This window comes from Streptomyces sp. NPDC051020 (assembly GCF_040683105.1).
Taxonomy (GTDB): Bacteria; Actinomycetota; Actinomycetes; order Streptomycetales; family Streptomycetaceae; genus Streptomyces.
On sequence record NZ_JBFBCG010000045.1, the window covers coordinates 1 to 56,369 of the forward strand.

Below are 56,369 nucleotides of genomic sequence, written 5' to 3' on the forward strand. Positions count from 1 at the left end.
CCCCGTCCTACGACGGCGGCGACGCCGTCCGGGTCACGGCGAGCGGAACCACCCCCGCCGACCCGTCCAACGCGCTGCGTTACGAGGCCACCACGTGGGTCACGGCCGGGGGAAATGACCGTGTTCATGAGCGGTGGGGCGAGGACGACGCGGGTGGACAGGGAGCCCGTGCGGCCCGTGCCGGTCATGCCGCCTCAGCCTCCAGACGGCTCGGAGCGTTGCGCGCCGAGCGGAGTATTCCGGCTGCGCACGCGGCCACGACGCAGAACCCAAGGGGCAGCAGGAAGGTCAGGTTGAGCGGGACGAAGTGTGTCAGCGGTCCGATGACGGCGGGACCGGCCAGCATGCCGAGATAGCCCAGACCGGCGACACGCGAGACATTCGTTCCGGCGGCGCCCGGGTCGGCGTGGCCTGCGGCGCTGAAGAGCTGGGGGATGCAGCCGGACAGCCCGGCCCCGAACACGGCCCAACCGGCCAGGGCCAGCGGGATCCAGGTGGAGAACGTGGCTGTCGTCAGCCCGACTGCGGCCAGGGCCGCCCCGTAGCGGAGGATGGCGACGGGCCCGAAACGCATGGCCACTCGGTCGGTCAGCAGCCGGCCGATGGTCATGGCGGTTGCGAACGCACCGTAGGCGAGAGCGGCGGTGGCGGCGCTGGCGTTCAGGACGTCCCGCAGATGCAGAGTGCTCCAGTCGTTGGCCACTCCTTCGCAGAGCATGAGCATCAGCGCGAGCGCGGCCAGCGCCCAGATGCGGCGGGATGTCCGGGGCACCGGTTGCGCCACACCGCCGGAAGCCTTCTCGGCAGGGGAGGGGGCGTGTTCGGCCGACAGGAGTCCGCGGGCGGCGAGCGCGGCGACCGCGAGGCCGAGGACGGCCACCGAGCCGAGGGTCGCCGCCGGGCTCCAGCCCCAGCTCAGCGTGCGCGCGCCCACCAGCGCGGCAAGGACGCCGCCGATGGAGAACGTTGCGTGAAAGGCGGACATGACGGGGCGTCGGTAGCCCCGCTCGACCTGGATGGCGTGGGCGTTCATGCTGACGTCGAGGCAGCCGTTGCCGAATCCGAGCAGTGCGAGTGCGGCTCCCAGCGTCCACGCATCCGTGGCCAGACCCGGAAGGACCACGGCCGCGCTGCACAGAGCCGCACTCAGAGGTACGACGACGCGGGCGCCCCACCGATCGGTGAGTGGGCCCGTGATCCGCATCCCCGCGAAGGCTCCCGCGCCGAGGAGCAGCAGCAGCCAGCCGAGCACGGCATGACTGATGTCCACGTGGCGCTCGACGGCAGGGATGTGGACGACCCACATCCCCAGGACGAAGCCGTTCAGGGCGAAGTAGGCGGTCGTGACCAGGCGGCCGGTCCGCAGCGATTTCTCCATGCCAATGAACATATCTAACATCAATAATGTTCGAAAGATTGCGTTGTGAACATCGATAGTGTTCTATCGTTGATGTGGCGAGCACAGATCGACTGAGACGGATCACTGAGGCGGTACGTGGCGCGGGCAGTGCCGGCGTCGCGGAGCTGGCCGCCCTCACCGGGGCGTCGGAGATGACCATCCGCCGTGACCTGGAGACCCTGGCCGAGCAGGGCATTCTGGAGCGATACCGCGGAGGAGCGAGGAGCCTGCTGCTGCGCGGCGACGAACCCCCCTTCGGGATGCGGGCGACGGAGGGGCTGGAGGCCAAGCGACGCATCGCCTCCGAGGTTGCCGGGCTGATCGCCGACGGGGAGTCCGTCGTCCTCGACAGCGGCACCACCTGCCTGGAAGTGGCCCGCGCGCTGGAGCACCGCCGCCTGACGGTCATGCCACTGTCCCTGCACGCGGTGAATGCACTGACCGGAGCACGGGACCTCACGCTGCTGGTGCCCGGTGGCCGCCCCCGGCCGGGCGAGCTCGCACTCACCGGCCCGCTCGCCGAGGCATCGCTGGCCGCCCTGCGTTTCGACACCGCGGTCATCGGCTGCTGTGGACTGAACGCCGCGAACGGCCTGACCGCGTACGACTTGGACGACGCCGCCGTCAAGCGGGCCGCGATCGCGTCGGCCCGCCGCGTCATCGCAGTCACGGACGGCCCGAAGCTCTCCCGTACCGCCCTTGCTCTTGTCGCGCCTGCCACCGCACTGCACGCCGTCGTCACCGATGAGGCCGCGCCCGAGGCGGAAGTCGACGCACTGACTGCGGCGGGTGTGCACGTGCGACAGGTATGACAAGCGCGTCAGTTGAACGGCACCCGCACGTCACTCCGTCTTCCGTTCCCGGGCGGCTCAGCCGTTACGGTCGAAGAGCGTCTGGAGATACTCCTCCAGCCTGCTGGTGAGCAGAGCCTGGGTGAGGTCGTCCCGCCCCGGTTCGCGCCAGGACCCGGCGACCTTCTCCGCGTCCGGTGCGCAAGCGAGCGCATCCAGCATCCGCCAGTACAGGTGGGCTGCGGGATCATCGGCCGGGATGCCGCCCTCGGCGACGCAATGGTCGGCGAACAGGGCCCCGACGCGGGCACCGTGCAGCAGCGCCAAGGCTGTTGAGCAGTGGGCCACGTCCAGGTCTGCAGGCCACTGCAGCTGCGCCTGAGACCGCCCGACTCCTGACTCCGGTCCGGCTGCCGCTGTGACACACGTACGGTTCGCGCTCTCGCGAGGGCGGAATGATGAAAGAGTTCTCGGTGCAGTGGGACACGTCGATGTCCGCGTGTCCGAATGTCCGTATGGCGACGATGGGACAGATTCCATGCCTCTCAAGGGTGAGTACGAGCCGAGCCCCGCACAGTGGGTCCGCGATCAGGTCGAGCTGTTCGAGAGCTCGGGCGGCACGGAGGGGACCACCATGCGTGGTCTGCCGGTCATCATCCTGACCACGCGCGGAGCCAAGAGTGGAAAGATCCGCAAGACACCGCTGATGCGGGTCGAGCACGACGGAACGTATGCCGTGGTCGCCTCGCAGGGCGGCGCTCCGCAGCACCCCGTCTGGTACCACAACCTCACGGCGGACCCCCGGGTGGAACTCCAGGACGGCCCGGCACGGCAGGACATGAACGCCCGTGAGGTCACCGGCGAAGAGAAGGCCGTGTGGTGGGAGCGCGCGGTCGAGGCGTTCCCCGACTACGCGGACTACCAGCTGAAGACCGACCGGCAGATTCCCGTCTTCGTCCTGGAGCCGGCGGCCCGGAACCACTGACCACGACAAGGGATCCGGACAGGACGCTCGCGGACGAGCCACGGCTCTGGTTCGCCGTGCTGTACACCGACCTGCAGTGATTGCGCACGGTCACCCTCCGGGGTGCGGCGGAGAGAGGGCACTGATTGGCTGCGACGTGTCCCCACCCCCTCCCGTCCCCAGGAGCGATGATGAGCGTTGCAGGCGAGTCCGCCAGTCGTGCGCAGCAGACGCAGCACAAGGTGCGTGAGCTGAACGAGCGTGCCGAGCACACGAGCGATCCCAAGGAACGCCGCAGGCTGCACGATGAGGTCCGACGCCTGCTTGAGCCCATACAGCAGGGCGGACGCGCGGCCGAGGACAGGCCCGGACGCCGTGCCGGCAGTCAGAAGGACGAGTTCCCGCCCCGGTGACGCACCGTTCGCGTCCAGCGGTACCGATGGCCTCCCCCCGACCTGCAGGGGAGGCCATTCGTGCCCGCTAGGAGTCCACTCGACCCGCCGGTGCCGAGACGGGACGACGAAGCCCTTCGCGCCCTGGGGTCGGGAAACCGTCCACAGGGTGAGCCGGAGACGGTTGTCCGCCCGGGGCGCGCGCCGGTCGGCGTCGGCGGAGTCCGCTTCACGCTGAGGCTGCGGCGACGCAGAACTCGTTGCCCTCCGGGTCGGCCATCATCACGTGGTGTCCGCTGAACTCCTCCAGGACACTCCCGCCCGCCTTCACCAAACGCTCGGCCTCTGCCTTGATCCGCGCCCATCGCTCGTCGGGACTGCCGTGTCCGGGCACCCGGACGTCCATGTGGAGCCGGTTCTTTGCCGTCTTGGGCTCGGGGACTCTGAGGATGGAGAGGCGGGGGCCGGCCCCGTCAGGATCGCAGAGCCACGCGCCGTCATCCTCGGATTCGTCCTCCGGTAGGTCGAACTGCGCGAGGCACTCTTCGCGTGTGTTGAAAGGACGCGTGTGTTGAAAGGACGCGTGTGTTGAAAGGACGCGTGTGTTGAAAGGAGCAGGTGGTGGCTCATCGACCTAGCCCAGCGCCGTCTTCCAGAACGCGGCAAGGAGCTGCGCGTCTGCGCAATCAAGCGTCAGATCAATTCTGGTTGCCGTAGCAGGACCGTACTGCGCACCTTGAACCGCCCCGGGTTTGATGGAGACATCGAAGACCCGGAAGGATGCCGACCATGGCTGCTCCCCGTAAGTACCCCGACGAACTGCGCGAGCGTGCGACGCGGTTGGCGGTCGAGGCCCGCAAGGATCCGGCCGGCCGGGCCGGTGCGATCAAGCGGATCGCCGACCAGCTGGACGTACACCCCGAGGCCCTGCGCGGCTGGGTCAAGCGCGCCGAGACCGACGAGGGCATCGTTCCCGGCACCAGCAGCACCGACGCCGCACGGATCATGGAACTGGAGCGGGAGGTGAAGGAACTGCGGCGGGCGAACGCGATATTGAAGTCCGCCTCGGCTTTCTTCGCCGCGGAGCTGGACCGTCCACTGCGATGAAGGTCGCCTACATCGACCAGTACAAAGAGACGTTCGGCGTCCAGCCGATCTGCGATGTCCTCGCCGAGACGGACGCGCCGATCGCGCCGAGCACCTACTACGCCGCCCGCAACCGCCCGCCCTCGGCCCGCAGCCTGCGAGACGAGGAGATCACCGAGGAGATACGCCGGATCCACGAGGCCAACTACGGCGTCTACGGGGCCCGCAAGGTCCACGCCGCCCTCCTGCGTGAGGGATTCGAGGTGGCCCGCTGCACGGTCGAGCGCCTCATGCGCGCGGCCGGTCTGCGCGGAGTGATCCGGGCCAAGAGCCCACGCACCACCCGGCCGTCCCCCGAGACCGACAGGCCCGCCGATCTGGTGGAGCGGCAGTTCACCGCGACCGCGCCGAACCAGCTGTGGGTAGCGGACATCACCTACATCAGAACCTTCTCCGGCTGGGTCTACGCCGCCTTCGTCATCGACGTCTTCTCCCGCATGGTCGTCGGCTGGCAGGTCGCCACCTCCCTCTACACCGACCTCGCCCTCGACGCGCTGGAGATGGCCATCTGGCGCCGTCGGCACACCGGCGCCGACCTCACCGGCCTCACGCACCACTCGGACCGCGGAGTCCAATACCGAGCTCTTCGCTACACCGAACGTCTCGAACAGGAGGCCGCCGTGGCCTCGGTTGGCTCGAAGGGCGACTCGTATGACAACGCCCTGGCCGAGGCGTTCAACAGCCTGTTCAAGGCCGAGCTGATCCGCAACAAGGGACCGTGGACCGGCATCAACGACATCGAGATCGCGGTCGCCGAGTACATCGACTGGTTCAACCAGCGCCGCCTCCACGGCGAGCTCGGCCACGTCACCCCCGCCGAACACGAGGCCGCCCACTACCTCGCGGCCGAACCCCCTACGTCACTCCAGAGAACCAGCTAACTCAGTCTCCACGAAACCCGGGGCTTGACACCTCTGACAGTCAGCGCCTGGCGTGGGCCGTGTGTGGCGGATCGATGGCGCATTTCTGCGACGCGGCTCAGCCACGCTGGTAGGCGGCCGAGGCCGTGACGAGGGCCGCGGCCGGCACCCCGAGCACCGTCCGGCGACCGTCCAGGGCGTGGTACATGCGCGCTGGACGCGCAGGCCCTCCCTGGCGCGGCGGCAACGCACGAACCCCGGCTCATACACCACACTCTCGTAGCGACACACGTCCAGCACCGTGGGCCGCTTCGCCGTCACCGGCCATGGGCCGCGCCTCGCCGCGCACCCGGTGGGGCTGCGTCAGCCGCCGGTGCAGAGCGTGAGCGTAGGCCGTTCCAGTTCGAACCAGACGGCCAGGTCCAGTGTCCGCTCCAGACTGCTGCGGTCCGCGGTGCCGACCTGGCCGGGCTCGGCGGAAATGATCTCCCGCAGCCGGCCGCGGTCCAACAGGTCGAGGGCGGGGCTGTTGCCTGCCGACAGCATGTCGCGGACCTGGGTCTGCAGCTCCACAGCGTAGGCCGGGTCCTGGGTCGAGGGGTACGGGGTCTTGACCCGCTCCAGAACCGAACGCGGCAGCAGGTCAGCGGTGGCCGCCCGCAGCAGACTCTTCTCCCGGCCGTCGAACGTCTTCATCGACCAAGGGGTGTTGAAGACGTACTCGACCAGACGGTGGTCGCAGAACGGAACGCGCACCTCCAGACCGGTGGCCATGCTCAGTCGGTCCTTGCGGTCAAGCAGTACCCGCACAAAGCGGGTGAGGTGCAGATAGCACACCTCCCGCATCCGACGCTCCAGCGGATCGCGTTCCCCGTCCAGGCGGGGCACCTCCGCCATGGCCTCTTCGTAGCGCTGGGCCACGTAGCCTTCCAGGCCCAAACGTTCGCGCAGCCCGGGATCGAGCACCGAACTGCCGCCGCGGCCGCGCCGGCGCTCCAGGGCCGCCAGCCAGGGGAAAGTGCCGGCATCTCGAGCGGCAGGATCGTGGAACCATGCGTAGCCGCCGAAGACCTCGTCCGCGGACTCACCGGAGAGTGCCACCGTGGAGTGCTCGCGGATCGCCCGGAACAGCAGGAGCAGCGACTGGTCCAGGTCGCCCAGCCCCAGAGGCAGGTCCCGCGACCGCACGGCTGCCGCGCGCACGCTCGGATCCGCCAGCCCCTCGGGGGCGAGGACGATGTCCTGATGGTTGGTTCCGACGTGCCTGGCTACGTCGTGCACATAGGGAGTGTCCGGGGTGGCCCGCAGATCGTCAGGGACGAAGTTCTCGCTCTGGCCGACGAAGTCGACGGCGAAGCTGCGCACGGTCTCCTTGCCGCGCAGCTGTTCGGCTGCCAGCGCGGTGACCGCGCTGGAGTCGAGCCCGCCCGACAGCAGGATGCACCGGGGCACGTCGGAGACCAGCTGGCGGCGGACGATGTCGTCGAGCAGCTCGCGTACCCGCGCGACGGTGTCGTCGCGGCTGTCGGTGTGCGCGACCGAGCGCAGCTGCCAATAGGGGTGGGTGCGCAGGCCGGAGCGGTCGACGGTCACCAGTGTGCCCGGCTCCACCTCCCGCATCCCTCTCCAGATCGCGTGACCTGGGGTCTTGGCCATCGAGAACAGTTCGCGCAAACCCTCCAGATCCACCTCGCGGGGCACCATCGGGTTCGCCAGGATGGCCTTCGGCTCGGAGCCGAACAGCACGCCGTCCTCGGTGGGGAAGTAGTACAGCGGCTTGATGCCCATCCGGTCGCGCATCAGGTGCAGCCGCTCGGTGCGGCCGTCCCAGATCGCGAACGCGAACATGCCGTTCAGTCGCTCGGGGAGGTCGGCGTCCCATTCCAGGTAGCCGCGCAGCACGACCTCGGTGTCGCTGTCGGTACGGAAACGCTGGCCGTTTCGACGCAGTTCGTCGCGCAATTCCCTGTAGTTGTAGGCCTCTCCCGAGTAGAGCAGCACGACATCGCCGTCCGGGGTGCGCTCCGTCATCGGCTGGACGCCGCCGGGCAGGTCGATGATGGCGAGTCGGCGATGGCCCAGCGCCGCGTGTCTGTCGAGCCACAGGCCGTGTGCATCCGGTCCACGGCAGGCCATCGTGACGTTCATGGCTTCGGCGGTGAAGCGTTCCTGCCGCAGGTCGCGCCGGTAGGACACCCAGCCGGAGATTCCGCACACGGAGTGGCCCTCCTTGTCGTGGAGAAAGCATCCAGGGGATGCACACCTTGCCGACTATAGGGATCAAGTAGACATAACGGGTGGCTGATGTCAGCCTCTCCGCCAGCGAGTTTCTTGCTGGCTGGCTACGCAACCCCCCATGTGCCGGTCGGTCTCACGCGCTGCGGGATCCGGATCCGGGGCGGTCACCGGTGGATGTTCTGGCCGGGTGCCCGGGTGCCCGGGTGCCCGGGTGTGCGTAGTGCCAGTCCTCGGTGCGGTGACTGAAATGGCGGTGAGCCGCACCATCGGCGGCGGAAGCGATCGATTCTGCTCCGGCCGGTGGAATTGCCGCCGATATCATGCACGGCATGATTAATTCATACGCCGGCCTTGACGATGCTGGGGTTGCGATAGCTGCGGCACATGCCGGCGCCGACGTGGTGCGCACCATGTACGGCCAGCAGCTCACCCGCATCGACAAGGGAGCCGGGGACTTCGCCACCGCCGCCGATGTCGAGGCCGAGAGGACGATCCTCGGCGTCATCCGTGCCGCTCGACCCGAGGATGCGGTGCTCGGCGAGGAGGGCGGGCAGCAGGGGACCGCCGAGGCTGGGCGCCAGTGGCTGGTGGATCCCTTGTGCGGCACGCTGAACTACGCCGTCGGCAACATGCTGGTGGCCGTCAACGTGGCGCTGCGCGACGGGGCGGCGGCGGTGGCCGACCCGTTCAGCGGCGAGGTCTTCTTCACCGACGGTGAGACCGCCTGGGTGCGGCACAACGGGGCCGATGTGCAACTGGTGCCCACGTCCGTCACCCAACTGGTGGACGTCAACCTGGATCCGCCGTTCCCGAACGCACCTGACTTCCGGGCCGTGGAGCTGTTGGCCCACCCGAAGTTCATCGAGCGGTTCCGGCCGCGGGTCGTGTCCACGACGTTGGCCCTGGCCTGGGTCGCCGCCGGCAAGCGTGCAGCGTACGTCACCGATGGCGGCGACCTGTCCGAGAGCGTGCATTTCGCCGCCGGCATCGCTCTGTGCCGGGCCGCCGGCTGCGTCGTCACCGGGATCGACGGCGCCCGGATCGGGCAGGGAAGCCGCGGACTTGTCGTGGCGGCCGACGCCGAAACCCACGGGCTACTGATGTCGGTGATCCGCGACCGAAGCGAGAACCGCACCTGAAGGGTCGCCCTCGCGCGCTTCAGCGGTGTTCCGGGTTCGGGAAGTCGAAGCGGCAGCCCGCCTCCCATTCGGATCGCTGGTTGCCGTGCGCCGGAATCCCGCCCGCCCGCTTGAGCATGGCCGCCAGGTGCATCAGGTTCCACGTCATGAAGGTGGTGTTCCGATTGGTGAACTCGTTGTCGGGCCCGCCGGACCCGGGGTCGAGATACGACGGTCCTGGGCCCGCCTCCCCGATCCAGCCCGCGTCGGCCTGCGGCGGGATGGTGTACCCGAGGTGCTGGAGGCTGTAGAGCACGTTCATCGCGCAGTGCTTCACGCCGTCTTCATTGCCGGTGATCAGGCAGCCGCCGGCCCTGCCGTAGTAGGCGTACTGACCCTTCTCGTTGAGCAGGCTGGAACAGGCATAGAGCCGTTCGATCACCTTCTTCATGACCGACGAGTTGTCTCCCAGCCAGATGGGGCCGGCCAGCACGAGGATGTCGGCCGCCATCACCTGGTCGTACAGTGCGGGCCACTCGTCACTGGCCCAGCCGTGTTCCGTCATGTCCGGCCAAACGCCGGTCGCGATGTCGTGGTCGACGGCCCGTACGACGTCGACGCCTACGCCCTGCGCCTCCATCACGTCCCGGCTCTTGTCGATCAGCCCTTGTGTGTTGCTGACTTCGGGTGAGCGTTTGAGCGTGCAGTTGACGACGAGGGCGCGCAGGTCGTCGTAGCGGGCGGGCGATGAGTCGGCAGCGGGCGACTGGGTGGTCACAGGTCCTCCTGGCTTCCGCCGCCGTGCCGTCACGGCGGTGCAACACCGACCATCGTGCTGGCAGGGATCTGGATACGGCTGTTATGGCGCAGTCGAGCACCGGTGATCACTCCGACAGCCGAACACCCGGCAGGACGAGCCTTGACGGACGTGCCCGTCACCCGGCCGGGGGTCGGTGCGTGGTTCGCCCGCCGGCATGTGCATACGTTCGGGCCATGGACACCCACCGCACCTCCGGTCCGCAGAGCTCCGAGACGGGGACCGAGGACGTCGCGAACCTGATGGTCCGCTGTCTTGAGGCTGAGGGCGTGGATTACATCTTCGGGATTCCGGGCGAAGAGAATATCCGCTTCGTCGATGCCCTGGACGGCTCGCACATCCGCTATGTCCTGGTCCGCCACGAGCAGGGCGCCTCGTTCATGGCCGAGATCTACGGACGCCTGACCGGGCGGGCCGGGGTCTGCTCGGCCACGCTGGGGCCCGGTGCGATCAATCTCCTGCTGGGCGCCGCGGACGCGACGACCAACAGCACACCGCTCGTGGCTCTCGCTGCCCAGGGATCGCTGGGCCGGGTACACAAGGAGTCCCATCAGGTCATCGATCTGGTGTCGATGTTCGCGCCGGTCACCCGGTGGTCCGCTCGCGTGCACAGCCCTGTCGCGGTGCCCGAGATGGTACGGAAGGCGTTCAAGACCGCGCAGAGCGAGCGTCCGGGTGCGGTCTTCGTAGCGGTCCCCGAGGACATCGAAGCCTCACGGATCACCGAGCCGCTCAACCCCCTGCAGGTCGACACGGTCCATGCCGACGCGCCGTCGCCCTCCCAGATCGCCCGGGCCGCGGAGGTTCTCGCGACGGCGCGCCGACCGGTCGTGCTTGCCGGACACGGTGCCGCGAGAGGCAAGGCATCAAAGGCTCTCATGCGTTTTGCCGAGCAGCTGAACGTGCCTGTGGCGACCACCTTCCATGGGAAGGGAGTTTTCCCCGACGACCACCCGAACGCACTCGGGGCGGTCGGCTTTATGCGCCACGACTATTCCAACTTCGGCTTCGACGCCGCGGACGTCCTCATCTGCGTCGGCTACGAAGTCCAGGAGTTCGACCCGGTGAAGATCAATCCGGACGGCGACAAGCGCATCGTTCACCTGCACCGGTTTCCCGCCGAGGTGGATGCACACTACCCGGTCACGGTCGGCGTCGAGGGCGATCTTTCGCAGGCACTGGACGCACTGGCGGGAGCGCTGCCGGACAGCCTCGACTACGAGTCAGGGCCCGGTGCGCACATCCGGGCCCTGCTCAACGAGGAGCTGGCGTACGGACGACGGAGCGACGCATGCCCGCTCGTGCCGCAGCGCGTGGTCGCCGACGTGCGAGCGGCACTCGGTCGCGACGACATCGTGCTCGCCGACACCGGCGCCGGAAAGATGTGGATGGCCCGCCTGTATCCCGCGTACGAGCCGGACACCTGCCTGGTCTCCAACGGACTGTCCACCATGGGTTTCGCGCTGCCCGGTGCCATCGCCGCGAAACTGGCCCGCCCGGAGCAGCGTGTGCTGGCCATGATGGGCGACGGCTCTTTCCTGATGAACTCCCAGGAACTGGAGACTGCCGTTCGCGAACACATCCCGCTGGTGGTCCTCGTACTGGTCGACGAGGAGTACGGCCTGATCACCTGGAAGATGGAGCTCGAACTCGAACGCCACAGCCACACCCGCTTCACCAATCCGGACTTCGTCGCCTACGCCGAGAGTTTCGGCGCCCACGGCTACCGCATCGAGACGGCCGGTCAGCTACTGCCGGTGCTGCGGCGTGCGCTGGCCGGCGACGGGGTGTCGGTGATCGCCTGCCCCGTCGATTACTCCGAGAACCTGCGGCTCACAGAGCGGCTCGGCGCGCTCCAGGGCCCGTTCTGACTTCACGTGTCAACAACGCTTGTGATCACTGCACTTTGGGTCATTGATGGACGTGCCCAGCAGGCGGCTCATGGCGGACGGCCGGCTTGTCGTACCTCGTGGAGGGCTTCCGGATCAGTCGGTGTCGAGGCCATCGACCAGACGGTTGAGGAACCGGGTGAACGTGGCTTCCGGAGTGAGCGGGTGTCCGGGTGCGGAGAGGGCCTCGGCGAGCTCCGGGTGGTGGCCGTCCGCGGCGACAGCGGCGAGGTAACGGGCTTCGGCTGCGGTCCGGTCGGGCGATGCCGCGGCTGCGGCCTGCGCGATCTCGTGGGCGACGTGCCCGGCGACGAATCCGGTGAGCTGGGCGAAGACCTCCAGCTTCGCTGCGCCGTCCAGCCCGGTGGGCCGCAGGGCGGCAAGTGCGTGCTCCAGGAAGACCAGGGTGTTGGGGCCGGGTGTCCGGCGGGCCGACAGGGCGGCGGGCAGCCAGGGGTGCCGGAGCATATGGGCGCGCTGGAGGTGGGCGATGGCCTTCAGGTCGGTGCGCCAGTCGCCGGTGCGGTCGTCCGGCGTCGGCAGTTCGCCGCTGACGTGGTCGACCATCAGTTCCAGCAGCGTTTCCTTGTCGGGGGCGTAGCTGTAGAGCGACATTGCGCCGGCTCCAACCTGTGCGGCGACCCGTCGCATGGTGACCGCGTCGAGCCCTTCCGCGTCTGCGAGGGCGACGGCTGCCGCTGTGATCGCCTCGCGGCTGAAGGTGGGCCTGCGCCCCCTGCGGGGCCGGGTGGGACCGAGCCAGAGTTGCTGTGGGTCGACGCTCATGGCGCCGGACCCGCCGTCAGGGGTCACGATCTTCGTATTCCTTTCCTGGTCGCTGCCTCTCGCATCGAAGCCATCCAAGCATCCACTATTCTCGTACGTAGTACGAGAATAGTGGAGGGCAACGATGACATCACACATGCACGACGCTGGGCCGAGGTCGGCCTGGATGCCGCCTTCCGGGAAGCCGCCGCTGTCCGCACGGATGATGAGAGCGACCTGGCGCAATCTCCCGGCCAAGCGGCACGAAGCCGGGTGGGAGCCGGGACTGGTGGTGCCGGCCGCCGATGGCAGCCCGTTGCGTACGGATCACTACTTTCCGCGTGCGGAGGGAGACTTCCCCACCCTTGTCGTGCGCTCGCTCCATACCGAGTGAATCGACGGGGCCACGGACAAGTGCCGCGGCGAACTGAGGCAGGATGCGACGCAGCACGGCCGCGTGGTCGGTCCAGTCCGGGGCATCCCAGGTGCGACGCAGGAGGTCGGGGTCCAACTCCAGGCCCGGCGCTTTCAACTGCGCGAGTTCCTGCGCGCTGCCCCAGTGACACGGACAGTTGTACTCGTCGGAACGGGCGGTCATGCCAAGGAAGGTGACGGCGAGGCCGTCCAGTGCAGCGCTGAGACGGAGTCGAGCGGGAGCCTCGTCACGATTCATCGGGGGCGCACGTCCTTCAGGTACTCCAGAGGGCTTCCGCCGGCCGAAGATTCCTACCCTACGTGGCCTCGATACTGGCTTCGTCGTGGCCTGGCACGGCGGGAACATCATCGCCTGACGCCATGACCGTGGCACTGTTCCTCTGACCCACCGACCCGCTGGGTGATCGGTTTGACCAGGGGGTGAACTCGGCGGAACGCGCACCCCATGACACGTTCCTCACCGGACTCGGGCCACCGTCCGTGCACAAGATGCCGCCTGCTGCCAGGCTGTGCCAACGTGGAGGGAGCAGCGGCGCAGCCCCGTCGTGCCGGGGCCGGAAATGAGGTGCCGATGGACCCGGTCGATGCCCTGCGGCGGATTGCCTTCCTGCTGGAACGCGACCAGGCTGCCACGTACCGCGTCCAGGCGTTCCGTAAGGCCGCCGCCACGGTGGGGGCGATGACGGGCCACGAGATCGCGGAACGAGTGGCGTCGGGGTCGCTGGAGTCGGTCAGGGGCATCGGGCCGAAGACGGCACAGGTGGTGTGTGAAGCGCTGGCCGGGGAAGTCCCGGGCTACCTCCAGCGGCTGGAGGCCGCCGCGGCTCCCCTCACGGAAGGGGGTGAAACGCTGCTCGCCCTGCTGCGTGGCGACTGCCATCTGCACTCCGACTGGTCGGACGGCGGAAGTCCGATCGAGGAGATGGGACGGACGGCGATCGAGCTGGGGCACGAGTGGGCGGTCCTCACCGACCACTCACCCCGGCTGACTGTGGCGAACGGACTGTCGCCCGAACGGCTGCGCCGCCAAGGGGAGGTCGTAGCCGCACTCAACGAGCAGTGGGCACCGTTTCGGCTGCTCACCGGCATCGAGTGCGACATCCTTCCGGACGGCTCCCTCGACCAGGAGGACCGACTGCTGGAGCAGCTCGACGTGGTGGTCGTGTCCGTCCACTCCAAGCTGCGAATGGACGCACGGGGCATGACGCGCCGGCTGGTCGCGGCCGTTCGCCATCCGCAGGCGGATGTGCTGGGGCACTGCACGGGCCGTCTGATCACCGGCCGGGGACGCCCGGAGTCGGAGTTCGACGCGGACGAGGTCTTCGCCGCGTGTGCCGAGGCGGGCACCGCGGTGGAGATCAACAGCCGTCCGGAGCGGCTCGATCCGCCGCGGCGTCTGCTGCGGCAGGCCGTCGACACAGGTGTGCTGTTCGCGATCGATACCGACGCGCACGCGCCGGGACAGCTCGATTGGCAGATCTTCGGCTGCGCCCGGGCAGAGGAGTGCGGTGTGCCCGCCGAACGGGTCATCACGTCGTGGCCGGTGGACGAACTGCTGGCCTGGTCATGACGCCGAGCCCGGTCGGTTCGTGGCGAGGGCGAGGACAGGGAGGGCCGGTGACTTCGCGCCCATGCAGCGGAGCCCCGTGTAGGTGATCGTCACCGTCCCGGTCAGTCCGGAGGCCGCTGGTCGTTCTCCTCCCAGCAGGCCACCCTGCGGCGTTTGGACAAGGCATTCCAGGCGTTCTTCCGCCGGGTCAACAACGGTGAGACGCCGGGGTACCCGCGCTTCAAGGGCGTCGGGCACTTCGACACGGTCGTCTTCCCGAAGGACGGCGACGGCTGCCGCTGGGACTCCACCCCGCACGACCCCGTCACCCGCGTCCGCCTCCAAGGTGTCGGGCACGTCAAGGTCCACCAGCACCGGCCGGTGGCCGGCAAGGTCAAGACCATCAGCGTCACGCGCGAGGGCCGTAAGTGGTTCGTCATGCTGACCGCCGAACAGGCCGCACCCGAGCCTTCGCCCCCGACCGGCAGCGTGGTCGGTATCGACCTGGGCATTGCCAACTTCCTCGCGGACTCGGCCGGCGGGTTCGTCGAGAACCCGCGTCACGGCCGGAAGGCTGCGGGGAAGCTCGAAGGGGCTCAGCGGGCGCTGTCCCGGTGCACGCGCGGCAGCAAGCGCCGCCGCAAGGCCGTGGAGACAGTCGCCGCCCTGCATCGCAAGGTCCGCCGCCGGCGCCTCGATCACGCGCACAAAACCGCGCTCGACCTCGTACGCGAACATGACTTCATCGCGCACGAAGACCTCAGGATCCGCACCATGAGCCGGGCCCCCGCACCGAAGCCCGACCCTGATCAGCCGGGCAGCTTCCTGCCCAACAAAGCCGCGGGCAAGGCAGGGCTGAACCGTTCGATCAACGATGCCGGTTGGGGGGTGTTCCTGACGATCCTGACCGCCAAGGCTGAAAGCGCCGGACGGGAAGTGATGGCCGTGGACCCCCGCAACACCTCCCGGCGGTGCCCCGCATGCGGCCACACCGCCAAGGAGAACCGGCCCACCCAGGAGAAGTTCCACTGCACCGTGTGCGGCCACATTGCGCACGCCGACACAGTGGGCGCCCTGAACGTTCTACGGGCCGGGCTGGCCCGTCGCGAAGCCCAACCGGCATAGCGAGAAGCCACCCCCTTCAGGGGGCGGAGGAGTCACGTGGCAGGGATCGTCGCCACGCGCCCCGGCGGGGGAGCATCTCATGCGCGGGTGCCACTTCTTGAGCAATCGCTCAACTCCCTGTTATTGTCCGCGTCGAGAGCAGGTTGAGCGGTCGCTCAAATGCTGTGGGGCGGGGGCGGGAACGGCATGGGGCTGTACATCGAGACGCGCATTCGCGCAGACCTTGAAGACCTTTGGGAGCAGACCCAGAATCCTGCGCAGCACCAGCGGTGGGATCTCCGTTTCACCGAGATCGCCTGTCTGCCGGGCGGGCACAGCGATGCCCAACGGTTCCGCTACGCGACCCGCGTGCTCCCCTTCCTGACCGTCACGGGAACTGGCATCAGTGCGGGCGAGCGCCGTCGGGCAGACGGCGAGCGGGTCTCGGCGCTCAGGTTCGTATCGGCCCACCCACTCTCCCTGCTGGCCGAGGGCAGCGGCTACTGGCGCTATGTACCGACACCGGACGGCATCCGCTTCCTGACCGGCTACGACTACAGGACGCGTTGGGGTCGCTCCGGGGCCGGCGTGGACCGCCTGGTCTTCCGGCCTTTGATGGGCTGGGCCACCGCCTGGTCCTTCGACCGGCTGCGACTCTGGTGCGAACGCGGCATCAGCCCTGCCCGCTCGCTCTGGCACGCGCTCGCCGAGCTCGGCGTACGGCTGCTGGCCGTCCTCTCGCTCCTGTCTTTCGGACCTGCCGCCGCGTTCGTTGCCGTCATGGCCTCGCTCCTGCTGCCGCCCCTGCCCACTACACCCGCGGCGCGTCGGTGTCTGCGCAGGCCTCCGGCCCGGACCGCCACCCCACCCTCCTCGCCCGTCTGGAGCGTCCATGACTTCGATCTTCCGCCTCGCCATGGGTCAGGACTTCGACCGGCTGCATCCCCAGTTGCGACGGCGCTTCTCGGTCGGCCTGGAGAACGGTGAGGCATGCATCGGCCACGGTGTCATGGACCGGATCTGGCACGGGCGGCCTTTCGTGAAGCCGTTCCTTGCCCTCGGCGGCACGCGCAACGTCCTCGTTCCCCGGACCGGCCGTCACATCCCCTTCACGATAGAGAACGTGCCGTACACCGACTCCTTCGGCCGCGAGACCGTCACCTTCGTGCGCACGTTCGCGCTGCCCGGCGGAACGCGCAGGTTCGACGCCACCATGGTCCACAGCCCCGAACGGTCCTGTGTCCTGGACTATCTCGGCACCCACCAGCATCTCGCCAGCGATCTCTGGCTGAGCGCCGAGCCCGATGGTTCTCTTCTGATCCGATCCGGCGAACACCGGTTCCGGGAGGGGCCGTTCGACTTCCGGGTCCCAGAAGTCCTCGGAGGCGACGCCGAGGTGCGCGAATCCTTCGACGACATGACTGGCCGGTTCCGTATTCGGGTGGCGGTGACGAATAGGCGCTTCGGCCCACTGTTCGGATACGAGGGGACGTTCCGCGCCCATTATGTCGACGCCCATCGGCACGGCGTCCGCGCGGGCCTGCGCCCTGTACGGGAAGAGGCGCGGGCGTGACCGGGGCGACCGATGGCCAGGACACCCGGACGAAACTCATGGAAGGCGCCCTGAACACGCTCTCCAAGCACGGTATCGCCAAGACCTCTGCCCGCTCTGTCGCAGCCGCAGCGGGGGTCAACCAGGCTCTGGTCTTCTACCACTTCGGCTCCGTCGACGAACTCCTGGCAGCAGCTTGCCGCTACGGGGCCGAACAGCGTGTGGTCCGCTATCGCGACCGCCTGGCTTCCGTCAGCACTCTCACCGAACTCCTTCAGTGCGGGCGCGAGTTGCATGCCGAGGAGCGGGCGGGTGGCCACGTCGCCTTCCTCGCTCAGCTCCTGGCCGGCGCCCAGACCCAACCGCGCCTCGCTCCGGCAACCGCGGCCGGACTGAAGCTCTGGACCGACGAGATCGAGAAGGTTCTGACCCGGGTCCTTGGCTCCACCGTGCTCGCCGACTTCACCGACCCCGCCGGTCTGGCCCGGACGGTGGTGGCGTCGTTCGTTGGTCTGGAACTGTACGAAGGGGTCGACCATGACGGCGCCGAACAGGCACTCGATGCGTTGGAGCAGCTCGCCACCCTGGTCAACGTCCTGGAAGAACTCGGGCCCGTGGCTCAGCGAACCGTGCGGCACACGATTCGGCACACCATGCGGCGCACCAGCACCTCGCGAGCCGTGAAGGACGAGCAGGGGCAGCAGGGCGCGCCGACTCCGGCGAGCATCGCCAGGAGGAAGGTGCGGCGCGCGAAGTAGGGGAGGGGGCGGGTGTCCCGAGGGACATCCCTTGGGGCGCCGCCGCGGCCACGAAGCAGTTCACGCACCGAGTGCACACGCCACGGCTTGATCTTGTCCGTAACGGGTCTGACACCCGTTGCCGAAACCGACCCGGTCCTGTCGTGATCGGCTCACCCGGCATCGTTAACTGACGGGATATCAGTGGACCTGGCTGGCACCGCTGTTGCTCACGAGGAAGGAGCCGGGTCGTCCACCGGGTTCACACGCAACGAGCAGCTTTCCGAGAACGGCAAGGGTGAGCTGATTCAGCGCGTGTGCGCACCGCAGGGATCGACGAACCCGGCCTTCGCCGACAAACCGAAGGACCGGATCCTCAACCGTATGGACCCCGACCATGTCCATGAGGTGCAGTTGGGCGGGCGGTGTGACCGGTAGCCTCAAGATGCTCGACCGGTTCGCAATGCCGGCCGTGAGGAATAGTTCTGCCCCAGTGTCGTCTCCGACGAACCTTTCTTCGCTCTGTGAGTGTCGCCGGGCTTCCCCATCCCTTCCGTGGGTCCGACCGGAATGGCCACTGCTTCGCCTGCCGGGCCGCTCTCCGACCGCTACGGCTCACCGCGTCCTCTCGCCATCGGCGGATCCGTCGACCCGACTGACGTAGCAGTTCGGGCTGCCGCTTCTCGTTCGTACGCCCGGTCGGCCCCCTGGTGTCACACCTTCGATATGCCCAATATGACAGCTAATCGGGCCATCAGTACGTTTCATCACAGGTCGGCTGTACGGCCGGCGTCTCTGAGACAGGAAGAAGTGACATGACCACGCGCAACTTCGCTGTGACCGCCGCCGTAGTAGGCGCATCGGTCCTTGCCGTCACCGGCATCACCTATGCCTCGGCCGACGGATCCACCCAGGCCGCCCCGCCCGTCCAGAAGGCCGCCCCGTCCGCATCGTCCGTCCCGAAGGCCGCCCCGTCCGTCCAGAAGGCCGCCCCGTCCGTCCCGAAGTCCGTGCCGTCCGCCCCGAAGGCCGACCCTGCCGAGACGCTCCCCAATGGAGACAATGGATACGGGACAGGAAGCGGCGGCCGTGATAACGGCGGCCGTGATGACGGGGGTAGCGATTATGGGGGACGTGATGACGGGGGTAGCGGCTATGGGGGACGTGACGATGAGGGACGTGATGACGGGGGTCGCGGCTACGGGGGGCGCGACCAGGGCTACGGCCGTGGGGAAGAAGGAAGAATTCAATTCAACGATCGGACGTACTCCGCCGCCTCCGAGGGCTGCATCACCGCGGCCAGCGGACTGGGCTCAACCAGCTTCAGCATCAGTAACGACAGCTGGAAGACCGTTCAGGTCTACCGAGGGTCCACCTGCGACAACGGCTCTCCGGTCGCTACCGTCGGTCCGCACGGCGCCACCCACGGCGTCGTGACCCCCACGGTCGAGGGCGGCTTGTTCGCCAACGATGCAACCGTGGGCAGTTTCCTGGTGATCGGTGACTACTACGACAGGTGGTAACACCGCCCCCGCATCACTTGGAACCCGCGGTCCGTCGGAATCGGTCCGGGGCTTCCGGGAGGTCGGCCAGGGCCAGCAAGGGGCGTCGCGTCGGACAAGGACGCCGCCAGGTCCCGACCGGTAGCCGGTGCGCCGTCAACTCCGACGCCAGGAACGCCCGGGGCAGAGCTGGGCAGATCGATGGCAGAGGGGTGGACGGGCAATCGAGGCTCCTGGTGGAAGACGTTGCTCGGCAACTCATCCACCGGGAGCTTCGTCACGTCCCCCGGGAACCTCTTGTGCTCACGGCGCGAGGGTCTCGTGGGAACGGAGCAGTGCGCCTCGTCGCGGTACCAGGTGGGCGGGCAGTGGGTGACCAGCGGCCGTCCCATCGCCTGCTCGGCCGGCAGCTGCCGGACATGGCGGAGCCCGACCTGGCTCGGTGTTGACCGCCGGGCGCGTCCCACACGGGCCGGGACTGTCGGAGTCACGGGCGTGTGCTGAACTGTCGGTGATACGTCTGATTCAGGAGCACCTTTTGACCAGTTACCGGCAGCCCGGCGTCGTTCTCACCGACCGCCATTTCACCGTCCCGCTCGACCACGCCGATCCGGGCGGCGAGCAGATCAGGATCTTCGGCCGGGAGGCCGTCGCGAGCGGCAGGATCGACGACGAGCTGCCGTGGCTGGTGTACCTGGAGGGCGGACCCGGCTTCGGCGCCCGTCGTTTCGTCGGTACGGAGGCCTGGCTGGGGCGGGCGGTGAAGGAGTTCCGGGTGCTGCTGCTCGACCAGCGCGGCACCGGGCTGTCCACACCGGCCAATCGACAGACCCTTCCGCTGCGCGGCGGCCCACGTGAGCAGGCCGACTATCTCGCCCAATTCCGGTCCGACAACATCGTGCGCGACTGCGAGCTGATCCGGCCGCAGCTGACCGGCGGCGCCCCGTGGACCGTGCTCGGGCAGTCGTTCGGTGGCTTCTGCGCGGTCCGTTATCTGTCGGTTTCCCCTGAGGGGCTCGAGGCCGTTCTGATCACCGGGGGACTGCCCTCGCTCGACGCCCACGCCGACGACGTGTACCGGGCCGCGTACCCGCGGATCGAGCGGAAGGTCGCCGCCCACTACGCTCGCTACCCGCAGGACGTCGAGCGCGCCCGTGAGATCGCCGCGTATCTCCTGGAGCACCGCCCGGAGAGCGCCGGACACCGCCTGACGCCCGAGGGATTCCAGTCCCTCGGCATCATGCTGGGCGGCGACAGCGGCAGCCATCAGCTGCACTACCTGCTGGAGAACGCCTTCGTCCGTACGCCGATGGGCACCGAGCTCTCCGACACGTTCCAGGAGGCCGTGCGCACCGCCAACTCGTATGCGGGCCACCCGCTGTACGCCCTGATGCATGAGGCGATCTACGGCCAGGGCAAGGAGCCCACCGGCTGGTCCGCCGAGCGGGTCCGCGCCGAATTCCCGCAGTTCGATGCCGCCACCGCCCTGGGCGGCGACGCGCCCCTGCTCTTCACCGGCGAGAGCATCCACCCCTGGCACTTCGATGTGGACCCGGCCCTGCGTCCGCTGCGTGAGACCGCCGAACTGCTCGCCTCCCGTACCGACTGGCCCGAGCTGTACGACACCGAGAGGCTCGCCGCCAATGACGTACCAGTGGCCGCGGCTGTCTATCACGACGACATGTACGTCGACACCGAGCACGCGCTGCGCACCGCCGCGGCGATTCGCGGACTGCGCACCTGGGTGACGAACGAGTTCGAGCACGACGGGCTGCGTGCCGGGGGGCCGCGGGTGCTGGACCGGCTGCTCGCCCTTGTCCGGGACGAGCTCTGACCTGCTTGTTCACGGCAGGAGCCGGTCACGCGGGTGGCGTGACCGGCTCCTGCCGTACGGGTAGGTCCGGACCGCTTCAGCCCTGCAGGGCGTCCAGCGTGGCGGCGAAGTCCGCGGCCGGGAAACGCCGGCCCGCGAGCAGGCCGGCCACCACGAGCGAACCGGCGGCGAACCGGTCCTGACGCTCCATCGGCCAGGTGGCCCGGGCGCCGGCGGGACGGTCCAGGTCGTGGCCCTCGCCCTCCCATGCGGAGGTGCCGCCGGACAGCGTGACGGCGTCGATGTCCGCCGCGGCGAGAATGTCGCAGGCCCGGGTGGAACGCACCTCGGAGGCGCACACCACGAGCAGGGATCCACGGGCCGCCGCCTTCAGGGCGGGCAGCGCCTCTTCGAGACGGTCCATCGGGATGTTCAGCGCCCCGGGCGCGTGCCCGGAGATCGCCCGGAGCCCGGACGTCGGTGACGGTGAACTCCGCGATCCGCGCTGCGGCCTGGGCGGGGGAGAGGGAGGCGGGGCTGGTCGCGAGGGAGGATTTCTTTCCTACCTCTCCGGGGCGTACCCCGGAGAGGTAGGATAGAGGATACCCCTTGGGGTATTCGGAGGAGGATGTGTGGAAATAGACATGGCGGCCGACGAACTGAAGTCGGTACTCAACCGCCTTCGCCGCGCTCAGGGCCAGCTTGCCGCGATCATCAGGATGATCGAGGAGGGCCGGGACTGCGAGGACGTCATCACGCAGATGGCAGCCGTTTCGCGCGCGCTCGACCGGGCCGGTTTCGCGATCATCGCGACGGGCCTCCAGCACTGCATGGCCGACGACGGCGCAGAACCGGCCGACCGGGACCAGATGCGCGCCCGGCTGGAGAAGCTCTTCCTCTCGCTTGCCTGAGCCCGGATCCCGGGTCGGTGCCGTGGCTCAGGCCAAGGCACCGACCAGCATGATGAGGGCCACGGCGAGCACCGCGAACGCCGCTGTCAGTACACCCGGCGGAATCCGGACCGACAGTGCCCCGGCCACCGCCGCCGGCGCGATGCCGGCACTGCGAAGAGGCCGCCGGTCCGCCAGCGGACGCGACCGTCCCTGGCGTGCGCGACCAGAGCAGAACCGCCGCACCATCGGCGGTCCGGCGGAGGGCCTCGGCCGGGGTGACACGGCCGGGGCCGCGCCCGAAGAAGGACATCAGGGAAGACATGGGGAAGTGCTCCAGAAGTACGGGACGGGAGTCCGAGGGTCAGTTGGCGGCCGGTGCGGTGCCACTCGTCCCGTCGGGGGCACCGGCTGCCGGATCCGCGAGCGTCAGGCCGGCTGCCTCAGCCGCGCCGAGACCGTCGTCGACTGCCACGACCTGGCGCCCGGCGGCGTCCAGCAGCGACGCCGCGATGGCTGCCCGCATCCCGCCTGCGCAGTGCACCCACACCACTCCGCCCGGCAACTCGGCCAGCCGCTTGGGTAGCTCGTGCACCGGAATGTGCACTGACCCGGCGAGCGCACCGGTGCGGCGCTCGGCGTCCCTGCGGACATCGAGAACTACCGTCTGTTCGCCGCGCTCACGTGCCGCAGCCAGCCCCGCGAAGTCCGACCTGGGGAACGAGCGCAGCTCTTCCGCCGTGCGGACCCAGGACCGCGGGTCACCGGTCGCGGCGGCCACCGGGCGGCCGATGCCAACCCGGGTCAGCTCGCGCTGGGCGTGCGCGACGTCGGCGGCGCTGCTCGCCAGCAGGGTGACGGGCCTGCCCCACGGGATCAGCCAGGCGAGGTACGTGGCGAGCTGCCCCTCACCCTCGAAATTGAACGAACCGGCGACATGCCCCTCGGCGAACGCCACCCGGCTTCGCAGATCCACCACCCACTCACCCTCGGCCAGCCGTCGCGCGATCTGCTCGGCGTCGGCCGGGGCGGGCGGGGTCAGATCGACCGGATCGGGACCTGCGGCGTTGGTCGGGCCCATGTGCGCGTAGTAGGCGGGGACGTCGTCCAGTCCGGCGAGCAGTTCGGCGACGAAGGTGTCCACATCCTTGATGAGCGCGTCGTTACGGGACCGCTCGGCGCCGATCGTCGTGGTGTTCCCATCGGCCTGTGCGGAGGAACAGAAACTACCGAAGCCATGGGTCGGCCATACGGGAACGGCGTCGTCGAGCTCGTCGGCGAGCCGGTGCACGGAGGCGTGCTGGGCACGGGTCAGCGCTGCGGTCAGCCGGGGCTCCACCAGGTCGGGCCGGCCCACGCTGCCGATCAGCAGCGAACCGCCGGTGAAGGCGGCCACCGCGCGGCCGTCCTCCTCCAGTACGTACGAGGTGTGGTGCGACGTGTGCCCGGGGGTGGCCATCGCGCGCACCGTCAGCCCCTCGTCGACCGGGGCGGTGTCCCCGTCGGCGACCGGAACCCGGTCGAAGGAGACCAGTGCGGCGGCGGGCACCAGGTACTGGGCCCCGGTGACACGCGCCAGCTCCAGGCCGCCCGTCACGTAGTCGTTGTGCAGATGCGTCTCCACGACCAGAGCGATCCGCACGCCGCGCCGTGCTGCCGCGGCGATGACCCGGTCGATGTCGCGAGGCGGGTCCACCACCAGCGCGGAGTGCCGGCCGCCCGTCAGATAGCTGCGGTTGCCGAGGCCGGCGGTCTCCAGGGTGTCGACGAAGAACACGGTGTGACTCCTTCACTAAAGTTTGCCCCAGGGGGTATCTCTCATCAACACGAGCGCTTATACCCCCGGGGGTATTTCCGGATTCCGGTGTGACGTACGGAACGACAGACGGCTGTCGCCTGCCCTGCCCTGCGGCGCGAGGTCGCCGATGCGTTCGCCACTCGCAGGCCCTCCTGTCGTGGCGGGTGGCGACTGCACGGTAGATCGTGAGCGGGCTGATCGTCCGCTCGACCTCGTTTCCGCGTGTGTGCGGGCACCCGCGCGGACGTCGGCACGGGGGGCCCTGGGGGGACACACGACGTCGGCGGTCGCGGGGCGGGCGGGGCCTTTGAGGCGCATCCGGAGGCCCGGGACGCGTTCTTGCGAAGCGCGGAGCCCGGAACCGTGCGCGCCGTGCTGGTTCTCCCGGGTGGTCATGGGGGCGGGATCGCCCGGGGCGGGTAGTCAACAGATCTGTGCCACCCGTTCCTTCCCGTGATCAAGCCTCGACGGAGCCGCCGTGAAATTCGGAGTCTCGACCTTCATCACCGACCAGGGCATCAGCCCGACCTCGCTCGGAACAGCCCTCGAGGAACGTGCTTTCGACTCGTTGTTCATCGCCGAACACTCCCATATCCCGGCCGACCGTCAGACGCCCTATCCGGGCGGTGGTGAGCTACCGGAGATGTACTACCGCACGCTTGACCCCTTCGTGGCCCTGACCGCGATCGGCGTGGTGACCGAGCGGCTGCTGCTGGGCACCGGCATCGCGCTGATCCCGCAGCGCGACCCGATCATCACCGCGAAGGAAGTCGCTTCGCTCGATCTGATCTCCGGCGGCCGGGTGATCTTCGGCGTCGGCGTCGGCTGGAACCGTGAGGAGATGAGGAACCACGGCACGGACCCTTCGACCCGTGGCCGGCTGTCCGACGAGCGGCTGCGCGCCATGCGAGAGCTGTGGACCGCGGAGAAGGCCGAATTCCACGGCGAGTTCGTGAACTTCGATCCGGTCTTCGCGTGGCCCAAACCCGTGCAGCGCCCCCATCCGCCGATCTACGTCGGTGGTGGCGAGGGCGCGTTCCCGCGGGTGGCACAGCTCGGAGACGCGTGGCTGGCCAACAGCGCGTCGCCTCAGGAGCTCGGTCCACAGATCGAGCGGCTGCGCGCACGTGCCGAACGAGAGGTGCCGGTGACGGTGTACGCGGCTCCCGACGACCCCGAGAAGATCGAGGGCTACGGCCGTCTGGGCGTCGAACGGCTGCTGTTCTACGTTCCGACGATGCCCGAACGGGAGACGCTGGAGTACCTCGACGGGTTGGCCGAAGTGGCTGCCCGGTACCGCTGAGACGCCGGAAACCACTGCGCCCAGGGATGAGGTACCGATCCGGAAACCGCGACCACCGTAACCTCCGCGACCGCCGTAAGGGGTGCGATGCCTACTCTGACGAGCGCTGAGGCACGTGAGCGGTTCGCCGCGGCCCGCATCGCCCACCTCGCGACGACCGACACGGACTCTCGCCCGCACCTGGTGCCGGTGGTGTTCGCCCTGGACGGCGACACGGTGATGCTGGTCGTGGACCACAAACCGAAGCGGACGATGCGGCTGAAACGCCTGGCCAACATCGCCGCCAACCCATCGGTCTGCCTGCTCGCCGACCACTACGAGGAGAACTGGGAACGGCTGTGGTGGGTGCGGGCCGACGGTGAGGCCCGCGTACTCCCTCCGCCGGACCGCTTCCCCGAGGCCGCCCGCCGCGTCGGCCTGCTCACGGCGAAATACCAGCAGTACGCCGACCGCCCTCCCGACGGACCGATGGTCGAAGTCTCGGTGCTGCGTTGGAGCGGCTGGCGCGCGTCCTGAGCCGCGTGGCCATGCGACCGGGCGGTTCTCGGCCCACCTCGCCGGAGGTCGGTGCGGGACCTGCCGATACGACGGCTTCTTGGCTGTGGCGCCGCAGAACGTCGCTCGGGGCTGGGTGCGCACGTCTGCCGCGTTGTCGTCCATCACCATGGCTCCGCCATGGCTCAATCCTCCGCCTTGCAGCTGCACGCACCCAGAACGGCCCTGCTCCGGCCGGCCGCGCGCCCGGCATCCCCGTACCGCCCGGGGCGTGCCGGGCGCGCAGCCATGTCCTGGTCCGGTCGAAACGGTCCGGACAGGTTGTTCCCAGAGGGGCAAGCGACCGCTTAGTATGCCCGGGAGCAGTGGTAATGCCGACAGTGTCGTGGAGGCCCCTCATGCAGGCATGGCGAGTGCACCGGAACGGCGAGCCGAACGAGGTGATGCGGCTCGAAGAGACGGACCGGCCCACGCCGGGCGACGGGCAGGTGCTCCTCAAGGTGCTCGCGGCGAACATCAACTTCCCCGACGCGCTGCTCTGCCGCGGCCAGTACCAGGTACGGCCGCCGCTGCCGTTCACCCCGGGCGTGGAAATCTGCGGTGTGACACCGGACGGGCGCCGGGTGCTCGCCACCCCCGCCCTGCCGAACGGCGGCTTCGCCGAGTACGTCGTCGCGGACGAGGCGGCGCTCCTGCCGGCCCTGGAGGCCCTGGACGACGCCGAGGCGGCTGCGCTGCACATCGGCTATCAGACGGGCTGGTTCGGACTGCACCGCCGGGCGCACCTCCAGGCGGGCGAGACTCTTCTCGTGCACGCCGCGGCGGGCGGAGTCGGCAGTGCGGCCGTCCAGCTCGGCAAGGCCGCCGGGGCCAAGGTCATCGGTGTCGTCGGTGGCCCCGAGAAGGCCAAGACCGCCCATGAGCTCGGCTGCGACCTGGTCATCGACCGGCGCACCGAGGACATGGTCGCAGCGGTCAAGGAGTTCACCGGCGGACGCGGGGCCGATGTCGTCTATGACCCGGTCGGCGGCGACGCGTACGCCAAGTCCGTCAAGTGCGTCGCCTTCGAGGGCCGGGTGATCGTCGTAGGATTCGCGAGCGGCGGCATTCCCACCCCTGCGCTCAACCACGCCCTCGTCAAGAACTATTCGATCGTCGGACTTCACTGGGGTCTGTACAACACAAAGGACCCGGCCGCAGTGCGCGCCTGCCACGAGGAGCTCACCGCGCTCACGGCGCAGGGCGTCATCAAGCCCCTGATCAGCGAGCGTGTCGCACTCGACGGGGCAGCGGCCGCCGTTCAGCGTGTCGCCGACGGCACGAGCACCGGCCGGATCGTCGTCCTTCCGGGGGGTGCCCGATGACGGTCGTGGACGCGGCCGAGCTCCGCCGCCTCACCCGCGAGCTGCTCGCCGCCCACCCCCCGGCCACCACCGACCGGACCGACTTCCTGAAGGCCCGCTTCGACGCCGGACTCGCCTGGGTCCACTACCCGGCCGGGCTCGGCGGACTCGACGCACCGCGCTCGCTGCAGTCCGTCGTCGACGCCGAACTCGCTGCCGCGGGAGCCCCCGACAACGACCCGCGCCGCATCGGCATCGGCCTGGGCATGGCGGCCCCCACCATCCTGGGTTTCGGCACCGACGAGCAGAAGCGGCGTTTCCTGCGACCCCTGTGGGTCGGCGAGGAGGTGTGGTGCCAGCTCTTCAGTGAGCCGGGCGCCGGGTCCGACCTGGCGGCCCTCGGCACCCGCGCCGTTCGGGACGGCGAGGACTGGGTGGTCGACGGGCAGAAGGTCTGGACGTCCAGCGCCCATGTAGCCCGCTGGGCGATCCTCATCGCCCGCACCGACCCGGACCTGCCCAAGCACCGTGGCATCAGCTACTTCATCTGCGACATGACCGAACCGGGCGTCGAGGTGCGGCCGCTGCGTCAGATCACCGGCGAGGCCGAGTTCAACGAGGTCTTCCTCACCGGCGTACGCATCCCCGACAGCAGGCGGCTCGGACCGGTCGGCGACGGCTGGAAGGTCGCCCGGACCACCCTGATGAACGAGCGTGTCTCGATCGGTGGATCCCGCATCCCGCGCGAGGGCGGCATGATCGGCCCCGTTGCCAGGACCTGGCGCGAACATCCCGAACTGCGCACCCACGATCTCCACCAGCGCCTGCTCACCCTCTGGGTCGAGGCCGAGGTCGCCCGGCTCGCCGGTGAGCGGCTGCGTCAGCAACTCGTCGCCGGACAGCCGGGCCCCGAGGGCTCCGGTATGAAGCTCGCCTTTGCCCGTCTCAACCAGGAGATCAGCGGCCTTGAGGTCGAACTCCAGGGCGAGGAGGGGCTGTTGTACGACGATTGGACCATGCGCCGCCCTGAGCTGGTCGACTTCACCGGACGCGATGCGGGCTACCGCTATCTGCGGTCCAAGGGCAACTCGATCGAGGGCGGTACGAGCGAGGTACTGCTGAACATCGTCGCCGAACGCGTCCTCGGACTGCCCGCCGAGCCGCGCGACGACAAGGACGTCGCCTGGAAGGACCTGTCCCGATGACAGCACAGACCGAAGAGGCCCTGGCGCCCGATCTGCTGTACTCGGACGCCGAGGACGATCTGCGGGCCTCCGTACGGTCGTTGCTCGCCGACCGGGCCGGCGCGCCGACGGTGATCGCCCATATCGAGGCCGACACGCCGTACGACCCGCAGCTCTGGAAGGCCCTCGGTGCGGACATCGGCGCGGCGGGGCTGCTCGTGCCGGAGAAGCTCGGCGGTCAGGGTGCAAGCCATCGCGAGGCCGCGGTGGTCCTGGAGGAGCTGGGCCGCAGCGTCGCCCCCGCCCCCTATCTGACCAGCGCGGTCGTCGCCACCGAGACGCTCCTTGCACTGGGGACGGAGGACGGACCGGTCGGCGAACTCCTCGGCGAGCTGGCGGCGGGCCGCAAGGTCGCGGTCCTCGCCGTACCGTTCTCCGCCAGGGCCGGGACCGTGACCGGCACCCTGGACGGGACCGTCACCGCGGTCGCCGACGCGGCCGCTGCCGATCTGCTGCTCGTGCCCACCGGCAACGGCCTGTACGCGGTCGAGGCCGGTGCCACGGGCGTCACCGTCGAGCCGCTCGTCGCGCTCGATCTGACCCGCCCGCTCGCCACCGTCACCCTCACCGCAGCCACCGGCACCCGCCTCGCGGACGCGGAGGCCGCGCGCCCCGCCGTAAGCCGGGGGCTGCTCGCCGGTGCCGGACTACTCGCCTCCGAGCAGCTCGGTCTCGCCGAATGGTGCCTGACCGAGACAGTCCGGTACACCCGCGAACGACACCAGTTCAACCGGCCCGTCGGCTCGTTCCAGGCGCTCAAGCACCGGATGGCGCAGCTCTGGCTCCAGGTCGTCTCGGCCCGCGCCGCCGCGCGCAACGCCGCGGACGCCCTGGCGTCCGGCAGCCCCGACACGCCGCTCGCGGTGGCCGTGGCGCAGGCGTACTGCTCGGGGGTCGCGGTCCGTGCGGCGGAGGAGTGCATCCAGTTGCACGGAGGCATCGGCATGACGTGGGAACACCCCGCGCATCTGTATCTGAAGCGGGCCAAGGCCGACTCGATTGCGTACGGCACGGCGGGGCGCCACCGTGAGGCCATCGCCGAGCTGATGGAGCTGCCCGCACCGTAGAGCAACGTCCTTACGAACAAAGGGACATGGGGCGAGTCTGCCAGGCAGCCTCGCCCCTACGTCGTTCCCGGCGGACGATTGCTGGTCGACCCTTCCTGGTGGCAGTGCCGAGGCGCAACTGAGCCTGTGGAGCTGCACCAGCGGCGACGACCAGAACCGCGACGGTGTCCATCGGTGCTGGACGAAGCCGGCCCGGCCGGGGAACACCAGGCGACGGACGGGCTACGCCCCGGTCAACTTTTGGCAGGTACCTGCCCGACAGGGGTGTCCCGGACCCATACTCGGTCGGGTCCGCCCGTCCGGTCCGCACCCTGATCCCGGGAGAACCCATGGCGTTCCCGACCCGCCGCCGCGTCGTCACCACCGCTCTTGCCACGGTCGCCGCAGGCGCCGTCGTACCCCTCCAGTCGGCCGCGGCCGCGGAGCCCGCCGCAGTCGCCCACCATTGCCCCCGCCCCCTCCGGCGGGCTCACGCGCACAACGACTACCTGCACCCGCACCCCCTCCACGATGCGCTCTCCCACGGGTTCACCAGCGTCGAAGCGGACATCTTTCTCGTGGACGGGGAACTCCTCGTCGCTCATGAGGCCTCCGATCTCGACCCCGCCCGCACCCTCGCGTCGCTCTACCTCGACCCGCTGTTGGCCAGGGTCAGGGCCAATCACGGAGCTGTGTACCCCGGCCACCGCGACCCCGTACAGCTGCTCATCGACATCAAGACGGACGGTGCCGCCGCCTACCTCGAACTCGACCGGCAGCTCCAGCGCTACCGTCGGATGCTGACCTCGTACCACGACGGCCGGGTCCGCGCAGGCGCAGTCACTCCCGTCATATCGGGCGACCGGGCCGCCCGCGTCCCCATGGAGACGCAGCGCACCCGCCTCGCTTTCTACGACGGCCGGCTGGACGACATCGGCACCGCGGCAACCGCCTCGTTCGTCCCGCTCATCAGCAGCAACTGGACCCAGAGCTTCAGCTGGCTGGGCACGGGCGCCTTCCCCACCGCCGAACGGGACAGGCTCCGCGCCCTCGTCACCGCCGCCCATCGCGAGGGCCGGCGTGTGCGCTTCTGGGCCACGCCCGACGTGGCGGGCCCCGAACGGGACGCCGTCTGGTCCGAATTGCTGGCCGCCGGGGTCGACCACCTCAACACGGACGACCTGGCGGGGCTGGAGCTCTTCCTCCGCGCGAAGGACGGGGGCGCCCGGGGCGGCGTCTGACGGGCCGTGCGGCCCGAGGTGGTGACAGCCAGTCAACACCCGGATGGCGGACATGCCAGTCCGCCGGATGGCCCCTCCGCTACGCCACACTGGCGGCCGAATGCCGCATTCCGGCGCGGCGTAGGAGGTTGGCCATGGCCATTTCGATCTCACTGGTGCTGCTTCTGCTGATGCTCGCGGTGCTCTTTCTCCGCAACGGCGGACTGAAAATCTCGCATGCGATCGTCTGCGCGATGCTCGGATTCTTCCTTGCGGGTACGAGCATGGGGCCGACCATCCAGGAGGGACTGACGGCCACGGCGAATGTTGTCAGCGGCCTCCAGCCCTGACGCGCTCCCGCCTGCCTGCGGCACGTTCCGATTCCACCGGTGAACGCAGAGCGGGCCGGGGCACGTCGGACCCAGGCCCGCGCCGACAGGCTGGAGGCCCACGCGTATCAGCCACCGACGAGCCGCGAACGGATCAGGAACCGCACCCCCTCCGGAGCCTCCAGCGAGAACCCGCTGCCCCGCCCCGCCACCACATCGACGATCAGCCGGGTGTGCGCCCAGACCTCGAACTGACTCTTCGACATCCAGAAGGGAACACGTTCCGCGACTCCTTCGACGGCGAGCGAGGCCAGCAGCACATCGGAGTCTCCGGTGCGGAATTCGCCGTCCTGGTAGCACATGGGCGCACTGCCGTCGCAGCAGCCGCCGGACTGGTGGAACATCAGCGGCCCATGGACCTCACGCAATTGCCGCACCAGATCGGCGGCTGCGGGCGTGAGCTCCACGAGAGGTGCATCCGAAGGGGGCACGTGTCGGCCTTTCGTCGTCCGGCGCCGGTGCGGTGAACTCAGCCAACTTCCAGGAACGTTGCGGCAAGGTTGCAGAGCATGCTCCTGACGGGGCCCCTGGGGCCAGTAGCGTGCGCATGACGATGTCTCAGGGGGAGACGGGGAGAGGGCGACGCGCATGGCGGTGGTCCAGGTGGGGACGCGAGCAGACCCTCCGTGGTGCGGATCCGCGACGCATCGGGTGCGGTGGTCGGGGCCGGATTCATGGTGGACAGGGGCATTGTGTGCAGTTGTGCGGTGCATCGTCGCCTGGACCGGGACCGGAGGGCTCAGTGCGTACAGAGCCTCCGGGAGCGGCCGGGGAATCGAACTCCTTCCCCCGGCGACCGTCGCGGTGCCCCGTTCACGCATGTGATCGACGCCGTCCAGCCGGTTGAGGGGACCGGCACAGCGGTGCTCACGGAGGACGGCCTGCTGGCCCGGTTCGACGCGGCCACCGGACGGATGACGGGCAGTACCCATGCCCGTCCCGGCCGGTCCGCACTCCCGTGAAGAGCACGGCTCCCCCCCACGGGCAGCCGTGCTCCCGCTACCCGTACCGTGGCGCTCACCTCGTCATCTCGCCTACAGGAGTACGCATGAGCTTCGATGTCGACGCCGTCCGCGCCCAGTTCCCCGCCCTGAAGTCGGGCTCCGCCCGCTTCGACGCCCCCGGCGGCACCCAGACACCGCAACCGGTGATCGACGCCATCGCGGACGCACTGGCCAACCCGCTGGCCAACCGGGGCCTCACCACCGAGGGCGAGCGCAACGCGGAGGCTGTTGTGACCGGCGCCCGCGGCGCGCTGGCCGACCTGCTGGGCGCCGATCCGCAGGGCATCGTCTTCGGACGCAGCTCCACCCAGCTCGCCTACGACCTGTCGCGCACCCTCGCCAAGAACTGGGGCCCCGGCGACGAGGTGGTCGTCAGCCGGCTCGACCACGATTCCAATATCCGCCCCTGGATCCAGGCGGCCGAGACTGTGGGCGCCGCCGTCCGCTGGGCAGACTTCGACCCGGCCACCGGTGAGTTGACGACCGACGACATCGCACAGGTGCTCTCCGCGCGCACCCGCTTGGTCGCCATCACCGCAGCGTCCAACCTGATCGGCACCCGCCCCGACATCCCGGCCGTCGCCGACCTCGTACACCGGGCCGGAGCGCTGCTGCATGTGGACGCGGTGCACTACGCCTCGCACGCCGCTGTCGACCTGCCCGGCCTCGGCGCGGATTTCCTGGTCTGCTCGCCGTACAAATTCCTCGGCCCGCACCTCGGTGTGCTGGCAAGCCGCCCCGAGCTGCTGGAGACGCTGCGGCCGGACAAGCTCCTGCCCTCCACCGACGCGGTTCCCGAGCGCTTCGAACTGGGCACGCTGCCCTATGAGTTGCTCGCCGGTGCCCGCGCTGCGGTGGACTTCCTCGCCGGACTGGCCCCCGGCACCGACGCCACCCGCCGGGAACGGCTGCTCGCCGCCTTCGAGGCGATCGAGACCCACGAGGACGTCCTGAGGGCCCGTATCGAGCAAGGACTGGCCGACCTCGGCGGTGTCACCGTGCACTCCCGGGCCGCCCATCGCACGCCGACCCTGTTGCTCACCCTGGCGGACCGAAGCGCCACCGTCGCCTCGCGATATCTGGCGGAGCGAGGTGTCGACGCTCCGGCCGGCTCGTTCTACGCGCTGGAGGCATCCCGCAGGCTCGGACTGGGCGACGAGGGCGGACTGCGGATCGGTCTGGCCCCCTACAACAGCGCCGAGGACGTCGACCGGCTGCTGGACGCCCTGTCCGGCTTCCTGGGCACCTCGCCCGCGGGCGACTGACGCGGGCGGCCTGCCCGCAAGCTGTTCGCGTACCTCGCGCAGCAGCAGGAGAGGCCATGGCCTGGCCGGGCTCTGTGCCGCAACCGCGGCGCCTCGTCGGCGGTGCGGGCGCCGCGTACCGCTGCGCCGTGGCCTCCAGGGCGTGTTTCGAAAGTCCCGCCTGCCAGGCGGACGGACGACGCTACTTTCGAAACATGCCCCAGCGCCGCTGCGCGGCGAGGAAGGAAGCCGCGCCCGGACCTTCAGGCACCCATCGCCTCCGTCGCCTCCCGGGTGATCCGCTCGAACTCGGCACCCATGGCCGCCGCCAGTGCCTGCGCGGCTGACATGGGGCGAACCATCACCATCAAGTCGTCGATCTTGCCGTCCTCGTCGACGTGCAGGAAATCGCAGCCGTTGATCTCCCGGTCGCCAACCTTCGCCTTGAAGACGAGGGCGTGGTCGCGGCCGTCGGCTCCCGCTATCTCCCGTACGTAGTGGAAGTCGGTGAAGACTCGCGAGACTCCGCGCACGATCGACGCGGTGATCGCCTTTCCGGAGTACGGCTTGAACGCGACGGGGCTGGTGAACACGACGTTCTCGGCCAGCAGAGCCTCGATCGCGGCGTGGTCCTCGGCCTCGACCGCTTTGCGGAAGGGGTGCATCCCGGCCACCTCTCATAGGCAAATAGTTGATTAGGTGTGGATGCTAGGCTGCTGTCATGGCATTGCGCAATGCGGTACTCGCGGCACTTCTGGACGGCGAGGCCTCCGGGTACGACCTGGCCAAGGGATTCGATGCCTCGGTGGCCAATTTCTGGATGGCGACCCCACAGCAGCTCTACCGGGAGCTCGACCGGATGGAGTCCGACGGCCTGATCGAGGCCCGGCTCGTCCAGCAGGTGCGGCGTCCCAACAAGCGGCTGTTCTCCCTGACGGAGGCCGGACGCCAGGCCTTGCGCGACTTCACCGCCGAGCTGCCCAGGCCCACGGCCATCCGCGACGAGCTGATGGTCAAGGTGCACGCCCTGGACGAAGGCGACCCCGACGCCGTGCGCGCGGCCATCACCGAACGGCTGGAGTGGGCCAGGGCCAAGCTCGCCCGTTACGACCGGCTCCGGGACCGCCTGCTCGACGGGCGGACGGAGCAGGAGTACCTGGCCCACGCCGAGCGCATCGGCCCCTACCTCACCCTCATGCGGGGCCGGGCCTTCGAGCAGGAGAACATCACATGGGCCGAGCATGCCCTGCGCGCCCTGGAACAGCGCACCGGGGTATCCCGTTAGACCCGGCATGTCCCCTCAGGCGGTGGGAGCGTCAGCGACGACCGGCGGAGCAGTCACCCTGGGCGCGCCGCACGCCACACGCCCAGGCCCAATGCGGCGGCGTCGAGCGGGCGGCAGGGCGCGCGAGTGTGCCCGGCCGGTGCAACGGCCCGGATCCTTCGCCATTCCCCACACCGCGCCGGTCCGCCGGCGGCTGATCGAGGTGGCGCGCTCCTGGTGGGCCCGGGCTGCTACCGTTGATCGGATCCCATTACCTTCATTCGCCCGTTCTTGCGGTTTGCCGGCGCCTCCGTCTGCCGGGAATTCCTCGATACGTGCCGCACATCGAGGAAGGCTCCCCATGAAGCACCCAGCTCGCACGGACACCGCGCGGGACGATTTCGCCCTGCCGGAGACGATCACCCCGGCCCTGCCGACCGCCGCGTCGTTCGCCGACCTGGATCTTCCGCCCGCCCTGCTGAAGACACTCACCGGCCTCGGCGTGAACCACCCGTTCCCGATCCAGGCGGCCACGCTGCCCAGTTCTCTCGCGGGCCGGGACGTCCTGGGCCGGGGCCGCACCGGGTCGGGCAAGACCCTCGCTTTCGGTCTTGCGCTGCTTACGCGGCTCGCAGGCCGGCGCGCGGAGCCGAAACGGCCGCTCGGGCTGATCCTCGTACCGACCCGGGAGCTGGCTCAGCAGGTCGGCGAGGCGCTCACGCCGTACGCCCGGGAGCTGAAGCTGCGGATGGTCACGGTGGTCGGTGGCATGTCGATCGGCAGGCAGGCCGGCGAATTGCGGGCCGGGGCCGAGGTTGTTGTCGCGACGCCCGGACGCCTGCACGACCTCATCGAGCGCAAGGACTGTCGCCTGGACCGGGTGCGCATCACCGTCCTGGACGAAGCGGACCAGATGTGTGACATGGGCTTTCTGCCCCAGGTCACCGAACTGCTCGACCAGGTGCGCCCCGACGGCCAGCGGATGCTGTTCTCGGCCACCTTGGACCGCGACGTCGAGCTCCTGGTCCGCCGCTACCTCCACGACCCGGTGGTCCACTCGGTCGACCCGTCGGCAGGGGCGGTCACGACGATGGAACACCATGTACTGACTATCCACGGCGCCGACCGGTACGCCGTCACGACCGAGATCGCGGCCCGGGACGGACGGGTGCTCCTGTTCCTGGACACCAAGCACGCGGTCGACCAGTTGACCAAGCACCTGCGGGCCAGCGGTGTACGCGCCGCCGCACTGCACAGCGGCAAGTCCCAGCCCCAGCGCACGCGCACCCTCGCACAGTTCAAGAACGGTCAGGTCACCGCATTGGTGGCCACCAATGTCGCGGCCCGGGGCCTGCACGTGGACGACCTCGACCTGGTGGTCAACGTCGATCCGCCCGGCGACCACAAGGACTATCTGCACCGTGCCGGGCGCACCGCCCGTGCCGGTGAATCCGGCAGCGTCGTCACCCTGGTCCTCTCGAACCAGCGCCGCGACATGAGCAGGCTGATGGCCGACGCCGGTATTACGCCGAAGATCACCAAGGTGCGCTCGGGTGAGGCGGAACTGAGCCGGATCACAGGTGCCCGTGCCCCGTCCGGCCTTCCTCTCGACGGCGGCCCGGCCGCGGCGCGTCCCGCCGGCGGCCACGCTCCGTTCCGCGGCATGGGAACGGCCCGAGGTGATTCCGGGCGCGCCGTCGGCGGGTCCCGCCGCGGAGGCGAGGCCCGCAAGATGGCCGAGGCCCGCAAAGCCGCCCGGGTGCGCCGCGGTTCGTAGCGGGGCCGGGACCGGGGAGCGGACGGACCGCGGACAACGACCGGCTGCATGCGCGTGCCGAGCGGGGCGGACCATCGAGGTGTTCCGGTCGGCCCTGAGCCACGTTCCGTCCCGACCGGCACGGCCACGCCGGGGTGCTCATGCCGCCAGAGGCCGGTCCCCTGGCGCGATGGGGGCAGGCAGCAACGTGGAGCCACTCAGGAACCGGTCCGTCGCGGCCGCGACGGACCGGCCCTCCGCGATGGCCCACACCACGAGGGACTGGCCACGTCCCGCGTCACCGGCGATGAAGACCCCGTCCGTCCTGGTGCGGACCGTCTGACCGACCGCCTCGGCAGCGAAAGCAGCATCCCGGGCGAAGTTCCCCCGGTCGTCCAGGGTGAGGCCGAGCTGCTTCATGAGACCGTTGCCCCGTTCGGGACCGTAGAAGCCGAGGGCGAGCAGGACCAGATCCGCCGCCATCAGGTGCTCGGTGCCCGGCCGCGGCCTTCTGACCACGGGTTCCACCTTCGCCAGGCGCAGTCCTCGCACGTGGCCGGCCTGGTCCCCTTCGAAACGGAGGGTGGCGGAGGCGAAGACTCTCGGATCCGTGCCCTTCCGCCCCCGGGCCTCCTCATGGGCATGGGAGATCCGATAGACCTTCGGATACGTGGGCCACGGCTCGGTTTCCAGCCGCGTCTCGCCGGGCTCCGGATTGATATCCAGCTGCACCACGGAGCTCGCGCCCTGGCGCAGGGCGGTGCCGAGACAGTCCGAGCCGGTGTCCCCGCCGCCGATGATCACCACGTGCTTGCCCTCGGCGGTGACGGGAGGCGAGACGTAGTCGCCCTCCCTGACCCGGTTGGCGAGGGTCAGGTAGTCCATTGCCTGATGAATGCCGTCCAGTTCGCGGCCGGGGACGGGCAGCTCACGTTGTCCCCTGGCCCCTACGGCGACGACCACCGCGTCGTGACGTCTTCTGAGTTCGGTGGCATCGAGATCGTTGCCGACGTCCACACCTGTGCGGAACTTGGTTCCTTCGGCCCGCATCTGCTCGATGCGGCAGTTCAGGTGGTGCTTCTCCATCTTGAATGCGGGGATCCCGTAGCGCAGCAGTCCGCCGATGCGGTCGGCCCGCTCGTAGACGGCGACGGTGTGACCGATGCGGGTGAGCTGTTGCGCTGCCGCCAATCCGGCGGGTCCGGAGCCGATGACGGCGACAGTCTTCCCGCTGAGCCGCTCGGGCGGTTGCGGTGTCGCGTACCCGCGCGCCCAGATCTGGTCGGCGATCGCCTGTTCGACGTTCTTGATCGTCACTGGATCGGCATTGATGGTGAGCACGCACGCGTCCTCGCACGGTGCCGGGCACAGCCGCCCGGTGAACTCCGGAAAGTTGTTCGTTGCGTGCAGTCGTTCGGCGGCGGCCCGCCAGTCGGCCCGTGCCGCGTAGGCGTTCCACTCGGGGATGAGGTTTCCCAGCGGGCAGCCGTGGTGGCAGAACGGTATGCCGCAGTCCATGCAGCGTCCCGCTTGCTCGGAGACGAGCGGAAGGCGTGGCTGACCCGTGTAGACCTCGTCCCAGTCGCTCAGCCGTTCATCGACGGGGCGTGCCGGGGCGGGTCGGCGGGGAACTTTGAGGAAGCCGAAAGGGTCGGTCATGCGCCGCCTCCGTCGCCCCTTGCGGTGTACCGGCGTTTCGGCCAGCCTACGCCTGCTTTCCGCTGCTTTCATCGGCCTGCAGGCTCCGGGACCCGTCCGGGCGGTCCTGCGCGGTTCCTGCGATCAGGTCGTGGACCGAGAACTCTCCGGGCATCTGGTTCCCCTGAGGCGGTCAGGGGGTGCTGCCGGGGAATTGCCGCGGGTGGCGCAGGCGCCACCCGGTCTCGTCCGCTGCCTTGCGCGCGACGGCCTCCACGAGGATCTCCCCGGCCTCGGCGGTTCAGGTCGAGGTCTTCGCGGGCTCCGGCTCCGTGGTCCCTGTCGTGGTGGGCTTGTCGATGCGCTTGCCGAGCAGGACGAACAGCAGGATGAGCCCAACCGTGAGTAAGGTGTGCCCCAGGCCGGCGATTCCCGGCACGGCTTCGGGGACATGCTTGCCGAGCACTGTCTCGATGCCGTGGACGCCCATCATGATGACGGTGATCGCGATGCCCGCGTTGTAGAACCAGAAGAACGCGGTGAAGAGTTTCGTCCCGGACAGCTGGAACTGCTTGTCGAGGGCGAGGACGATGAGGAAGCCCAGCATGCCCAGGGCGAGCAAGTGGGTGTGCATGACCGCCAGTTGCGTGTCGCCCCGAAAATCGTGGGCCTTGGTGAACTCCCGGTAGAACAGCCCGGAGACCACTCCCAGAATCATGTAGACGTGTGCCGCAACGTACGACTTTCGCATGTCCGCGCCAGCCCTCTGCTGATCAAGTACCGCCCTGACAAGGGTCATTGAAGCATTCCGAGTGGTGGCTGTCTGCCGGGTTGGGGAGAACGCACAAAGCCGGGTCGAGCGGCCCTCGCCTGCCCCTGCAGTGTTCCGGGGGTGCGCCGGCCTCCCCGACCCGGGCCGTAGCCCTGCTCGGCGCCCGACGGGCCTTGCCGGACGCGCGGACGATTCGTCCTCGGCCGGGCGCAGCAGGCGGTCTCCACCGCATGGATCGGCGCCGATGCATCACTCTGCCGATCCTGCGGGTGAAGCAGTCGTTGCACATGACGCAGGTCAGCGCAGCACGGAACGCGCGATGCGGAATCCTACGTCGTCGATCTGGAAGGTCGGGTGGCTGCGGCGCCGCACCGACGCCCGGCAGCTCCAGTGCTCGTCAAACCATCCACCGCCACGCAGTACCCGATAGCTGCCGTAGACCTCGGCATCGTAGATGTCCCAGCACCACTCCCACACGTTGCCCAACATGTCGTACATGCCCCACGCGTTGGGCTGCTTGCCGCCCACGTCGTGAATCCGCTCGCGGGAGTTGCAGCGGTGCCAGGCGATCTCGTCGAGCGGCCCGTACCGCGCGTCGGCCGTACCGGCACGACATGCGTGCTCCCACTCGGCCTCGGTCGGCAGCCGGTACCCGTCAGCAGATGCGTCCCACACGATGCCCTCGGCGTCAGCGCGGAGGCGGTAGGCGGCTGTCAACCCCTCCTGCTGGGAAAGGGTGTTGCAGAATCGGACCGCGTCCCACCAGGACACGCCTTCGACGGGCAGCCGGTCGCCTTGCGCGCTGCTCGGGCGCTGACCGGTGACCTGCGCATAGTGCGCCTGAGTGATCGGGAACGCCGTCAACCGATAGGGCGCGAGCTCGGTCGACCAGCTCCGCTGCGTTCGCCGGTCCGACAGCGTCACCCGCCCCGGCGGAACGGCGATCAACTCGATTCCTGCGTTCACGTCCATAAGCAGGCGATCATACGGGGGGCGTGATCGTCGTCGTCTCGGAGCCGCCCGTGGGTTGGGCTGCGGAATTTCCGGAACCCGGTGTCGGCCGACACCGGCGCAGCAGGCGGGGGCGGCCAGGAATGACGTCGCGGTCCATTGCCGAACGGCCTACGGACGGGACCCCCGGTGCTGGTGAGCGGCGAACCGAACGGCATCTCCGATGGGCCGGAACTCCGTTCCGCCCGCCCGCCGTCGGCGGAGCGGGCGTGGGTTCACCGGTCGTCCGTCGGGGCGCGTTGCTTCTTCCCCGGCCTGTTATCTTTACGTGACCTCGCGGCGCGACTCTCGGTCATGCTTTGGCCTTTGGTGCGGACTCTCGACCCTGCCCAGCCGCCGAGCTGGAAGCAGTAGCCGAGGCCGGGCGCGCCGTCCGGGACGTCTGTGGCGTGGGACGGGCTCCGGAGCGGACACGACGGGGCACCACCCCGACAAGCGACGGCGGGGTGGTGCTCCTCGCGCCCGAGGGCAGTCAAGGTGATGTCTGACGAGACGATGTTCGTGCCGTTCCCGGTCTGCCCAGAACGTTGCGGATGCGAGTGGCAACGTGCAGGTTGAGCCGGGTCTCGACATCGCTGAGATCGTGGTCGGTGATCTCGCGAATGCGCCGGAGGCGGTAGCGCACGGTGCTTCGGTGGATCTGGAGAACGTCGGCTGTCGTGTCGTAGCTGCCGCCGCTCTCCAGGTAGTGCGAGAGCGTGGTGACCATGTCGGTGTGATGTCGGGCGTCGTACTCCAGAAGGGCTCCGAGCCATTCCCTGACGAAGCGGTCGGTCTCCCGTTCGCCGTCCCCGGTTCCCATCATGCGGCAGATGCCGATCTCCTCGAAGCTGGTGCTGCCGTGCGGTTTCGGAGATCTGCGCCGTACGGTGAGAGCACGGACGGCCTCGTCGTAGGAGTGCGGCAGTTCGGTGAAGAGGTCGCAGCGGCTGCCGATGCCGACGGCCCCGGCAACCGTGCCGAGGTCCTGCGCGACGGCCCGGTACAAGGCATCCCCGGGATCGGGACCCGCCACCAGGACGACCGTGGTGGTTTCTCGGGCACCGATGAGCACATCCAGTCCCAGGCGTTCGGCCGCCCGCGCGACGGCGTCGCCCAGCGTCACCTCCTCCGTTGGTCCGTCCCACTGCAGCACGGCGATGCGGTGCGGCCCGTGCAGGTCGTGACCGAGGGCGGCCGCATGGACGAACACACCGTCGGTCGCCTCACCGGAGATCAGTCTTTCGACCAGGTCGTGGCGCAGCCTCGGCTCCAGCTCGGCGAGAGCGCGTTCGTGGGAGAGCTCGGGGGCGAGGGCCAGGCCTGTCTCCTCCAGAGCCGCGGTGTCCAGCTTCCCCGCACGGCGGTCGGGGTCCACCAGGGCGACCAGTCCGAGCAGGTCGCCTTCCGCCTCGATGGGGACGACCAGGCAGTTCCGGTCGCGGACCGCGCCCTGCCGGCGCCGCACCTGCCGCAGCAGCTCGTCCCGGGGCCGGTTCGCCGATCCGGGGCGCGGTCCGCCGCGGCCGGGGCCCGCCCACGCCCGCAGATTGCCGAAGGGATCCTCGGTCAGTGCAGAGAACCCCGTGTGATCGTGCAGGGCCTGGAGCATCCCCAGCTCACCCTTGCCGGAGGCCCCGACACGGGTGAGAGCTCGGTGGAAGGCGTTCTGGTACGAAAGGGCGGATACGGTGGCGCCGAGGTCGACCCCAGGTCCGGGTTCCTCCGCCGTCGGCCACTGTTCCCTCTCGGCACGGGCGGGCCTCTCCCACGGCCGGCTCAGTCCCGCGAGTGCGGCTGCGGCCTGCCGGGCGAGCAGCTCTGCGTCGGCGGTCTCCTCGGTAGAGGGGGTGTCCAGTATCCGAACGACGAGGTAGCCGAGACACCGCCCGCGGTGGCGCAGCGCCAAGGCCCAGAGGTAGTGGCCGTCCTGGCTGTCCCAGCGCCCGCTGCGGCCATCCAGCGCACCGATCCACCGGTCGACGCCGTCGGTGGCCGTCGGGTCGTCGTCCGCCTCGGCGGGCTCGGCCGCCGTGGCGTTCACCGCCACGATGCCCGGCCGGGAATGACCGGAGCCGGCCGCGGAGCACGGGCGACACCGCTGGGCGACGCCGTGGTGATCCGCATAGGCCGCTTCTGCCGCGAACGGCCCGGTGACGGCGATCGCCCCCATGGCCGCCCACACCACCTCACGTTCGTCGGTGGCGTCGAACATCGCCGTGGTGAGCCGGAGGAACGTGTGCCGGCCGGCCCAGCGCTGCGGGATCGGGCGCACCGCACACACCGTCGATGATCCGGAGCGGACAGCATCCATCGGAGATCCATTCGTGTCTCGACACAGCAGCTCTCCGCCTTTCACGCTACGCCGTCCGGCGCCGGGACACCTCAGCTGGCCCTGTCCACGCCCTGACCTCGCGGGACGGGCCGGCAGGCCCGGATTGGTCCTGCCGGGGCAGGGAAACGCGTGCGCCACCGCGCCACCCTTTCCCCATGTGTGGCCGCGAGCGGGACGGTGATCCCGGCAGCCGCGGCGTTCGGTCAGTGCCGCGACGGAGGAGAATCCCATGGCCAGGGCAGTAGGTATCGACCTCGGCACCACCAACTCGGTCATCGCGGTCTGGGAGGGCGGTGAGCCCACCGTGATCCCGAATGCCGAGGGAGCCAGGACCACCCCCTCGGTGGTCGCCTTCACCGACACCGGCGAGCGGCTGGTCGGACAGCTGGCACGCCGGCAGTCGATCCTCAATCCCAAGGGCACCATCACCTCCGCGAAGCGGTTCATCGGCCGTCGGTTCGACGAGGTTCCCGAAGAGGCCAAGGCGGTCTCCTTCGACGTGGTCGAGGGACCGGGCGGGGTGGCGCGCTTCGAGGTGAACGGCAAGCAGTACGCGCCGGAGGAGATCAGCGCGCAGGTGCTGCGCAAGCTGGCCGAGGACGCGGGGAAGTCGCTCGGAGAGCGGGTGACAGAGGCCGTCATCACCGTACCCGCCTACTTCAACGACGCTCAGCGACAGGCCACGAAGGACGCGGGAAAGATCGCCGGTCTGGAGGTTCTGCGGATCATCAACGAGCCGACCGCCGCAGCCCTGGCCTACGGTCTGGACAAGAAGGGCCATGAGACAGTCCTGGTTTTCGACCTCGGCGGTGGCACCTTCGATGTCAGCATTCTCGACGTCGGCGACGGCGTGGTGGAGGTACGGTCCACGGCCGGCGACTCCCATCTGGGCGGCGACGACTTCGACCGCCGCCTGGTGGACTATCTGGCGGACGCGTTCCAGAAGACCGAGGGCATCGACCTGCGCAAGGACCCGCAGGCCCTGCAGCGCCTGTTCGAGGCGGCCGAGAAGGCGAAGACCGAACTGAGTTCGGTCACCCAGACCCAGGTGAGTCTGCCGTTCGTCACGGCGGATGCCTCCGGGCCCAAACACCTCACCGAGACCGTCCGCCGTTCCACCTTCGAACAGATCACTGCGGATCTGGTGGAGCGCTGCCTGGCCCCGGTCAAGCAGGCGATGGGCGACGCGAAGATCAGCGACAACGACATCGACGAGGTCATCCTGGTCGGCGGCTCGACGCGTATCCCGGCCGTACAGGCTCTGGTGCGGCGCCTGACAGGCGGCAAGGACCCCAATATGAGCGTCAATCCGGACGAGGTGGTGGCGCTGGGCGCCGCCGTTCAGGCCGGGGTGCTCAAGGGCGAGGTCAAGGACGTCCTCCTGCTGGACGTCACCCCGCTCTCGCTGGGCGTGGAGACCGCGGGCGGCGTCATGACGAAGATCATCGAGCGGAACACCACCATCCCCGCCCGACGGTCCGAGGTCTTCTCCACGGCCGAGGACAACCAGCCGGCCGTCGACATCGTGGTGCTCCAGGGCGAACGTGAACTGGCCGCCGACAACAGGGTGCTGGGCCGCTTCAGGCTGGAGGACCTCAGGCCCGCCCCCCGCGGGCAGACCCAGATAGAAGTCACCTTCGACATCGACGCCAACGGCATCCTCAAGGTCGGCGCCAAGGACAAGGACACCGGCGCCGAACAGTCGATCACCATCAGCGAGGGATCCAACCTCGACCAGGCCGAGGTCGACCGGATGATCGAGGAGGCCGAGCGCCACCGCACCGCCGACCAGGCGCTGCGCCAGGCCGTCGACGCCCGTAACGAACTCGACGCCGCCGCATACCAGGTGGAGCGCCGGCTCGGAGAACTCGGTGACGTCGCGCCGCAGCACGAGCGCGCCCGCGCCGAAATGGTCATCGAGGAGGCGCGTACCGCTGTCAAGGAGGAGGCGCCGGTGGAGCGCGCCCGCGCCCTCAACTCCGAACTCCAGCAGATCTACGCCGCACTGGCCACCCACTCCACCGCGGCGGCACAGACCGCGGACCAGGGCGCAGCGTCCGCCTCGGGCGGGCCCTCCGGTGGCGACGACGACGTCATCGACGCCGAGTTCGACCGGGGCTGAGGTGGCGTGATGTCGGAACATGACCAGGCACCTCCCGCCGATGACGCAGGCCGGACGTGGACGGAGCATCCGCTGGAAGAGGCACCCGCACCGCAGGGCCCGTCGGCCCTCGACGCCGAGGAGCTGGAGGACCGGTGGCGGCGAGCCCTCGCCGATCTGGACAACCTTCGCAAGAGGTATGCCCGCGACCGCCACCGGGAGCTGGAGGCGGAACGGGACAGGGCCACAGCCGCCTGGCTCCCGGTCGTCGACAACCTCGAACTGGCCCTCGCCCACGCCGACGCGGACCCCGAAACGATCGTCCGCGGTGTTCAGGCGGTACGTAATCAGGCTCTGGACGTGCTGAGAGGCCTCGGCTATACGCGCCACGACGAGACCGGTGTCCCCTTCGATCCCGTGCTGCACGAGGTGGTCTCCGTGGTCGAGGACCCGGACACCGCCCCGGGAACCGTCGTCCAGGTGCTGCGCCCCGGCTACGGCGACCCCGACCGCCAACTGCGACCGGCGGCGGTAGCGGTCAGCCGAAAGCAGGAGTAACCCGCCATGGCACGCGACTACTACGAGGTGCTGGGCGTCCCCCGGACCGCCGACGCGGCCGAGATCCAGCAGGCATTCCGCACCCTGGCCCGGCGTCATCACCCGGATGTCAACAAGAATCCGGCCGCCGAGGAGCGCTTCAAGGAGATAAACGAGGCGTACGGAGTCCTCTCCGACCCCGGTACCCGGGCCAGGTACGACCGGTTCGGCGCCGACTTCCGGCAGATCCCGGAGGACTACGACGAGCGGGTCGCGGCAGCGCAGGGCTTCCGCGGGGCCGGAGCCGGAGCGTACCGCGGCGGACCCTTCCAGGGGGGCCGGGGCGCGGGCCGCGGAGGCGCCCGGGTCTGGACGGAAGGGGATCTCGACACCGCCGGCTTCGACTTCGAGGACCTCTTCGGGGGTGTGTTCGGCGGCCGGGCGGGCCGCGGGCCGGGGCCGGTACCCGGCGCCGACCAGGAGGCCGAGCTCACCCTCACCGTGGAAGAGGCCTACCGCGGCGGCCGGCGGAAGATCACCCTGGGAGGCCCTGGCGTGGAGCGCAGCTATGACGTGAACATCCCCGCGGGTGTCGTCGACGGGCAGCGCATCCGGCTCGCGGGGGAGGGAGGCCGAGGCCGCGGTCAAGGCGCCGCGGGGGACCTCTACCTCGTGGTCAGGATCGCCCCCCACCCCAGATACCGGCTCACCGGTCGCGACATCCACGTCGATCTGCCGGTCACCCCCTGGGAGGCCGTCCTGGGGGCGACCGTGCCGGTCACCGGCCCCGGCGGCACCGCGAAGGTCCACGTCCCCCCGGGTACCTCCACCGGCCGGCGACTGCGGCTGCGCGGGGAGGGGATGCCCCACCCCAAGGGATCCGTCGGTGACCTCTACGCCCAGATCCAGGTGATCGTGCCCTCGTCGCCGAGCCCGCGCGAACGCGAGTTGTTCGAGGAGCTGGCCGGGGTCTCGACCTTCGACCCGAGGAAGCAGGCATGAGTGACGATCAGCGTTCTCCCGCCGAAGACGCCGCGCACGGCCGTGCCGTCGCCCAGTATCCCCTGGTCCGGATCTGCCGGATCACTCCCTACGAGCTGTCCCTGGCCGGTGTCGCCCGACGCAGCGGCCTCTCGCCCGACCTGGTCCGCCGCTTCGTAGCCCTCGGGCTGCTGGACGCCGAGCGGGACGCCCACGGGCGACTGTGGTTCCGTACCACCGCACCGTCGGCCATCGCCCGCGTGCAGCGACTGCGGACCGGTCTGTCGCTCAACTACGCGGCCGTCGGGGTCGTGTTGGACCTGCTCGACCGTATCGATCATCTGGAGCGGGCGCTGCGGCGCAGCCAACGAGCCGCCGGGGAGCGAACGTCATGGACATGAACCGCCTCACGCAGAAGTCCCAGGAAGCGCTGCAGGAAGCGCAGAGCGTGGCGGTGCGGCTCGGCCAGAACGAGGTCGACGGGGAGCATCTGCTGCTGGCGTTGCTCGACCCGCAGGACGGCCTGACGACCCGGCTGCTCGCCGCCGCCGGCGCCGACACGGCCGCACTGCGGGGCGCCGTCGAAGCCGATCTCGCCAAGCGCCCGCGCACCACCGGACCGGGCGCCGCCCCCGGCCAGGTGATGGTCACCCAGCGCCTCGCCCGATTGCTCGACACGGCGGAGCAGGAGGCCAAACGCCTCAAGGACGAATACGTCTCGACCGAACACCTGGTCATGGCCCTGGTGGACGAAGGCTCGGCCACCGCCGCCGGCCGACGGCTCGCCGAACAGGGCATCACCAAGGACACCTTCCTCGCCGCCCTCACCCAGGTGCGTGGCAACCAGAGGGTCACCTCCGCCAACCCGGAAGCCGCCTACGAGGCTCTGGAGAAGTACGGCCGAGACCTGGTCGTGGAGGCCCGCACCGGTCGGCTCGACCCGGTGATCGGCCGGGACGCAGAGATCCGGCGGGTGATCCAGATCCTCAGCCGCAAGACCAAGAACAACCCGGTTCTGATCGGTGAGCCCGGCGTCGGCAAGACCGCCATCGTCGAGGGCCTGGCCCAGCGGATCGTGCGCGGAGACGTACCGGAGGGGCTGCGGGACAAGACGGTGTTCTCGCTCGACATGGGATCGCTGGTGGCCGGAGCCAAGTACCGCGGCGAGTTCGAGGAACGCCTCAAGGCCGTCCTGGCAGAGGTCAAGGGCGCCGAGGGCTCGATCCTGCTCTTTGTCGACGAGCTGCACACCGTCGTCGGTGCCGGCGCCGCCGAGGGCGCCATGGACGCGGGCAACATGCTCAAGCCGATGTTGGCCCGCGGCGAACTGCACATGATCGGCGCCACCACAGTGGAGGAATACCGCAAGCGCATCGAGTCCGATGCCGCCCTGGAACGCCGTTTCCAGACCGTCCTCGTGGACGAGCCGACCGTCGAGGACGCGATCTCCATCCTGCGGGGGATCCGCGAGCGCCTGGAGATCTTCCACGGCGTCAAGATCCAGGACGGCGCTCTGGTCGCCGCCGCCACCCTCAGCCACCGCTACATCAGCGACCGCTTCCTCCCCGACAAGGCCATCGACCTGGTCGACGAGGCGTGCGCGCGGCTGCGCACCGAGATCGACTCCATGCCGGCCGAACTGGACGAACTCACCCGTCGGGTGACCCGGCTGGAGATCGAGGAGGCGGCCCTGGCCGAGGAGACCGACCCGGCAAGCCGTGCCCGCCTGGACGACCTGCGCCGTGAACTGGCCGACCTGCGGGGCGAGGCGGACGCCAAACATGCCCAGTGGGAGGCCGAACGCCAGGCCATCCGCCGTGTCCAGGAACTGCGTCAGGAACTGGAACGCGCCCGGCAGGATGCCGAGGAGGCCGAACGCGCCTACGACCTCAACCGCGCCGCCCAGCTGCGCTACGGCACCATCAGCGAGCTCGAACGCCGCCTTGCCGCCGAAGAGGAGCAACTTGCCGTCAAACAGGGCGAGACACGGCTGCTGCGCGAGGTGGTCACCGCCGAGGAGATCGCCGAGATCGTCTCCGCCTGGACCGGTATCCCCGTCACTCGGCTCCAGGAAGGCGAACGGCAGAAACTGCTGCGCCTGGACGAGATCCTGCGCGAGCGGGTCATCGGCCAGGACGAGGCCGTACAACTGGTCGCCGACGCGGTGATCCGGGCCCGGTCCGGAGTGCGCGACCCGCGCCGGCCGATCGGCTCGTTCATCTTCCTGGGCCCCACGGGCGTCGGAAAGACCGAGCTGGCCAAGACCCTCGCCGCCGCACTCTTCGACAGCGAGAGCAACATGATCCGCCTCGACATGAGCGAGTACCAGGAGAAGCACACCGTGAGCCGCCTCGTCGGTGCACCGCCCGGGTACGTCGGCTACGAGGAGGGCGGCCAGCTCACCGAGGCGGTGCGCCGCAAGCCGTACTCCGTCGTCCTTTTCGACGAGATCGAGAAGGCCCACGCCGACGTGTTCAACACGCTGCTCCAGGTCCTGGACGACGGCAGGATCACCGATGCCCAGGGTCGAACCGTCGACTTCCGCAACACAGTCGTCATCATGACCTCGAACCTCGGCTCCCCGTACCTGCTCGAGGACGCCACCGACGCCGGCGAGATCAAGCCCGAGGTACGGGAACTCGTGATGGGCGAACTCAACAGCCACTTCCGCCCCGAATTCCTCAACCGTGTAGACGACATCGTCCTCTTCCACCCGCTCGGCCTGGCGCAGATCGAACGCATCGTCGACCTGCTCCTCGACGAGCTGCGCCGTCGCCTCGCCGACCAGCGCATCTCCCTCGTCCTCACCGAACAGGCCCGCCGTCTCGTCGCCGCCGAAGGCTACGACCCGGTCTACGGCGCCCGTCCGCTGCGCCGCTTCATCTCCCACGAGGTCGAGACCAGGATCGGCCGCGCGCTGCTCAGTGGCGAGGCGACCGAGGGCGTGACGATCCTGGTCGACGCCCAGGACGACGAACTGACCTTCACGCTCCGGGACGAGCCGAAGGAGTCGTCATGAGCGCCTCCCCGGTCGGTCGCACCGCCCGCTGCGGCACCTGCGGCACGACGAACCGTGTCCCCGCCGCCGCGCAGGGCCGCCCCCGGTGCGGCAACTGCCGAGCTCCGCTGCCCTGGATCGCCGAAGCGGGGGACTCCGACTTCGCAACCGTCGCCGAGCAGGCCGGTCTGCCGGTCCTCGTCGATCTCTGGGCCACCTGGTGCGGCCCCTGCCGGATGGTCAGCCCCGCTCTGGAGAAGGTCGCCGACGACCTGGCCGGTCGGATCAAACGTGTGAAGGTCGACATCGACAAGTCACCGGCGCTCGCCCGGCGCTTCGAGGTCCAGGCCGTCCCCACTCTGCTGGTTCTCGACCGGGGCCGGACCATCGCCCGCCAGGCCGCGCCGCGCCGGCCCCGGTGCTGCGCCAGTGGGTGGAGCGGGCACTGACGGACAGCGCTCGGCCCGCCTGACCGACTCTGGAGGCCGCGATGACCATCCCGCCCCCTCATTTCCACCCAAGGGAAGTGCACTGTGACCGCTGAAACGCCCACGTCGTACGACGCGTACCCACAGTTGACGGATGACCAGATCGAGGCGCTGAGCGCCTGTGGACAGCGGTGGCCGACCGTCGAAGGCGAACTGCTCTATCAGACGGGCAGGCCCAGTCAGGAGTTCTTCGTCGTCCTGAGCGGCACGGTGGCCGTGGTGAAAGGCCATGGCGGTCGGGAGCGGACCTACCAGCTCCATGGCCCCGGCAGTTTCCTCGGCGAGCTCGGCCTGCTGGAGGGTCAGGCCGCCTTGCTCACCGCCGTGGTCCGTGCCCCTGGTGAGGTCCTGGCGGTCGGTTCGGCCGAACTGCGCGACCTGCTCGTCCGCGAACCCGCGCTCGGCGACCTCATCCTGCGCGCCTGCCTCCTGCGTCGGACCCTGCTGGCCGGGATGGCCACCGGGTTCAGGATCATCGGCTCCGCGTTCTCCCCGGACACCCGCAGGCTGCTCGAGTTCGCCGCCCGCAACCGGCTCCCGCATCGCTGGATCGATCTGGAGAAGGACACCGAGGCCGAGGTGCTGCTGCGCCGTGTGGGGGTGACACCCGAAGAGACCCCCGTGGTGGTCTGGCACGACGACCGGGTGCTGCGCAACCCCACCGACGCCGAGCTGGTACGGGTGACAGGCCTGCGCTCCGACACCCCCACAGAAGCCGTCTGCGATCTACTGGTGGTCGGCGCGGGACCCGCAGGTCTGGCCACGGCCGTGTACGGGGCCTCCGAAGGACTGGCCACGGTCGTCCTGGAAGCCGTGGCCACCGGCGGTCAGGCCGGAACCTCCTCCCGGATCGAGAACTACCTCGGATTCCCCGCCGGGATCTCCGGCACCGAACTCGCCGAACGCGCCGCCATCCAGGCCGACCGGTTCGGCGCCCGGATCACCGTCCCCGCCGAAGCCGCAGTCCTGGAACAGCGGGACGGGTCCCACGTCGTGACGCTCACGGACGGCGCCACGATCTCCGCCCACACCGTCGTGGTGGCCACCGGCGCCCATTACCGGCGTCTGCCCGCGCCCGGCGTCGAACGGCTCGAAGGAGCCGGGGTCCACTACGCGGCCACCCTCTGGGAGGCGAGAAACTGCCGCATGGATCCCGTGGCCGTCGTGGGCGGCGGCAACCCCGCCGGCCAGGCCGCGCTGTTCCTGGCGCGTCAGTCGCCCGCAGTGCATTTGCTCGTACGTGGTGGCGACCTCACCCACAGCATGTCCCGCTACCTGATCGACCGGATAGAACGGCATCCCCGGATCGATGTGATGATGCACACCGAGGTCCGGGATGTCACCGGCAGCGACCGGGTCGAGTCCGTTCTCGTCCAGGACAACAGAACAGGCGAACGGCAGGTGCTGGCAGCGCGCGCCCTGTTCGTCTTCATCGGCGCGCGCCCCGCCAGTTCCTGGCTCGACGCGGCCGTCGACCGGGACCCGCACGGCTTCATCCGCACGGGCCGGGACGTGGTCGACGTCCCCGCGAACCTCTGGCGCCACCTCGCCCGTGCCCCGCTCGCCCTCGAGACCGGTCTCCCGGGACTCTTCGCTGTCGGCGACGTCCGCAGCGGCTCGGTCAAGCGGGTGGCCTCTGCGGTGGGCGAGGGCGCGATGGCGGTCCGCCAGGTGCACGAGCACCTCCGGGGGGTGGGCTCTCCGGGCATACGTCGACACGCGACGAGGGCCACGACGATCCGGAGGTGAACACCGTGGTGACGTTCATCCGGCTTGCCCTCCGGCAGGTGATCGGCAGCCGGGAGAGTCCGCGGTCACGGCGTCCGGGAGGCCTGGGCGGGCCGCTCTCCACCTGGCTGCACCGGGCCGGAGGCCGCACGGATGCTGCTGAGGGCTGCGGCAACCACAGCCTGCGGCGTGATGTCGAATTCCCGGTAGAGGCGCTGATAGTCGGCGGAGGCGCCGAAGTGCTCCAGACTGACGATGTGGCCCGCGTCGCCCACGATGTCGCGCCAGCCTTGACCGACGGCCGCCTCGACGCTCACACGGGCGCGCACAGCGGGTGGCAACACCGCGTTCCGATAGGCAGAGGGCTGGGCGTGGAACCACTCCCGGCACGGCATGGACACCACGCGTGCCTCGTACCCCTCGGCGGCCAGCAGGTCACGCGCCTGCAGGGCGATGTGCACCTCCGAGCCGGTCGCGACAAGGACGACGTCGGGCTGCCCGTCGGCGCAGTCCACGAGGACGTACGCGCCGCGGGCCGCTTCCTCGGCCGGGGCATGGGTGTCGGTGCCCCGTTCCAGGACGGGCAGCGGCTGCCGGGTGAGTACGAGACCGGCGGGCCTGTCCTGATGCTCGATGATGGTGCGCCAGCAGACGCTGGTCTCGTTCGCATCGGCCGGCCGTACGACGTCGAGGCCAGGAATCGCCCGTAGCGCGGCCAGGTGCTCGACGGGCTGATGGGTCGGCCCGTCCTCGCCCAACCCGATGGAGTCATGCGTCCAGACGTAGGTGGCCGGGAGCCGCATGAGCGCTGCCAGACGGACAGCCGGACGCATGTAGTCGCTGAAGACGAGGAATGTGCCGCCGTAGGGACGTGTCAGCCCCTGCAGCGCGATGCCGTTGAGGATTGCGGCCATGGCGTGCTCACGGATGCCGAAGTGCAATGTCCGCCCATAGGGATTGCCCTTCCATTCGGCCGTCTGCTTGGCGACCGGGATGAAGGAAGGTTCCCCCTTCATCGTGGTGTTGTTGCTCCCCGCAAGATCGGCGGACCCACCCCACAGTTCGGGCAGGACGGGCGCCAGCGCCGTCAGAACCTCGCCGGACGCCTTGCGGGTGGCCATTCCGGCAGGGTCGGCGGGGAAAGCCGGCAGCTTGTCGGCCCAGCCGTCGGGCAGACGCCGGTCGCGCAACCGGTCAAGCAGCGCGGCCCGGTCAGGATGGGCAGCGCGCCACCTCTCGTACACGCTGTCCCACTGGCAACGCGCAGCAGCACCCCGCTCCCGCACCTTCCTGACGTGGGCAAGGACTTCATCCTCCACGACGAAGCTCCGACCCGGGTCGAAGCCCAGCAAGGTCTTGGTGGCGGCGACCTCTTCGTCACCGAGCGCTGCACCATGGGCCTTTCCGGTGTTCTGCTTCGTGGGGGCGGGCCAGCCGATGACCGTACGCAGCACGATCATGGACGGCCGCGAAGCGTCCTGCTTGGCGGCCGTGATCGCCGCCGAGAGGGCGTCGACGTCCTCGACGTAGGAGCCCGTGAGTGTGAAGTCGACTGTCTGCACGTGCCATCCGTACGCGGAGTAGCGCGCGACGACATCCTCGCTGAACGAGATCTCGGTGTCGTCCTCGATCGAGATGTGGTTGGAGTCGTAGAAGACGACCAGATTGCCCAGTTCCTGGTGCCCGGCGAGCGAACTCGCCTCCGATGTGACTCCTTCCATGAGGTCGCCGTCCGAGGCGACGACGTACACGTGATGGTCGAATGGGCTCTCACCCGGCGGGGCGTCGGGATCCAGCAGCCCACGCTCGCGTCGTGCCGCCAGCGCCATCCCCACCGCGGCGGCCAGCCCCTGGCCCAGCGGGCCCGTGGTGACCTCCACACCCCGGGAGTGGCGGTATTCCGGATGCCCCGGTGTTGCGGAGCCCCAGGTACGGAGCTGCTCGAGATCCTGCAGCTCCAGTCCGTACCCGCTGAGGTACAGCTGGATGTACAGAGTGAGACTCGAGTGCCCGCAGGAGAGCACGAATCGATCGCGTCCCAGCCATTGGTCATCGGCAGGGTCGTGGCGCATGACCTGTTGGAACAGCAGATAGGCCAGCGGGGCCAGGCTCATCGCGGTTCCCGGATGACCGTTTCCCACCTTCTGGACCGCGTCAGCGGCCAGAACACGTACGGTGTCCACCGCTCGTACATCCAGCAGACCCCAGCCCACCGTGTCCGCGACCGGAAGTGCGAGCTTCGCATCACGACCCGCAATCATTCTGCCGGCTGCCTGTCGCTCATCCATGGCACTGCCTTTCTGGTTGCTTCGACGACCTTTTGGGCGCCTCGGTTTGCCCAGCGCCATACCGCTGGCCTGCGTATCCGCGCTTACGGGGAGGGAACGGCCCCGCCCCGGCCGCTTTCACCGGCGACCGACGTCGTGCGGCGGGACTCGTGATGGCCCCCGATGAGAGGGGAGAGGCAGCCGGTCGACCGATGCGCAGCGCCCGCAGGCTTGGATCCCGGTGAGCCGCGCCGACGCACAGGCCGTGCGCCCGCCCGCGGCCGCCGGGAACCACTCGAACCCCTGGCACGGGCTGAAGCGTCCCCGCTGCGGTCGCTGGTACGACCGCATGCGCTCACTGCTCCGAGCAGGGGCACCGGCAAGTCCGATGCGCAGTTGTCGGCCCCGCATCGGGCTCCCATCGCCGCTCTGCCGTGAAGCGTCATTATCAACAGGCGTCGCGCTGGCTGAATGCCGCGACATGCCGTTGACAGACGTCTCCCGACGGAAGGCCGGCGGACCGACGGGTCGGGCCGATGACTCCCTCGGACGCCGGAGCGCCGGCCCGACCGGCGGTGTGCGGGCCGACAGCGTCATCGTGCGCCGTTGGCGCATGGCTCCGGTGCGTGCCTGGCGCACGGTCTGCTGCGGCCACTTCCTTTCCTGATCGGTCGGCCGGTGCGAACCCGCACGGCCCAGCACCGTTGGCGTCGCACTCCGGCAGGTAATAGGACAGGGATAACGGTGGCACGGAGGAGTGGGCCGGAATGCAGATCGTTGTCGACCTCAATCGGTGCCAGGGCTACGCGCAGTGCGTGTTTCTCGCTCCTCAGGTGTTCGAACTGCATGGCGAGGAGGCCCTGATGTTCAGGCCGAGAGTGCCCGACGATCAGCATGAGCGCGTCCGGCGCGCGGCGGCGGCCTGTCCGGTACAGGCCATCCTGGTCGGCGAGCCGGCAGGCCTCGGCGCCTCGTGATCGGCGAGGGCCGGGTCGTCGTCGTCGGTGCGTCGCTGGCCGGTCTGCGCGCCGCCGAGACGCTGCGCGAGGGAGGCTTCGCCGGATCGCTGACCCTGGTCGGGGAGGAGCCGCACCCCCCGTACGACAGACCACCACTGTCCAAGCAGGTGCTGCTCGGGCGGGTGCGCGCGCAGGATGTCGCGCTGCCGAGCCGTCGTGCGGTGGACGCCCGGTGGAAGCTCGGTGTACGTGCCGTTGGGGTCGACCCGATCGAGAAGCGGGTGATCCTCGCCGACGGTGAACAACTCGCCTACGACCGGCTGCTGATCGCCACCGGAACCCGGGCCCGACCCTGGCCGAACGCCGACGAAGCCCGTCTGGACGGCGTACTCACCCTGCGTACGAACGACGATGCGGCCCGCCTCGCCGAACGTCTCGACGCCGGACCGCGCCGGGTGCTGGTGATCGGCGCCGGATTCATCGGCTCGGAGATCGCCTCCGCCTGCCGGGAGCGCGGTCTCGACGTAACCGTCGCCGAACGCGGACCCTCGCCCCTCGTCGGCGCGCTCGGCGGGACACTCGGAACCTATGCCGGGAAGCTGCAACGCGCGCACGGAGTCGACCTCCGCTGCGGCGTGACCGTCACCGCGCTGAAGGGCCGCAACGGCCGGCTCACCGGCGCCGAATTCTCCGACGGCGGCCGGATCGACGCCGATGTCGCCGTGGTCGCCCTGGGCGCCCTCCGCAACACCGAATGGCTTGACGGATCAGGCCTGGCCGCGGGCCCCCGTGGCGTCGCGTGCGACGCGGGGTGCCGAGCTTTCGACATGTACGGGATCGTCACCGACGATGTCTTCGTCGCCGGAGACGTGGCACGCTTCCCGCACCCGCTCTTCGAGTACCAGATGCTGTCCCTCGAACACTGGGGCAATGCCGTTGCGCAGGCCGAGGTGGCGGCCCACAACATGATCAGCCCGGGCCCACGCAGGCGCCCGCACCTGACCGTTCCCGCCTTCTGGTCGAGCCAGTTCGGTCTGAACATCAAGTCCGTGGGAGTGCCGACCTTCTCCGACCAAGTGGTCATTGCCCAGGGCTCGTTGCGCGAGGGCCGCTTCGTCGCCGTCTACGGATACCGGGGGCGCATCACCGCGGCGGTCAGTGTGAACCGCGCCAAGTGGCTGGAGTACTACCAGTACCTCATCGAGACGGCGGCACCGTTTCCCCCCGCGCCCGGTGCCGCCGACCGGCCCGGTTCGTCCGATCCCGTCCCCTCCGACGTGCCGTCCCCGCAGTTGCTCTCGCACGGCCCGACCGTGGCTCTCACCGGTCATCTGCCCGACAGGCACCTGACGCTGGTGCGCAACGAACCGTTCCCGACCGCCACCCACCGTCGATGAGGAGCCCCACGCATGCCCCCGGACACTCTCTTTGAGCGCATCACCGATTACGCGAACCGCGCCGACCCGTATCCGCTCTACGCGGAACTGCGCGAGAGCGGGGTGGTACGACAGGGCGACGGCAGCTACCTGGTGGGCACCTACCACGAGATCGCCGCTCTGCTTCATGACCCACGGATCAGTTCGGACCTCCGTAACCGTAAGGACCCGGACCCGGACGTGGCGCTGGCCACGACGGACGAACTGCCGCCGGCCTTCATCAGAGTCGACGACCCCGAACACGACCGGCTCCGCCGCCTCGCCATGCGCCCCTTCGGTCCGCCGCACTCCCCGGGACGGATCGACGCCCTGCACGAGGACATCACCCGCATCGCCGAGGAACTGATCCGCTCGTTCCAGGACAAGGACCGGATCGACCTCGTCGACGATTTCGCCTACCCGCTCCCCGTCACCGTGATCTGTCGGCTCCTGGGCGTGCCCCAGGAGGATGTGCCCCGTGTCCGCGCCTGGACGAACGCGATCATCGCCGGTTTCGACCCCACGCCCGGGGACGACCCGGAGCAGCGCCGGCGGTCGGCCGAGGAGGCGCGGATGGCGATGGCGCACTATCTGGGCGCACTCGCCGAAGAGCGGCGCGGCCACCCGTCCGGGGACCTGCTCTCCGCCCTTGCCAATGACGAAGGCCCCGAAGGGCGCCTCACGCATCCGGAACTGATGGCCACAGCGGTACTGCTGCTCATCGCCGGTCACGAGACGACCGTCAACCTGATCGCCAACGGCATGCTCACCCTGCTGCGCCATCCCGACATCCTGGAGCGACTGCGCGCCGCGCCCGAACTCATGCCGAGGGCGGTGGAGGAAATGCTGCGCTACGAGCCCCCTGTCCACTTTCTGCCACATCGCTCGCCGCTCACCGATATCGACGTCGGGGGCATCACCATTTCCAAGGGCGCACCCCTGATCCTCGTGCTGGCGTCCGGCAACCGGGACCCCCTGAGATTCCATGACCCCGACCGGTTCGACCCGATGCGCGAGGACAACCAGCACTTCGGCTTCGGCAGCGGTATCCACAACTGCTTCGGTGCCCCGCTTGCCCGTATCGAGGCGCAGA

At 69.5% G+C, this 56,369-nt stretch carries 46 protein-coding genes, 9 pseudogenes and 1 other annotated feature (1 of these 56 running past the window's edge); of the genes and pseudogenes, 37 read left to right on the forward strand and 18 right to left on the reverse strand.

Features of this window, described 5'->3' with window-relative positions:
• Together AB0N06_RS23660 and AB0N06_RS23665 are read right to left on the reverse strand one after the other, a co-directional pair.
• On the reverse strand, positions 1–188 hold a 188-nt coding region (locus AB0N06_RS23660), incomplete at its 3' end, for a hypothetical protein (RefSeq protein ID WP_366136677.1).
• Positions 185–1,378: an MFS transporter gene (locus tag AB0N06_RS23665; protein WP_366136678.1), complete on the reverse strand. Its 1,194-nt coding sequence runs from the start codon at positions 1,376–1,378 to the stop codon at positions 185–187. The genes AB0N06_RS23660 and AB0N06_RS23665, both read right to left, overlap by 4 nt.
• A 74-nt stretch (positions 1,379–1,452) precedes the next feature.
• Between AB0N06_RS23665 and AB0N06_RS23670 the strand changes: the two genes are divergently transcribed.
• Positions 1,453–2,211, forward strand: coding sequence for a DeoR/GlpR family DNA-binding transcription regulator (locus tag AB0N06_RS23670; RefSeq protein ID WP_366136679.1), 759 nt, complete (start codon positions 1,453–1,455; stop codon positions 2,209–2,211).
• Positions 2,212–2,268: 57 nt separating this feature from the next.
• Here the strand turns inward: AB0N06_RS23670 and AB0N06_RS23675 are convergent.
• Positions 2,269–2,556, reverse strand: a pseudogene (locus AB0N06_RS23675) (aminoglycoside phosphotransferase family protein); the annotation flags it as partial.
• 172 nt (positions 2,557–2,728) lie between these two features.
• On the opposite strand from AB0N06_RS23675, the gene AB0N06_RS23680 reads away from it, so the two are divergent.
• Positions 2,729–3,175: a nitroreductase family deazaflavin-dependent oxidoreductase gene (locus AB0N06_RS23680; protein WP_366136680.1), complete on the forward strand. Its 447-nt coding sequence runs from the start codon at positions 2,729–2,731 to the stop codon at positions 3,173–3,175.
• A gap of 167 nt (positions 3,176–3,342) precedes the next feature.
• Positions 3,343–3,567, forward strand: coding sequence for a DUF6381 family protein (locus AB0N06_RS23685; RefSeq protein WP_366136681.1), 225 nt, complete (start codon positions 3,343–3,345; stop codon positions 3,565–3,567).
• Positions 3,568–3,775: 208 nt separating this feature from the next.
• Here AB0N06_RS23685 and AB0N06_RS23690 read toward each other — a convergent pair.
• Positions 3,776–4,303: pseudogene (locus AB0N06_RS23690) on the reverse strand (VOC family protein).
• Between the two features lie 32 nt (positions 4,304–4,335).
• Here AB0N06_RS23690 and AB0N06_RS23695 point away from each other — a divergent pair.
• Positions 4,336–5,573, forward strand: a protein-coding gene (locus AB0N06_RS23695) for an IS3 family transposase (RefSeq protein ID WP_366136682.1) whose coding sequence is annotated in 2 segments (ribosomal slippage) — positions 4,336–4,615 and positions 4,615–5,573 — 1,239 coding nt in all. Because the reading frame shifts where the segments join, the coding sequence is not laid out codon by codon here.
• Positions 4,614–4,742: a sequence feature (AL1L pseudoknot), on the forward strand. Its footprint overlaps the gene before it by 129 nt.
• Before the next feature lie 342 nt (positions 5,574–5,915).
• Here AB0N06_RS23695 and asnB read toward each other — a convergent pair.
• Positions 5,916–7,769, reverse strand: coding sequence for an asparagine synthase (glutamine-hydrolyzing) (gene asnB, locus AB0N06_RS23700; RefSeq protein WP_366136683.1), 1,854 nt, complete (start codon positions 7,767–7,769; stop codon positions 5,916–5,918).
• 350 nt (positions 7,770–8,119) lie between these two features.
• Here asnB and AB0N06_RS23705 point away from each other — a divergent pair, with 350 nt between their 5' ends.
• A complete protein-coding gene (locus AB0N06_RS23705; RefSeq protein WP_366136684.1) occupies positions 8,120–8,929 on the forward strand; it encodes an inositol monophosphatase family protein in 810 nt (269 codons plus the stop codon).
• Positions 8,930–8,948: 19 nt separating this feature from the next.
• Here AB0N06_RS23705 and AB0N06_RS23710 read toward each other — a convergent pair whose 3' ends face one another.
• Positions 8,949–9,686, reverse strand: coding sequence for a flavodoxin family protein (locus AB0N06_RS23710; RefSeq protein WP_366136685.1), 738 nt, complete (start codon positions 9,684–9,686; stop codon positions 8,949–8,951).
• Between the two features lie 215 nt (positions 9,687–9,901).
• Between AB0N06_RS23710 and AB0N06_RS23715 the strand changes: the two genes are divergently transcribed.
• The gene (locus AB0N06_RS23715) at positions 9,902–11,596 is read left to right on the forward strand and encodes an acetolactate synthase large subunit (protein ID WP_366136686.1); all 1,695 of its coding nucleotides are present in this window, start codon (positions 9,902–9,904) and stop codon (positions 11,594–11,596) included.
• 114 nt (positions 11,597–11,710) lie between these two features.
• Here the strand turns inward: AB0N06_RS23715 and AB0N06_RS23720 are convergent, their stop codons facing one another.
• A complete protein-coding gene (locus tag AB0N06_RS23720; protein ID WP_366136687.1) occupies positions 11,711–12,427 on the reverse strand; it encodes a TetR/AcrR family transcriptional regulator C-terminal domain-containing protein in 717 nt (238 codons plus the stop codon).
• 139 nt (positions 12,428–12,566) lie between these two features.
• Here AB0N06_RS23720 and AB0N06_RS23725 point away from each other — a divergent pair.
• Positions 12,567–12,758, forward strand: a pseudogene (locus tag AB0N06_RS23725) (peptidase S15); the annotation flags it as partial.
• 3 nt (positions 12,759–12,761) lie between these two features.
• On the opposite strand, the pseudogene AB0N06_RS23730 reads toward AB0N06_RS23725, so the two are convergent.
• Positions 12,762–13,052 (reverse strand): annotated as a pseudogene (locus AB0N06_RS23730) (hypothetical protein); the annotation flags it as partial.
• Between the two features lie 333 nt (positions 13,053–13,385).
• Between AB0N06_RS23730 and AB0N06_RS23735 the strand changes: the two are divergent.
• The 8 genes and pseudogenes from AB0N06_RS23735 (at position 13,386) to AB0N06_RS23770 (ending at position 21,092) form a co-directional block, all read left to right on the forward strand.
• Positions 13,386–14,384 (forward strand): PHP domain-containing protein, encoded by a 999-nt coding sequence (locus AB0N06_RS23735; protein WP_366136688.1) that lies wholly within the window; start codon positions 13,386–13,388, stop codon positions 14,382–14,384.
• Positions 14,385–14,495: 111 nt separating this feature from the next.
• A pseudogene (locus AB0N06_RS23740) lies at positions 14,496–15,488 on the forward strand (transposase); the annotation flags it as partial.
• A gap of 186 nt (positions 15,489–15,674) precedes the next feature.
• Positions 15,675–16,363, forward strand: a pseudogene (locus AB0N06_RS23745) (hypothetical protein).
• The gene (locus AB0N06_RS23750) at positions 16,360–17,040 is read left to right on the forward strand and encodes a DUF4166 domain-containing protein (RefSeq protein ID WP_366136689.1); all 681 of its coding nucleotides are present in this window, start codon (positions 16,360–16,362) and stop codon (positions 17,038–17,040) included. The pseudogene AB0N06_RS23745 and the gene AB0N06_RS23750 overlap by 4 nt, the downstream one beginning before the upstream one ends.
• Before the next feature lie 38 nt (positions 17,041–17,078).
• Positions 17,079–17,777, forward strand: a complete 699-nt coding sequence (locus tag AB0N06_RS23755) for a TetR/AcrR family transcriptional regulator (RefSeq protein ID WP_366136728.1) — start codon at positions 17,079–17,081, stop codon at positions 17,775–17,777.
• A gap of 183 nt (positions 17,778–17,960) precedes the next feature.
• Positions 17,961–18,194 (forward strand): hypothetical protein, encoded by a 234-nt coding sequence (locus AB0N06_RS23760; RefSeq protein WP_366136690.1) that lies wholly within the window; start codon positions 17,961–17,963, stop codon positions 18,192–18,194.
• A 377-nt stretch (positions 18,195–18,571) separates the two neighbouring features.
• Complete coding sequence (locus AB0N06_RS23765; protein ID WP_366136691.1) at positions 18,572–19,279, forward strand: hypothetical protein; 708 nt, start codon at positions 18,572–18,574, stop codon at positions 19,277–19,279.
• Positions 19,280–19,796: 517 nt separating this feature from the next.
• Positions 19,797–21,092, forward strand: coding sequence for an alpha/beta fold hydrolase (locus AB0N06_RS23770; protein WP_366136692.1), 1,296 nt, complete (start codon positions 19,797–19,799; stop codon positions 21,090–21,092).
• A gap of 112 nt (positions 21,093–21,204) precedes the next feature.
• Here AB0N06_RS23770 and AB0N06_RS23775 read toward each other — a convergent pair.
• Positions 21,205–21,571 (reverse strand): annotated as a pseudogene (locus tag AB0N06_RS23775) (rhodanese-like domain-containing protein); the annotation flags it as partial.
• 132 nt (positions 21,572–21,703) lie between these two features.
• On the opposite strand from AB0N06_RS23775, the gene AB0N06_RS23780 reads away from it, so the two are divergent.
• Positions 21,704–21,982: a metal-sensitive transcriptional regulator gene (locus AB0N06_RS23780; protein WP_266978054.1), complete on the forward strand. Its 279-nt coding sequence runs from the start codon at positions 21,704–21,706 to the stop codon at positions 21,980–21,982.
• A 63-nt stretch (positions 21,983–22,045) separates the two neighbouring features.
• Here AB0N06_RS23780 and AB0N06_RS23785 read toward each other — a convergent pair.
• Together AB0N06_RS23785 and AB0N06_RS23790 are read right to left on the reverse strand one after the other, a co-directional pair.
• Positions 22,046–22,197 (reverse strand): annotated as a pseudogene (locus AB0N06_RS23785) (sulfite exporter TauE/SafE family protein); the annotation flags it as partial.
• A gap of 128 nt (positions 22,198–22,325) precedes the next feature.
• Positions 22,326–23,738 carry an MBL fold metallo-hydrolase gene (locus AB0N06_RS23790; RefSeq protein WP_366136693.1) on the reverse strand — a complete coding sequence of 471 codons (1,413 nt, stop codon included), beginning with the start codon at positions 23,736–23,738 and terminating at the stop codon, positions 22,326–22,328.
• Positions 23,739–24,237: 499 nt separating this feature from the next.
• Here AB0N06_RS23790 and AB0N06_RS23795 point away from each other — a divergent pair, with 499 nt between their 5' ends.
• The 7 genes from AB0N06_RS23795 to AB0N06_RS23825 all read left to right on the forward strand — a co-directional run bounded on the left by AB0N06_RS23795 (position 24,238) and on the right by AB0N06_RS23825 (position 30,760).
• Positions 24,238–25,062, forward strand: a complete 825-nt coding sequence (locus AB0N06_RS23795; RefSeq protein ID WP_366136694.1) for an LLM class F420-dependent oxidoreductase — start codon at positions 24,238–24,240, stop codon at positions 25,060–25,062.
• Between the two features lie 87 nt (positions 25,063–25,149).
• Positions 25,150–25,578 carry a TIGR03668 family PPOX class F420-dependent oxidoreductase gene (locus tag AB0N06_RS23800; RefSeq protein ID WP_366136695.1) on the forward strand — a complete coding sequence of 143 codons (429 nt, stop codon included), beginning with the start codon at positions 25,150–25,152 and terminating at the stop codon, positions 25,576–25,578.
• A gap of 377 nt (positions 25,579–25,955) precedes the next feature.
• Positions 25,956–26,921, forward strand: a complete 966-nt coding sequence (locus tag AB0N06_RS23805) for an NADPH:quinone oxidoreductase family protein (protein ID WP_366136696.1) — start codon at positions 25,956–25,958, stop codon at positions 26,919–26,921.
• Positions 26,918–28,105 carry an acyl-CoA dehydrogenase family protein gene (locus tag AB0N06_RS23810; RefSeq protein WP_366136697.1) on the forward strand — a complete coding sequence of 396 codons (1,188 nt, stop codon included), beginning with the start codon at positions 26,918–26,920 and terminating at the stop codon, positions 28,103–28,105. The genes AB0N06_RS23805 and AB0N06_RS23810 overlap by 4 nt, the downstream gene beginning before the upstream one ends.
• Positions 28,102–29,211 carry an acyl-CoA dehydrogenase family protein gene (locus AB0N06_RS23815; RefSeq protein ID WP_366136698.1) on the forward strand — a complete coding sequence of 370 codons (1,110 nt, stop codon included), beginning with the start codon at positions 28,102–28,104 and terminating at the stop codon, positions 29,209–29,211. Before AB0N06_RS23810 ends, AB0N06_RS23815 begins: the two co-directional genes overlap by 4 nt.
• A gap of 329 nt (positions 29,212–29,540) precedes the next feature.
• Entirely contained in the window at positions 29,541–30,431 is an 891-nt protein-coding gene (locus AB0N06_RS23820) for a phosphatidylinositol-specific phospholipase C/glycerophosphodiester phosphodiesterase family protein (RefSeq protein WP_366136699.1), read from the forward strand.
• 134 nt (positions 30,432–30,565) lie between these two features.
• Positions 30,566–30,760: a hypothetical protein gene (locus AB0N06_RS23825; RefSeq protein ID WP_358860991.1), complete on the forward strand. Its 195-nt coding sequence runs from the start codon at positions 30,566–30,568 to the stop codon at positions 30,758–30,760.
• Positions 30,761–30,867: 107 nt separating this feature from the next.
• On the opposite strand, the gene AB0N06_RS23830 is transcribed toward AB0N06_RS23825, so the two are convergent.
• Entirely contained in the window at positions 30,868–31,206 is a 339-nt protein-coding gene (locus tag AB0N06_RS23830; RefSeq protein WP_366136700.1) for a DUF779 domain-containing protein, read from the reverse strand.
• Between the two features lie 414 nt (positions 31,207–31,620).
• On the opposite strand from AB0N06_RS23830, the gene AB0N06_RS23835 reads away from it, so the two are divergent.
• Both AB0N06_RS23835 and AB0N06_RS23840 read left to right on the forward strand, forming a co-directional pair.
• On the forward strand, positions 31,621–31,761 hold the full coding sequence (locus AB0N06_RS23835; RefSeq protein ID WP_366136701.1) for a hypothetical protein: 141 nt from the start codon (positions 31,621–31,623) through the stop codon (positions 31,759–31,761).
• An 86-nt stretch (positions 31,762–31,847) separates the two neighbouring features.
• Positions 31,848–33,068, forward strand: coding sequence for a cysteine desulfurase-like protein (locus AB0N06_RS23840; RefSeq protein WP_366136702.1), 1,221 nt, complete (start codon positions 31,848–31,850; stop codon positions 33,066–33,068).
• Between the two features lie 242 nt (positions 33,069–33,310).
• Here AB0N06_RS23840 and AB0N06_RS23845 read toward each other — a convergent pair whose 3' ends face one another.
• Positions 33,311–33,712 (reverse strand): nuclear transport factor 2 family protein, encoded by a 402-nt coding sequence (locus AB0N06_RS23845; RefSeq protein ID WP_366136703.1) that lies wholly within the window; start codon positions 33,710–33,712, stop codon positions 33,311–33,313.
• Between the two features lie 56 nt (positions 33,713–33,768).
• Here AB0N06_RS23845 and AB0N06_RS23850 point away from each other — a divergent pair, with 56 nt between their 5' ends.
• Positions 33,769–34,332, forward strand: coding sequence for a PadR family transcriptional regulator (locus tag AB0N06_RS23850; RefSeq protein WP_366136704.1), 564 nt, complete (start codon positions 33,769–33,771; stop codon positions 34,330–34,332).
• A gap of 340 nt (positions 34,333–34,672) precedes the next feature.
• Positions 34,673–36,088 carry a DEAD/DEAH box helicase gene (locus AB0N06_RS23855; protein ID WP_366136705.1) on the forward strand — a complete coding sequence of 472 codons (1,416 nt, stop codon included), beginning with the start codon at positions 34,673–34,675 and terminating at the stop codon, positions 36,086–36,088.
• Between the two features lie 138 nt (positions 36,089–36,226).
• Here the strand turns inward: AB0N06_RS23855 and AB0N06_RS23860 are convergent, their stop codons facing one another.
• The 4 genes from AB0N06_RS23860 to AB0N06_RS23875 form a co-directional block, all read right to left on the reverse strand.
• The gene (locus tag AB0N06_RS23860) at positions 36,227–37,726 is read right to left on the reverse strand and encodes a glutamate synthase subunit beta (RefSeq protein WP_366136706.1); all 1,500 of its coding nucleotides are present in this window, start codon (positions 37,724–37,726) and stop codon (positions 36,227–36,229) included.
• Positions 37,727–38,006: 280 nt separating this feature from the next.
• Positions 38,007–38,456: a DUF2871 domain-containing protein gene (locus AB0N06_RS23865; RefSeq protein ID WP_366136707.1), complete on the reverse strand. Its 450-nt coding sequence runs from the start codon at positions 38,454–38,456 to the stop codon at positions 38,007–38,009.
• 318 nt (positions 38,457–38,774) lie between these two features.
• The gene (locus AB0N06_RS23870; protein ID WP_366136708.1) at positions 38,775–39,449 is read right to left on the reverse strand and encodes an SUMF1/EgtB/PvdO family nonheme iron enzyme; all 675 of its coding nucleotides are present in this window, start codon (positions 39,447–39,449) and stop codon (positions 38,775–38,777) included.
• Positions 39,450–39,960: 511 nt separating this feature from the next.
• Positions 39,961–41,781 carry a helix-turn-helix domain-containing protein gene (locus AB0N06_RS23875; RefSeq protein ID WP_366136709.1) on the reverse strand — a complete coding sequence of 607 codons (1,821 nt, stop codon included), beginning with the start codon at positions 41,779–41,781 and terminating at the stop codon, positions 39,961–39,963.
• Between the two features lie 250 nt (positions 41,782–42,031).
• Between AB0N06_RS23875 and dnaK the strand changes: the two genes are divergently transcribed.
• The 7 genes and pseudogenes from dnaK (at position 42,032) to AB0N06_RS23910 (ending at position 50,656) form a co-directional block, all read left to right on the forward strand.
• Complete coding sequence (gene dnaK / locus AB0N06_RS23880) at positions 42,032–43,924, forward strand: molecular chaperone DnaK (RefSeq protein ID WP_366136710.1); 1,893 nt, start codon at positions 42,032–42,034, stop codon at positions 43,922–43,924.
• A 9-nt stretch (positions 43,925–43,933) separates the two neighbouring features.
• Entirely contained in the window at positions 43,934–44,461 is a 528-nt protein-coding gene (locus AB0N06_RS23885) for a nucleotide exchange factor GrpE (protein WP_366136711.1), read from the forward strand.
• A gap of 6 nt (positions 44,462–44,467) precedes the next feature.
• Positions 44,468–45,442: a DnaJ C-terminal domain-containing protein gene (locus AB0N06_RS23890; protein WP_366136712.1), complete on the forward strand. Its 975-nt coding sequence runs from the start codon at positions 44,468–44,470 to the stop codon at positions 45,440–45,442.
• The gene (locus AB0N06_RS23895; protein ID WP_366136713.1) at positions 45,439–45,822 is read left to right on the forward strand and encodes a chaperone modulator CbpM; all 384 of its coding nucleotides are present in this window, start codon (positions 45,439–45,441) and stop codon (positions 45,820–45,822) included. Before AB0N06_RS23890 ends, AB0N06_RS23895 begins: the two co-directional genes overlap by 4 nt.
• Complete coding sequence (gene clpB / locus AB0N06_RS23900; protein ID WP_366136714.1) at positions 45,813–48,440, forward strand: ATP-dependent chaperone ClpB; 2,628 nt, start codon at positions 45,813–45,815, stop codon at positions 48,438–48,440. The genes AB0N06_RS23895 and clpB overlap by 10 nt, the downstream gene beginning before the upstream one ends.
• Positions 48,437–48,891, forward strand: a pseudogene (locus AB0N06_RS23905) (thioredoxin domain-containing protein). The gene clpB and the pseudogene AB0N06_RS23905 overlap by 4 nt, the downstream one beginning before the upstream one ends.
• 61 nt (positions 48,892–48,952) lie before the next feature.
• Positions 48,953–50,656 (forward strand): FAD-dependent oxidoreductase, encoded by a 1,704-nt coding sequence (locus tag AB0N06_RS23910; protein ID WP_366136715.1) that lies wholly within the window; start codon positions 48,953–48,955, stop codon positions 50,654–50,656.
• A gap of 65 nt (positions 50,657–50,721) precedes the next feature.
• Here AB0N06_RS23910 and tkt read toward each other — a convergent pair whose 3' ends face one another.
• Entirely contained in the window at positions 50,722–52,923 is a 2,202-nt protein-coding gene (gene tkt / locus AB0N06_RS23915; protein ID WP_366136716.1) for a transketolase, read from the reverse strand.
• A 746-nt stretch (positions 52,924–53,669) separates the two neighbouring features.
• On the opposite strand from tkt, the gene AB0N06_RS23920 reads away from it, so the two are divergent.
• The 3 genes in view from AB0N06_RS23920 to AB0N06_RS23930 are tightly spaced (at most 12 nt apart) and all read left to right on the forward strand, a layout consistent with a single transcriptional unit that may run on beyond the window.
• Positions 53,670–53,879 carry a ferredoxin gene (locus tag AB0N06_RS23920; RefSeq protein WP_366136717.1) on the forward strand — a complete coding sequence of 70 codons (210 nt, stop codon included), beginning with the start codon at positions 53,670–53,672 and terminating at the stop codon, positions 53,877–53,879.
• Entirely contained in the window at positions 53,876–55,258 is a 1,383-nt protein-coding gene (locus AB0N06_RS23925) for an FAD/NAD(P)-binding oxidoreductase (RefSeq protein ID WP_366136718.1), read from the forward strand. Before AB0N06_RS23920 ends, AB0N06_RS23925 begins: the two co-directional genes overlap by 4 nt.
• Positions 55,259–55,270: 12 nt before the next feature.
• Positions 55,271–56,369 carry the 5' portion of a cytochrome P450 gene (locus AB0N06_RS23930; protein WP_366136719.1) on the forward strand. It continues 128 nt past the right edge of the window, so the window shows 1,099 of its 1,227 coding nt (coding positions 1–1,099); the start codon lies at positions 55,271–55,273; its stop codon lies beyond the right edge, outside the window.

What these genes read in the sequence shown, in the direction of transcription:
- AB0N06_RS23665 (WP_366136678.1), bottom strand. Translation starts at nt 1,378, where the DNA reads ATGGAGAAATCGCTGCGGACCGGCCGCCTGGTCACGACCGCCTACTTC.
- AB0N06_RS23680 (WP_366136680.1), top strand. Translation starts at nt 2,729, where the DNA reads ATGCCTCTCAAGGGTGAGTACGAGCCGAGCCCCGCACAGTGGGTCCGC.
- AB0N06_RS23685 (WP_366136681.1), top strand. Translation starts at nt 3,343, where the DNA reads ATGATGAGCGTTGCAGGCGAGTCCGCCAGTCGTGCGCAGCAGACGCAG.
- AB0N06_RS23705 (WP_366136684.1), top strand. Translation starts at nt 8,120, where the DNA reads ATGATTAATTCATACGCCGGCCTTGACGATGCTGGGGTTGCGATAGCT.
- AB0N06_RS23715 (WP_366136686.1), top strand. Translation starts at nt 9,902, where the DNA reads ATGGACACCCACCGCACCTCCGGTCCGCAGAGCTCCGAGACGGGGACC.
- AB0N06_RS23735 (WP_366136688.1), top strand. Translation starts at nt 13,386, where the DNA reads ATGGACCCGGTCGATGCCCTGCGGCGGATTGCCTTCCTGCTGGAACGC.
- AB0N06_RS23750 (WP_366136689.1), top strand. Translation starts at nt 16,360, where the DNA reads ATGACTTCGATCTTCCGCCTCGCCATGGGTCAGGACTTCGACCGGCTG.
- AB0N06_RS23755 (WP_366136728.1), top strand. Translation starts at nt 17,079, where the DNA reads ATGGAAGGCGCCCTGAACACGCTCTCCAAGCACGGTATCGCCAAGACC.
- AB0N06_RS23765 (WP_366136691.1), top strand. Translation starts at nt 18,572, where the DNA reads ATGACCACGCGCAACTTCGCTGTGACCGCCGCCGTAGTAGGCGCATCG.
- AB0N06_RS23800 (WP_366136695.1), top strand. Translation starts at nt 25,150, where the DNA reads ATGCCTACTCTGACGAGCGCTGAGGCACGTGAGCGGTTCGCCGCGGCC.
- AB0N06_RS23805 (WP_366136696.1), top strand. Translation starts at nt 25,956, where the DNA reads ATGCAGGCATGGCGAGTGCACCGGAACGGCGAGCCGAACGAGGTGATG.
- AB0N06_RS23810 (WP_366136697.1), top strand. Translation starts at nt 26,918, where the DNA reads ATGACGGTCGTGGACGCGGCCGAGCTCCGCCGCCTCACCCGCGAGCTG.
- AB0N06_RS23815 (WP_366136698.1), top strand. Translation starts at nt 28,102, where the DNA reads ATGACAGCACAGACCGAAGAGGCCCTGGCGCCCGATCTGCTGTACTCG.
- AB0N06_RS23820 (WP_366136699.1), top strand. Translation starts at nt 29,541, where the DNA reads ATGGCGTTCCCGACCCGCCGCCGCGTCGTCACCACCGCTCTTGCCACG.
- AB0N06_RS23825 (WP_358860991.1), top strand. Translation starts at nt 30,566, where the DNA reads ATGGCCATTTCGATCTCACTGGTGCTGCTTCTGCTGATGCTCGCGGTG.
- AB0N06_RS23840 (WP_366136702.1), top strand. Translation starts at nt 31,848, where the DNA reads ATGAGCTTCGATGTCGACGCCGTCCGCGCCCAGTTCCCCGCCCTGAAG.
- AB0N06_RS23845 (WP_366136703.1), bottom strand. Translation starts at nt 33,712, where the DNA reads ATGCACCCCTTCCGCAAAGCGGTCGAGGCCGAGGACCACGCCGCGATC.
- AB0N06_RS23850 (WP_366136704.1), top strand. Translation starts at nt 33,769, where the DNA reads ATGGCATTGCGCAATGCGGTACTCGCGGCACTTCTGGACGGCGAGGCC.
- AB0N06_RS23855 (WP_366136705.1), top strand. Translation starts at nt 34,673, where the DNA reads ATGAAGCACCCAGCTCGCACGGACACCGCGCGGGACGATTTCGCCCTG.
- AB0N06_RS23860 (WP_366136706.1), bottom strand. Translation starts at nt 37,726, where the DNA reads ATGACCGACCCTTTCGGCTTCCTCAAAGTTCCCCGCCGACCCGCCCCG.
- AB0N06_RS23865 (WP_366136707.1), bottom strand. Translation starts at nt 38,456, where the DNA reads ATGCGAAAGTCGTACGTTGCGGCACACGTCTACATGATTCTGGGAGTG.
- AB0N06_RS23870 (WP_366136708.1), bottom strand. Translation starts at nt 39,449, where the DNA reads ATGGACGTGAACGCAGGAATCGAGTTGATCGCCGTTCCGCCGGGGCGG.
- AB0N06_RS23875 (WP_366136709.1), bottom strand. Translation starts at nt 41,781, where the DNA reads ATGGATGCTGTCCGCTCCGGATCATCGACGGTGTGTGCGGTGCGCCCG.
- dnaK (WP_366136710.1), top strand. Translation starts at nt 42,032, where the DNA reads ATGGCCAGGGCAGTAGGTATCGACCTCGGCACCACCAACTCGGTCATC.
- AB0N06_RS23885 (WP_366136711.1), top strand. Translation starts at nt 43,934, where the DNA reads ATGTCGGAACATGACCAGGCACCTCCCGCCGATGACGCAGGCCGGACG.
- AB0N06_RS23890 (WP_366136712.1), top strand. Translation starts at nt 44,468, where the DNA reads ATGGCACGCGACTACTACGAGGTGCTGGGCGTCCCCCGGACCGCCGAC.
- AB0N06_RS23895 (WP_366136713.1), top strand. Translation starts at nt 45,439, where the DNA reads ATGAGTGACGATCAGCGTTCTCCCGCCGAAGACGCCGCGCACGGCCGT.
- clpB (WP_366136714.1), top strand. Translation starts at nt 45,813, where the DNA reads ATGGACATGAACCGCCTCACGCAGAAGTCCCAGGAAGCGCTGCAGGAA.
- tkt (WP_366136716.1), bottom strand. Translation starts at nt 52,923, where the DNA reads ATGGATGAGCGACAGGCAGCCGGCAGAATGATTGCGGGTCGTGATGCG.
- AB0N06_RS23920 (WP_366136717.1), top strand. Translation starts at nt 53,670, where the DNA reads ATGCAGATCGTTGTCGACCTCAATCGGTGCCAGGGCTACGCGCAGTGC.